The following is a 57,671-nucleotide window of genomic DNA, read 5'->3' as shown; positions in this document are numbered from 1 at the left end:
GCCACCAAGACCCCCGAGGGCTTCCTGGCCAAAGATGCCGGCCGCGATAGCGCCCCACACGCCGCACACCCCGTGCAGTGGCCACACACCCAGTACATCGTCCAGGCGTTCGATTTTGGCCTGGGCCCATTCGAACAGGTAAACGAAGATGGCACCGGCAATGCCGCCGGTGATCAGCGCACCAACGGGGTGCATCAAGTCCGAGCCCGCGCACACAGCGACCAGGCCGGCCAGTGGGCCGTTATGGATGAAGCCCGGGTCTTTGCGGCCAGCCAGCATGGCGACCAGCACACCACCGACCATGGCCATCAGACTGTTTACGGCGACCAGGCCGCTGATGCCGTCGAGGGTTTGCGCTGACATCACGTTAAAGCCGAACCAGCCCACGGTCAGAATCCAGGCACCGAGGGCCAGAAACGGAATGTTGGAGGGGGCAAAGGCCACCACCCGGCCATTGCGATAGCGCCCGTTTCGGGCACCCAGCAGCAGAACCGCCGCCAGAGCGATCCAGCCACCCACAGCGTGCACCACAACAGAGCCGGCAAAGTCATGGAAACTTGCACCAAACTGGCTCTCAAGCCAGGCCTGGAAGCCGTAGTTGCCATTCCAGATCATGCCCTCGAAAAACGGGTACACAAACGCCACGATTAACGCCGACGCGATCAGCATCGGGTAGAACTTTGCCCGCTCGGCAATGCCGCCGGACACAATGGCGGGGATGGCGGCGGCAAAGGTCATCAGGAAGAAGAATTTGACCAGATCGTAGCCGTTGGCGGCGGTCAGTTCAGCGGCGCCGGCCATGAAGTGGCTGCCGTAGGCAATGTAGTAACCGACAAAGAAATAGGCCACGGCGGACACGCCGAAGTCGGTCATGATCTTCACCAGGGCGTTTACCTGGTTCTTGTGGCGCACCGTGCCCACTTCCAGAAAGGCGAAGCCGGCGTGCATGGCCAGTACCATGATGGCACCGATCAGAATGAACAGCGTGTTGGAGCTGTCGGTCAGGGTTTGTACTGCACTCGTGATGTCCACGGGTTTTGCTCCTGATAGATGAATTGGCTGCCGTTTGTCGGGCAACGTGTGCATGAATGGAGTGCACAGCAAGCAAGAGGTGTTCCAAAACAATGCATTTTGAGGGCGGAGGGGTGGTTGCGGGATAAAGTGCCATCGTTAAGCGCACATTATCCGATGAAAGCGCACTACGAAGGTGCGCTTAAGGCGTAATCGCACCAAAATGGATTGGCTTGGTTACCAGTTCAAGGTCTCGGGTGAGGTGCTGTCGGACTCGATGTCGAGGGCGGTGTCAGGGCCTGCGGATTCCGAGCGGATGAGCTCCCTCAGGCGAATTTCCTGCTCCTGCATGGGCTCGGAGAGATCGATGATGATTTCGACCCGACGGTTGCTGGCGCGGTTGTCTGCGGAGGTGTTCGGCACCCTGGGTTCTGTATCGGCCAGGCCGGTTACGGCGATCCGCGCCGGCTCAACATAATTCTGTGCCAGCAGCACGTTGGCAACGGCCGCGGCTCTGGCCGCTGAGAGGTCCCAGTTGCTGTAAAAACGCTCCGTGCGAATGGGAACGTCATCGGTGTGACCCTCAATGGTCAGTTTGCCGGGAATATCCGCGAGGATCTTTGCCATGTCCAGCAGCAGCCCCTCAAACTCCCAGGTCAACTGAGCAGAACCGGATGGAAACGAGCCTTTTTCCTCCACGCGAATGACAATACGGCGCTGGTCCTGGCTGACATTGATGCGGCCATCGATGATGGCAGGTTCCAACACTTGCAGAATCCGGTCTACGGTCTCCTTCATCCGGTCTTCAATCGCCGCCTCCACCGCCTGGTCCGTCGGGCTTGTCAGGGTCTGGAGTTCCGGCTTCTGATCGGTTGTGATCTGTTTGACCTCGTCAAGCACCGTCGGCTCTGGCGGAGCGGGGGAAAACCGGTCGAAAATGGGACTCGTGCCCTGAGGGATTTCCAGCGCGGGTACCTCCCGCTGCACACCGAACGCCTTGGAAAGCTCACCGGCGATCTGCTTGAATTTCTGGGCATCAATCTCGGAAAAAGAGAGTAGCAGCACAAAGAAGCACATAAGCAGGGACATCAGATCGGCAAAGGTGACAACCCAGGCCGGAATTCCCGGCTTCTCCTCCTCTGGCAGTTCATCCATGGTCAGGCACCCTCGGATTCGGCGGCTCTTTCGCGTTCTTTGGGTGGCAGGTAGCTGGACAGCATCTGCTCAATAATCCGGGGGTTGGTGCCTTCCTGAATGGCAACCAGGGCGTCCGTATAGAGCGATTGCAGCCGAGCCTCCTCGGTCATGCGCAGTGACAGCTTGTCTGCAATGGGTGTGGCGATCATCGTCGCAATCATGGCGCCGTATAATGTGGTCAGCAGCGCGACAGCCATGGCAGGACCGATGGACTTGGGGTCTTCCATATTCGACAGCATCTGAACCAGACCGATCAGCGTACCGATCATGCCCATGGCGGGCGCAACGTCCGCCATGGCGGTAAATACCTTGGCGCCTGACCGGTTATGGTCCAGCGTCATCAGGCGTTCCTTGTTGAGAATCTGCTTGATAGTGGCACCATCACGACCGTCCACCAGCATCTGGATGCCCTGGCTCAGAAACGGGCTGCTTGTCTCGCGCCCTTCAAGGCCGAGCACGCCCTCCTTCCGGGCGACATTACTGATCTCTACCAGCTCTTCAATGCTCGATTGGGTTGCGGGCAGCCTGAACTTGAATGCTCTTGCGGCGGCTCGGAAAGCGCCGAAAAACTGGACAAAGCTGAATTTGGCCAGAACCACCAACAGGGTGCCTCCGACAACGATGAGCAGAGACGCCGGGTTGATGAATACGGTGGGCGATACACCCACAATCACTGCCGTGGCGATCAGCAGCAACGCACCAACAAGACCGATAAGAGTGGCGAAATCCACAGTGACTCCAGAGCGGTTGGAAGAGGGCAAGGCCGAGGCAAGGGGCTGAGATTACTCCCCGGCCAGAACTTAATCAATTCGTCGGATGCGAATCTGTGACCTCTCGCTGTTGCTCCTTCCAGGCGGCGTAGCGGAACAGATCTGTTTCAACGAGTTTCAGGCACAAAGCAACCACACCAGCGTCATCAAGGAAGCCTATGCCGATGAGCAGGTCAGGGATGAGGTCCAACGGATTCAGAACATACACCAGCGCCCCGGCGATCGCCGCAATGCTTTTCCAGGGCACGTCTCGATAGCTGCCGTTCCAGTAATCCCGGATCATGTCAAACATCAGCTTGATGTCTGACTTGAAACGGTTGAGCTTGCCGCTGCCTTTTACCTTGTCTTCGATGGCGCGTTGTTTGGCCAGCAGCGCTTCAAGATTCTCGGGGCGAATCTTTTTGGCTTCGGCGGTCAGCTGACCCTCCGCTTTTCTTTCATTGAAGACTGCCATGATTTCGAGTCCCTGCTGGTTGAGTGTTGATATCCGTTTGACTAATTAAGGTTATCGTACAATACTCACTTTACCAACGCGGGTACTGTATTTGCCGGTTGGGTTGAAGTGTCTTTTGGCTGTAAACCTTAAGCTTCCGTCAAGCTATTAACCGCTGCCTGCAGAGGCAGCGGTTTTTTTGAAAATACAGAATAAACCCGCCCATACTACAAAAAGATGTTGTGCATATACCGGTAAACAGCGCCGCGTACCCGATACCCTCGCTGTAGATGCTAGCAAGGGCGCAATCAAGCCGCAAAGTGGCGTTGAGCAGCTCGAGGCAGTCAGCCAAAGGTCCAAAAATAACGATCGTCCTAACGATGGGGACACCGCATGCCGGATACTGTGATCACCGCAAACATTGATCGTCACCTCAGAGTACGCAAATCAGACTCATCCGGTGAACTCGACGCGGTCAAAGATGGAATCTTCGACGCAAGGGGCGCCACTTTTCCGGATTTGCAGGGCGTTGAGACCATTGCCAGCGAATTGGCGACGGCGGAATTCCAGAAACTGGCGTCCATGCTTGCGCACATCGTTCTTAATGGGCAGCGAATTCTTGTCGTCGGCAAAGCGTCATCCGAAGTGATTCTGAGTGCCGCCTGCTTTCAGCGTGGCATTCAGTTGCTCGTGCAGGCAATGGGGCGCACCAGAGACGTGGTGACGACCTCCCGGGGCGATCTCGGGGCCTGGCGGTCAGGCGCTGAGGTCAATGTGGTGTTGGGCTCACTTGAGTCGCAGGCTGAGTCCCTGATCCGCAATCACACCGGCCAGCAGGCACCGGATCTGGTCTTGTTACTGAACCCGGCCGGAAGCGTATCCAGTCGTATCGGGGACATGTTTGACGCTGCCGGTGACAACGTCCCAATTGCGGGTGTTTCGACGCTGGCTGGCTGTATCGATGATGCCTCGGACCAGCTCAACGTTTCGCCTGTATCCGGGGGCGACTCTCACAAGCGGTACACTCTGTGCTGTGTTCTTCATTTTCTGCTGTTGAGAGTGCGTGACGAGGTTTCTCAATCCATCGCGTCCCATCCCCGTAATCAGGCCCTGGTAGCGCAACTGCAATCCTCCGGACTGGAGACCAACGTGGCCCTGGCCGGGTTGTCGGTGATTATGGACGATATGCCCATGACTGCGCCGATGCGACTGATGGTCCGATCCGGTCTTGAACAGATCAACCGTGGATGGTCCCTTCCTGCCAGAACTGCGCATTCCCGGGGATTGCTGAGTTACGGTCTGAGGTCGCTGCTGACCGAGAGCGGCGCCGCTTATCCCTTTACGTCTCGAGAGATCGCCCTCTGCCTGGCGCCGTTTTTCCAGGTGATGGCTCTGGCAGGAGACACTCGGACCCTGATCGAATGCTTGCTGACCAATGATCGTAAAGTGGCAAACGACAAAAGCGCGAAAGCCGCGCTGCTCGCCTCAAAAGCCGATTTCCCCAGCTTTCGCGGAAGCAGTGACGCAATGCCTGCGCTGACTGAGCCGGACGAAGACTGGGGCGATGCCTGCGATATCCTGTACAGCCTGAGAACCGAGAGAAATGATTCTCTGTCGGAGGCGCTGTTGCCTGTGGTTGCAGGCCAAAACTGCAGCCAACTGGGCGGGGTCTATTTGCTGGTGTCGTCGAAAACCGAAGACGCGGACCGGGTTCATTGCTATCTGAGGTCCAGAAACATTCATCTTGCCGATGCGTTGGTCGCCCTGTCGTTCGCATCCGGCTTGATGAAGCGCAATCCTGAGTGGGAGGCCGACACGCTGTATGCCTCGCTCGAGCTGGATGAGGCCGGGCTTGCCGAGTTCGAAGCATCGATCCGGGACTACCTTGGAAAGGTGTCCCGCGAACATACCGGCCTCGGTGAGTTGGGCGAGAGTGATGGCCCTTTGGGCAGAAAGCAGCGAGTGTTTGCCCTGGCGCACTGGATAGAGAAGCAGCCGTGGGGCAAGGGTTTCCCCGAACCTGTCTTCGCGCAGGACTTCCGGGTGATCAAAGTTCTTACCCATATGGATTCCCATCAGTATATTCTGGTGGATGACATGTCCAGCGACATTCACTGTGGCGAAGGCTTTACCCTGTTATGGCGCGATAGTGTGAGCGGCAATGTGCCCACGATCCGGCAGGACCAGGAAATTCGTGTTCGTTACAGATTGCTGGTGGACCGGAACAAAAATGCCAATGATATTTTCGGTTTGGTGGATACGTTGAGAGAAGTAGGCGACCAATAAAATGGCGAATCTGGGGCTGCCCGTAAACTGGCTGGCGCTGTTAATGCTGGCGCTTATCCTGATACTCGCGGTGGTGGCACTATGGGCGATTTTTTCGAAAGCATCCGTTGCCGAGTCCCAGTCGATATCCATTCTGGAGCGGAATCGCCAGCTCTCGCGCCAGATTCAGGTAGCCAATCTTGATCTGGTGCAGATATTCAATGCGGTTCATGTGCCCTTGTTCGTGGTGCAGAAAACGCCGTTTTCCGTCCGATCTCTCAACAGTGCCTGTGTGGAATTCCTGGGGGAGAACTCGGAGGGGGCGGCGCAGAAAAAGCTCGAGCGACTTCTGGCCCGGGACGATCAAACGTCCGAAGAGCTGGTCAATCTGAGGCGCTTGCTGCGTGAGGGTGTGTCGTCATCCATTGATGTTGAAGATTTTATGCTGGCGCATTCCCGGCAAAGCGGTGATGCCTCATCATTGGCGGTAACCGTCAGCCTGAAGCCGGTCCGCAGTACCTTTGGTCAGGGCTACATTATTTCCCTGGATGACAAGACAGGAAGTGGTGATCAGGAAAAGTTACTTCGTGAATACTACCAGTTGGTGGATTTCGCCCTGACGGAGCAGAAGCTTCCCGAGGCTTTGCATGCGGTCACTCAGCTCTGTCAGAGCGTTACCGCGACTGACGCGTCCATCGCGATCAGCATCTTTGATGATGAGACGGATTGTCTGCATTACGTCGTCGAACCGGAGAAGGTGAGCGAGTCGACCCTGAGCACAATCAACCGCGCCAAGATCGTGTTCGGAAACGGCATTCACGCCACGGCTGCCGTGCTTAAAAAGGAAGTGTTCTCGGATTTCCAGGGGCCTGAAAACATGGCAACGGATGAGATGCTGAGTGCGCTGAAGTCCAGTGGTGTCACTCGCTGGACCGCTCTTCCCATCCTGGGTATCAACGACGAACTCCTCGGTACATTGGATTTCTTTCATTTCGATCATGACACAGATGCGCGGATCGATTTTGAAAAGCTGGCCACCCCTTTTCACCTGGCGAGTGCCACCATTGAGCGGCACCAGTCTCTACAGGCGCTTCGAGAGAACGCCCGGTTCGAGGGGTTTTTGCGGTTCTTCAATCAGCAGTTAATGACCACGCCCCATCAGTCGGATGACAGCACATTTGTTGATGCCGTCAGTAAAATCATCTCGTTCATGCAAATCCCTGCCGCCAGTCTTCGTTGCTGGATGCTGAACGAAAAAGAAGATGTCTACCGTCCCGTGGGCAGTGCTGCCGAGGGACCCGTTATTGTCTGTCCAATGCTGGAAGGTGAGAAGGTCAGGCGCTGGTTGGCAAGCGATGAGTTGCTTGTTCATAAGTCAGAATTCGAAGCATCGCTGGAAGCCGAGTACCAGTGTCTGCATCTGAGTACTGATCACAGAATGGCCCGCCTGATGGAGCTGCACAAAGACAGCGATCAGACACAGCAGAGCCTGACCCAGCAATTTCTGGTGTTCCCATTGTCCGCAGACCGGACCCTCGAGGGATTTCTTGTTTTCAACCCCCGGGAGTACCGTTTGGATAGAAAGCTGAACCTGCTGTCCACGATCGCCCCGATCCTGGCGAGTGCGTTGGGCCGGCACAGGCTGATCGAAAGTCTCATGCACAAAGCCCTGCACGACCGTCTGACCGGGCTGTTCAACCGCAATAAAATCGAAGAAGCTCTACAGCATGAGCTGGAGCGCAGCCAGCGCTATGACAACCCGCTGTCACTGATTCTTTTCGATATAGACCATTTCAAGCTGATCAACGACAACTTTGGCCATGATGTGGGGGACCGGGTATTAACCGACATGTCGGAACTGGTGCGGCAGAAACTGCGGGCCGCAGACCTGATTGGTCGTTGGGGGGGCGAGGAATTCATCATCATTCTGACGGAAACCCCGCTCGATAAGGCGATTGGTGTTGCCAACACCATTCGTCGGGACGTGGGTGCTTACAATTTCGGCCTGGGTGAGTCGATCACCGTCAGTATGGGGGTCGCGGAGCATGCCTCGGGCGATACCAGAGATTCGTTGATCAAGCGAGCAGATCTGGCGCTGTACGAAGCCAAAAACAGTGGCAGAAACAACGTGGTGCCCAGTGTCAATCGCGCATTTCGGGACTGACGAACGATACGCGTGTGGAGGGTGGGATGACCATAACCTCGTCCTGAAGAATGGCGTCCAGGTTGAAAACGGTCACGAATTTTGAAATGCCGAATTTGGTGACTGCATCGAACGCGATGGCATTCAGCCTGGAATAAGGCTCCTCCTTGATAAGTCTGTCGAGCAGGTGCATGTTCGCAGAGGGCTTGCGTGGGAACGATTCTCTCTCAAGGCATTCTTCATCCAGCCATCGATTCCAGTGCTGGTTAATGTCGTCGAGAATCTCTTTGTTGGCCCTGGTGGGCAGGTTAAGAAAGCGGCAGCGGTCAAAACCTTCGAGGGTTTGCTTGTTGGCGTCCCAGTCGCCAATGTCAATTTTCACATCTGCGAAGCACACGCCGACATTCTCACTGGCGCTCCTGCGGATAGCGGCGCCGATCAGGCTGCCGGGCCCTTTGTGGCCGTAGAGCAGAGTGATGCCCGACTTCGGCAATACCAGGTCCGGTTTCTGAAAATAGTCCGGTTGGCTGATTACGATATCCGAGGGTTGAGACTCACCCTCGAAAAAGAAAAACGTTTTCGCCCCGATTACTGACACAGACCATACCTTCTTGAAACTGAATGTACTTCACAGATGCTCTTTTATGTCAACGTCGGAGAGCGCTCCGCCATCGGGCGAAGAGGCCAATATTACCATCGAAACCGGGTGGGGAAAACGTGTAAAATTCCTGTCAGTTAAAACTGCTCTCAGAGATTATAAACATGTCTGTGTCACACAAAAATGAGCTGATCCATCCCAGTAAACCGATCTGCGGCGAAAATTTGCAGTATCTGAAAGTTATGCTTGAGAGTGTACTGGGTGGGGACGAAGTCCGGGATCTGGACCTCGCCATGCTGATGAACGTGCCGGTGAATCGCCTCAGTCAGCTCAAGCGTGCGAAGTCGTCGATCGATGTGCTGGGAAACGTGAGCGCAGACACGGATGTCAGTGACGACGACGATCAAACCGCAAGTGAACTGCCGAGCCTGCGGCCAAGTCAGGCTATTCTGATACGGCTGTTGCTGAAGTACCCTCATTACGGACAGCTGATGCTGCGTCCGTCCAATCCGGAAGTGTTCAGTCTGCTTGCACGGTATATTCCTTTCGAGGAAGCAGGGGTGGACGGCAGTGATGTGATGCCCAAGAAGAGTGGTTTTGCGCCATTGTTCGGGCGGTCCTACATTTCTTCATACAAAATGCTGGCAGAAGACGGGGCGGGCTCTGCCAACAGCAGTTTGCCGGTAACCCGACTGCAAATGCTGGTGGCAGGCAAGTTTGGCGAACTGTTTCTGACGTTGCTGCTTCGGTACGCAGAGGCGGCCGGGGTAGATGTTCAGCCAGACATCCGCAAAATAGAATCGAACGGTTGGGCCGCCTTGCGGGAGCAGGATTCGTTGGCCGCCTGGATGCCGGATGAGACCTATCAGGTGTTCTCCGCAGAGCTGCACGCACAGTGGGGCGACTGGTTCCAGAGCCACTACCTTCGCGTGCTGGAGGATGAAGCGGTCTCCAGGGACCTGGACCCCGAAAAAGCGTTGCGTAAAGGTAACTGGACGAACAATGAGCCAGTTTCCGATGCCGCATTCAGGGCGTATTCCCGCAGAACCCAGCCCATTCTGGGCAATAACGAAAGCCTGTTTTCGCTGTTTCGGGAAAGTTTTGAGCTGACCAGTGCCGAGGCATACTGGACCCTTGGCATCCAGGTAAAAGCGTTCTATCGCTTCCGTCAGCGCGCGAATCAGCGAATTTCCGCACCCACTTCCATCTTGATCCGCTACCTCTTCCGATACCCGGAAGACATTGCAATATTCGTTCGTAGCCCGGAGAAGGGCAGCGACATCCTGGCGCGCATCCAGCGCGAAGATCCGGGCTTCCGGCTCAGTCAGTTGGGCCCGTTGTTCGGCGCGTCACGAGTCATGAGCTACGGCTTTGCCAACGACGATTTGCCCTGCCCGTTTTTTGCGCGGCGCCTGGCCAGTATTTTTCGCCAGCGGTCTGACATGGGTGAGCCCATTTATCAACGTATGCGCGCATGTGTCGAAGATGAGTTGTCCGCTCGCGGCCTGGACCCCATCAAGTTCTGGCGAGACGGCCGCTGGCACAAATAGCCCAACCGGTACTTTCGGCCAATGGAAGCGGTAATGATAATCATGCAACATCGCGAAATATAACGTTTAGGCCTGATCTGCATGGTTTTCACGAAAGTTGACATTTTGCTGCGTTATGCCGCTTGTTGGGACAGGAGTGTAGGGGGTATGTTGCTGAGTGAGAGCTAGATCACATAAAAAGACAATAATAGTTATCGAATAATGCCATAAAAATTACACACTTTTACAAGCAACCGATGCTAAGATCAAGTGAGAGTAAGGCTCTGGAGGGTTTCAGGGTCGGGCAGTCGGAACAACAATTAAACGGAAGGCATACCATGAGCTTGCATACCATACGACAAAGATTCGGTTCTATCGCTAGCCCCAATCGGCAGAAGGGCGCTTCCGCACTCGAGTATCTTGTGCTGGCAGCGGCCATCATCATTGTCATTGGCGCACTTGCGGCCAGTGATAGTGGTCTCGGGACCATTGTTTCGGGCGCGTTTGAAGGTATCTTCACCGATGCGGCTGACACCTCTGGTGGCACCCCGTAACGAGCAGGCGCTGGCTTGAGCTTTCCCTGGCCCGGCAGTTGCAGACGAGGCCGGAACGGGCGTTGCACAGCGGATGACTGGGCGAAGATCATGGTGTCATATCCAAACGTAAACACGATCGGTCGCAGCAGGGGCGCTGTCGCGCTGGAATTCCTGCTGGTCTTTCCTCTGATCGTGGCCATGGTCTACGGCTCAGCGGCCTACGGTGTGGTGTTCTTCCAGAAGTTTCAGCTTCAGAAGGCTGTGGATCGTGCGGCCTCGTCGGTGATGTCGCTCGACCGCAGTCAGTTCGGAGAAAACGCCGGGCAACAGGCGGTTACCCGGGCGTCCGAGGCGCTGGAATTCCTGATGTCCGATTTGCCGGCTTCACTGGTGTCTCGCTCCGGCGAGCGAGGCTGCAGCGTAGAGGGCGCGGGTGGCGTCTCGCTCGTCCAGTGCCGGGTGGTGGCAAACGGGCAAGAGTCCCCGTTCGTGCCACAGCTGCAATTCGGATTCCTGGGAGAGTTTCCACCGTTACCGGATACCATCGAGGTCCGGTCTGCGGTGGCATTCTGATTTTGCGCGGCTTTGCTCAAGGATGAGGTGTTTATGTCAGACAGCCCGAAACCATACCTTTGTAAGTACGGGATGAAGCCACTATGAAGTCTCGTTTTGTTTATTTTATCCCTTCTCTTCTCATGGCTGCGCTGGCCATTGCCCTGGCCTTGTTCGGGTTGATGAAGTACGACGCCGCCGAAGAGGCGCAGAAAGCGCTGTCTACCGGGTCGGAATCCGGAACCACCGCGCCCGAGGCCGAGCAGGCACCGGTTTACCGTTATGTGGTGGCCGTTCAGCCAATCGAGGCGGGCGACACCCTGTCTGCCGAGAGCTTTATTGAAATCGAAACTGCCTCACCCATCGAGGGCGCCATCGCTGTTGCCGATGTGCCTTACGATCTCACCATCGAGACTGCTCTGGAACGCGGTGAACTGTTAACCGCTCAGACCCTCGAAAAGCAAAGTCTGATCCGCCAGATCGTACCGGACGGCCATACCGCCATCGCTCTTGAAATGAGCGGTGTGGCCAGTATCGGCGGCTTGTTGAAGCCAGGCGACTTCGTCGATGTGGTCGCCTCGTTCAAGGGCCGCGCAGAGGGCGAGTCGTCGTCGAAAACGTTGCTGAAATCCATCGAAGTGCTGGCGGTGCAGGGCGAAACCACGGTGGGATCTGCCTCTTCCGATGACGAGCGCCGGCGCAACAGCACGATGGTGCTGGCGGTGCCCGAAGAGGAGGTCAGAGCGCTGGTGCTGGCCTCGAGAGAGGCGCAGCTGAATTTCACGGCCGTGAAGCGATCGCCCGTGGTGATTGCAGACCCCGAGGCTGAAAAACCGGAAGCGGCCGAGGAAGAAACAGCCATTTTCCTGTCTGACCTGATGCCGGAAGCGCCGCGGGCGCCCCAGAGAAGCGCAACTGTTGAGCGCCCGCCTGAAGATCCGGGGCGCAAGGTGCAGGTGTTTGAAGGCTCCGAAGCAAGGAATGTTTATGTCCAGTAAGCGAGGAATGCACCGGTTGATCACAACCGCAAGCCAGGTTCTGGTGTTGCTGTTTCTTGTTGGTAGCGTTGCGGCCCAGCAGCAGGAGGCCGTGCTGGAAATGGGGCCCGGCGAGCAGCGCGCCCTGAATTTCCCGAGTGAGCTGAGCAAAGTGGCCACGTCCAATCCGGATATTGTCAGGATCACCGCCTCGGGCGATTCAGAAGTTCTGGTCACCGCCCAGGGCAGTGGCACCGCAACGCTCAGTATCTGGCTGGAAGGCGATGACGAGCCGCGGGTGTCCAGCGTGGTTGTCAGTGCCACCCGTGGTGCGAAATCACCGCTTGCCATGCAGGTACAGACCGACATACGCATTGTGGAAGTCAATCGCAGTGAGCTGAACACGCTGGGGCTCTACTACGCCAAGCTGTTCAACGGTGGCAACAGCAGTTTTGGGATTGCGCCTCCCGGTGGCGGTGGATTCCGCGGTTTCGGGTCGCCTTCAAGCGCGGCTGCCGGCATTTCCAGTGAAGGCTTCAACCTGTTCAGGTTTGGCAGCAGCTCGCTCAGCATCATTAATGCGCTTGAGTCCGGCGGGTTCGCCTATACTCTGGCGGAGCCGTCACTGGTCAGCCTGAGTGGGCAAAGCGCCACATTCCTGTCAGGTGGGGAATTTCCGATTCCGACCCAGTCGAATAACAATGGCACGCAAATCGAATTCAAGGAATTCGGCGTGAGCCTGTCGTTAACCCCCACCGTCGTTGCAGATGACCAGATCATTCTCAAGGTGGCTCCGGAAGTCAGCGAGCTGGACTTTACCGCGGGTGTTGCCACATCCGGCGTTGCGGTGCCCGGCCTGAGGATTCGCCGCACCGAGACAACCGTCTCCATGGCGCCCGGCGAAACGTTCATCATCAGCGGGCTGGTCAGCCGATCCACACTGAACAACAGTGATCGTCTGCCCGGGCTTGGCAACATTCCCATTCTCGGCGCGCTGTTCCGCTCCGACCGGGTATCCACCGAGGAAAAGGAGCTGATCATGGTGGTCACGCCCCGAATCGTCAGCCCTCAGAAAAAAATGCCCGATTCCGTCAAACGTTTCGGTATGGAATACGAGAGCAGCAGCACGGACTGGCCGGACATGTTCATGGGAACACGAAAAGCTGGTGAGCCCATTGAACATGGACTGAGTTGGTAGGGAGTACCATACATGAACGAATCCCTTGTCTGTGTAGCTGACGACATTGGTGTCAGGGTCTGGCTGGAACGTTCCCTCGACAGCGAATGGACCGTTGAATCCGTCAGCTCCTCGGATCTTTCACGGGTAAGCCGCCTGGTCAAGGCGATGGGTGCGCCCGTGGTATTGGTCGCCGTTGAGGAAGACAATCCGGAGCGGGCTATCAAGACTTTTGCCGCCATCCGCAAGGTGTGCGAATCGGCCGAGCTAATCGCCATTGCCAAGCGCATCTCCCAGGATATGTTGCTCAAAATCATGCGCGCTGGCGCCAGGGATTGCCTGATTACCGGTGTCGATACGGAGTCAGCCCCGGAGCGCATACGCCGGATAATTGAAGCGGCCAATAAAAAGCCAACCCCGGCAGAGGGTGGGCGGTCGCGCCGCAACATCACCCTGGTCACCTCGGTGAGCGCTGTCGCCGATACCCGCTTTTTCTGTCAGAACTTTGTCAGTGAAATCAATCGTGCACTGCCAGACAAGCAGGTTCTGGCAATCGACTCCCTGTCTCGCGGTGAGAGAACCTTTTATTTCGATAACCTGAATCGCCTGACCCTTGATGAAATGGTTACGCGGCAAGACTCGATTGACCGATCCTTTGTTGAAGCCGCCCTTGGAGAGTACTCGAAAGGGTTGCGCCTGCTCTCGGGCGGTCTCGACCGCGGCGAGCTGGGCGGCGACGCGGGCGCCGATCTGTTCATCACCCTCACCCAGCTCGGCGAACTGTTTGATGAAGTGATTGTGCGCGTCGATCACGATCTGGCCGAGATGTGGTTGTCAGCCATTGGCGCGAACGTCAGTCGCCTGTATGTGGTTATGCACCCGGTGGTGGATCAGGTTCAGGAAGCCGAGGCGTTTTTTGAGAAAGTGGATGAATGGTTGCCCGCAGAGTGTCGCAAATGCCTGATCGTTGACGGTTACGAGCGGCGGGCGAAGTTGTCTATCGACGACATCGAAAAGACCGCGGGTGTGGATTGCGACCTGGTGCTGCCGATGGAGTGGCGCCACCGCCTCGACTCGATCAATGCCGGCGTGCCTCTTGGCATGCTGCCCAGCCGCTCCGGATACCACAAAAAACTGAGTGGCTACGTTCGTTCAACGTTCACGTCAAAGTCACCCTCAAGACACCGTTTTGGTTTTTTGGGCCGGAAGTAACACCCAGGGGTAAAGCGTGGCGACTCGAATCGACGAAGACTACCAGCAACTCAAGAAGAGCGTTCATATCTACCTGATTGAACGGCTCGACGAGGAAGGGGTGGAAGTCGAAAAAGCGACCCGCGAGTCGCTCCAGGCGTTCGTGCAAACGGCCGTGGGCCAGTACATTGCCAACCACCGGATTCCGCTGGCCACGCCGGATCAGACCATGCTGGCTCGGGAAACCCTCGACGAAATTGTCGGTTTCGGTCCGCTTGAGCCCCTGCTTGCGGATGATCAGATCAACGACATCCTGGTGAACGGCGCCCATGTGGTGTTCATTGAAGTCGCCGGCGTGCTGCAGAAAGTACAGACCCGTTTCATCGACGACGAGCACGTTGTCAGGATCATTCGCAGGATCCTGGCACCGCTTGGACGCCGTATCGACGAGAGCAGCCCGATGGTGGATGCCCGGTTGCCGGACGGTTCCCGTGTCAACGCCATCGTGCCCCCGATTGCCCTCGACGGACCTTCCCTCAGTATCCGGAAATTCAGCAACAAGCACCTGTCTGCCACGGATCTTGTCAACAGCGGAGCAATGACCTCCGAATGCCTGGATCTGCTGGTTTCGGTGGTTGAGGGCCGTCGCAATCTGTTGGTCAGTGGAGGCACCGGTACCGGTAAGACCACCATTCTTAACATGCTGAGCCAGTACATACCCAAAGATGAGCGCGTGGTGACCATTGAGGACTCCGCCGAGCTGCAGCTGAACCACCCACACATCGTTCGCCTTGAAACCCGCCCGGCCAACACCGAAGGTTCGGGCAAGGTGACCGCGCGGGATCTGATTGTAAACGCATTGCGGATGCGCCCGGACCGGGTCATCGTGGGTGAGGTGCGCTCCGGTGAAATCATAGAATTGCTGCAGGCGATGAACACCGGGCACGAGGGCTCCATGAGCACCATCCACTCCAACTCGGCAAAAGATGCGTTGGTGCGGATCGAAACCCTGCTCGCGGTCAATGGGTACGATGCCGGTGAGCGGGCCATCGGACGGCTGATCGGCTCGTCACTGGATATCATCGTTCAGCTCAGCCGCTTGCCCAACGGCCGCCGTCTGATCAGCGAAGTGGTTGCGCTGAAACCCACCATGTCTGACCCGTATCGGATGGAGTCACTGTACCGCTCGCCGGATCTTGACTTCTCGCCCCCCGCCGAGGAGCCCGTATGAGTGTTCAGCTGATTCTGTTGCTGTCGATGATAGTAGGCTTCTTCGCATTGATCCTGGTGGTGCTCCAGGGGCTTTGGAGCCAGGCCAGTGCCTCCCGGACGATGACGGGACGAGTGCGGCGCCGGTTGCGGTCTGATGTGTCCGATCAACGCGGAGACGATGAAAAAGTTGACATGGGCCCGCTGGAGAAAACGCTGATCAGAGCGGGTTTTACCATGTCTCCCGGCAAAGCCATCAGTCTGGTGATTCTGGCTCTTGCCCTGGTGGTGGCCGTGGCCATTGGCCGGGGTGTGATTGAGGGACTGATCGGTCTGTTTTTCGTGGTTTCCGCAGGCTTTACCTGGTGGCGCGTGAAATTCGAGAAACTCCGTCGCCAGATACTGGAAGAAATGCCGGTTATTCTGGACTCTTTACTGCGCTCGATCACCGCCGGACGGTCGACCGAGCAGGGTTTGCTGGCGGCGTTCGGAGACGCCTCGCCGGTGTTCGAACCGCTGTTGTTCCGGCTGCGCGGTGCCATAAAGCAGGGGCGCGACTACACCTCCCTGTTCGAGGGGTTTTCCACCATGTACCGGGTGCCTGCGTTGTCCCAGCTGGCCATTGCGCTGCGGACCACCAGCCGGTTCGGTTCTTCCATCAGGCCGGTGCTGCAGGAGGTGACCAAGGCCATACGCTCCCAGCAGGAACTGCGGCGGGAGTTCATGGCGGCAACGGCGGAAACCCGCTTCACCGCGGTGGTGTTCGCCGTGTTACCGCCCGGGCTGGCGGCGTACATGGTCATACTCAATGAAGAATTTTCTGCGGTGTTGCTCAACACGGACACCGGGCACACGTTGCTGATGATTGCCGGCTTCCTGCAGGTGCTGGGCAGCCTGCTGATCTGGAACCTGATCCGGGGGGTGGGCCGTGGTTGAGATGGTTTTTGCGGCCGCGCTGATCCTGGGGCTGTTGTCGCTGATTGTTGGCATTCTTGGCGCGCCGTCCTGGTCATTGGGCGCCCGCATCAACGCCCGACTGACACGCCAGCGCCTGGCGGCGGATGACCCTGATGGCGATTCTGCCCTGGCGGATCTGGTGTTCTGGCTGGTCAATCGGCCGCTGTTTGCCGGAGACTACAAAGAGCTGGAGCCGGCCCTGGAAACCGCCGGGCGAAGCCCTTACCGCTCACGGCAGTATTATCTCATCGCTTGCTGGGTGTTTCCCGCCTGCGTCACCGTGGCTGCATTTATCTTTTTCAGTGTGGTAGCGGCGGTGATCACAACGCTTGTTGCCTTTTATTTGCCGCGCCGGGCCATTCGAACCTCTGGCGCCCTGTCCGAGAAACAGCAGAACCGGGAAGCCATCGAACTGTGCCACATGACGCGGATGCTGCTTGAGGCGGGCCTGTCGCCGGAGCGAAGCCTCAAACTGGTGTCTGCCCAGGCGCGGGACCTTATGCCCCACCTGATCCACCGGGTTGATCGGTTCAACCGTGTGATGGAAAGCGGGGCAGATCGCACGGTAGCGCTGGATGAATTGGGGCGGAACCGGAACATCACCGTACTGCGAAGCTACGTCACTCTCATGAAGCAAAGCGGCACCCTGGGTTCCCGAGTGGCCGGCAGCCTTGATCAGATCATCGAGGAAGCCCAGCACGAGGAGCGCAGCAAGCTGAAAGAAGAGACCAACAGGATCGGCGCCCGCATGACCATCATCATGATGGTCTGCATGCTGCCCGCTCTGTTCATGCTCATCGGGGGGCCGGCGGTGCTCTCGATTCTGGATACGCTACAAAACTAAACAGGCGCCATCGACGATGTCAGTGAAGGAAAACGCTATGAAATCTAACGGTCGAACGGACTATCCGGTTAAGACGCTGCCCTGTCTTCTGGTGGCACTGACCCTGATGACGGCAGGCTGTGCGTCCTCCGATGTGGCCGAACAGGAAACCACAAGCCAGAGGCCGCTCAACGACCCCATCTACACCGTGGGTTGCTCAACAACGGTACAGCCCGAGCATCGGGTTGAGCTGGATCTCATCGACTCGCTGATGAGCGACAGAGAGTACTATGCCGCGCTGGCGCAACTGGAATCGCTGTCATTCGATACGCAGCATCACTGGCTGCGTTGGGCGCAGTTGCTGGCGCAGGTGGAGCAGGTTGAAGACTCCGCTGATGCCTTCAGGGCCATCGCTGCAACGTGCGATTCGTACGAGTCGTATCATGGGTTGGGTGTGGTGTACGTCAAGCAGGGCAAAATTACGGACGCCATCGACATGCTCGCTCGTGCAAAAAACATGTCGCCAGCGGTGCCCGAGATCCGCAACGATTATGGCTACGCCCTGATGGTTGGTGGACAGTACGGTCGCGCGGCCTTCGAGCTCCGAACGGCCTATGAGTTGTCCAAAGGCAAGGCCGCGGTGCGGCAGAATATGGTCGCTGCCTACTACCTGAACGGTGGTGAAGCAGCCCTCAATGACCTGAAAAAAGACCTGCGCCTGAAAGAGGCAGACCTTTCTGCCGGAAAGCAAGTGGCTAAAAACATCCTGGGAGGCCGGCCATGAAGATGATCGCAGTAAGCGTGGCAGTGGCGATATCTGTGATGGGCAGCGCCTCGGTATACGCACAGAGCGTGGAGTCGAGCGAGGCGCAGCTCGGCGGAATGATGGGGCTATCCTTTCAGAAAGACGCCAGGAGCAATGTGGCGAAAATTCTTGATGAGCAGGCATCGCAGCCGGCAGTGGGTGGCGAACTCAGCCAGGCAATCTATGTGAAGACTCTGGAACGCGTCGAGGAGACATTCTCGCGGCCGATTCCGGACAGCATCAACGAGTCAACGCGTGATGACGATTAACAGGCGCGCCCAGCGCGGGGTGTTGATTGCGCTCACCCCTATCCTGTTAACCCTCATCTTCGTGTTACTGACACTGATACTGGATGGGTCACGGCTGCTGTCGGTGCAATCATCGATGCAGGCGCAGGTCAATGCCGCGGCCACCGCTGCTGCGGACGCCGCACAATCCTGCAATGGCCCCACCGGCGATATCGATGAGATGCGGGCCCGGGCTCTGGCGGCGGCCCGGGCGGTCGGATTCAATGGCAATGACGACGACCTGCTAGTGAGCGCCGGCCTGCTCGGCCCGCGTGTGGATGATCCGCAATCGCTGCGTTTCCTGCCCAAAGATCCAGTCAGTGAAATCCGTCAGACCAACTCGGCCCTGGTTTCCTACACCCGCTCTGAGCCGTTATCCCGCCTGCTGCCCCAGAGTCTGTTTGACCCGGTTCAGCTGTCGGTCAATGCCGCAGCCCGAAAAGAGGTCGTCGCCACACTGAGCGCTGTGGGCTCCACCGCTGAAGTCGAGGGCGGCCTGCTCGGCGGGCTGATTGGCGACCTGACCGGGGTGCCGGGGTACTCGCTGGATGCCACCAGCCTGCAGAGCCTGGAATCCACGTTGGTGGGTGTTGGCGACCTGCTGGACAACGCCGGCGTTGCCGATCTCGCCGACCTGGTGGATGAGCCCCTGATTGATGTACTGGAAGCGGTCCGGGACTCGCTGGGTGGGGCGGCCACACCCGCCGGCGGCCTGATCGACGACCTGACCGCCGCGGTTGGCGTCAGCGGATTGAACGGCAGCGCGGTTTTCGACGTGGTGGGCGACGCCACGGTGTCGGGTGACAGCTCGTTCCCATTGTATGATCTGGTCACCAGTGTGGTCCTGAACAGCGTGCGCGCGGCGAACCAGAGCGCCATGGGATTATTGTCATTGCAACTCGACACCACCGATTCCACGGTGATCAGCAGCCTGGTGTCCACCCTTGATCTGTTGGGTGATGTGGACGTTACCCTCGACATCATTGTGGATGAGCCACCCCGCATCGTGTTCGGCCCCGCCCGCCAGGATGAAAATGGCGAATGGCTGACAAAAGTCCGCAGTGCAGATATCAGTATCCAGGCCGGTGTTGACGTTACGCTTGCCACCAGCGTGGTGGGTGACCTGGTGGGCGCGTTGTCCCTTGGTCTGATCAACGTGACGGTACTGGACAGCATCAGCATTCCACTGGCGATTCAGGTCGGCGGTGGTGAGGCTGAGTTGATTGCCGCCGACTGCGCCCGGGGTAACAGCAACACCGTCAACATGGATTTCGCGACCCAGAGCAGCGTGGTCGAGATCGACACGGGCACCATCGACTCGTCGACGGGTGCCGTTGCCCCGGGATCGCTGGAACTCGACATCCTCAGGCTCAAGGCGCCTTTGCTTCCGGCGGTGATCGCCTGCGTCAGCGGCGATCTGGGTGTTGCGCTTCCGGCGCAGGAAATGTTCCAGGATATTCAGTCTTACAGTTTGCATTGCCCCGAGGGTGAATGTTCGGAGGCGACGGTCTCTGAAGGATCAACCGGTGATCTGCAGGGTTTGTCCGTCAGCCTGAACAACATCGCACTCGACTGTAATCAGGGTGGTCTTACGGGCCTTCTGGGTGGGTTGCTCACGCCCCTTACCGGTATCCTTGAGGGTGTGGCAGAAACCGTGGTCGAAGAAGTGACCGGCACGGTGTTGGGCGAGGTGGTGTCGCCGCTGCTCTCGTCCCTGGGTGCCGATCTGGGCGGTGTATCGGTTAAGGTTATTGGCGCCAGTCAGCAAAGAACCCAGCTTATTGAAAACGTTCAGTTGTGATTCATATGGACATGATGGCATTGCTCGGAGTGGTTGAATGGCTGGCGATTGTCAGCGTTCTTGCCGCCGTTGGGCTTACCGTAGCGCTGACGCTGATCCGCCGCAAAATGCGGCGGATTAAGCTGCTACACCAAGAAGAGCGGAATCTGGCGTCGCGGCAGTTGCAGTCCGCCACGGCGGACACGCGGGCGCTGCTGAACCAGGCGTCGCAGATCATCCTGGTGTTCGAGCGCCACGCGCCCATTCTTCTGTTCGCCAACCAACAGGCCCTTGAGGCCTTTGGCAAAGAGACGACTGCCGAACTGATGGATCAGTTTATCTCCCGCCCGGATTCCTGGCTCCCGGCGCCTCACAGGCTGATCGACTTTGAGGACTGGCTGCAGCAAGCGCGGGTGATCGGCACCGAACGCAAGGAATGGTGCTTCCGGACCGGTGAGGATGACCACCTCTGGGTGGAGGCTACCGTCAGTAACACCGCTTTTGAAGGTCGCCTGGCGCGACTGTTTGCCGCAAACAACATCCATGGCATTAAAACCAACCAGATAGCCGAGCACCTGCGGAACCGCTCGCTGGTGGGCATCATGTCAGGCCGCCCCCTCGACACCGTGTTGGATACGCTGTCGAAGCTTGCCGAGGTGGTTATCGGTCACTCAAATTGCGTCATCACGCTGTACGACGAGCAAAGCGCTACGTTGCGGCCGTCCGGTTCTTCACCGTTCGTAAAAGCGTTTCACCAGTTGTTCCCTACGATCATGTCTCGCTACGGTGCGACTTCCATCGGTTCTGCGGCGTACATCAGTGGCCGGGTCATCTGTGAAAACCTCAAGACCGATCACCGCTGGCAGGGGTATGGCTCGATGGTGCACGAGCTGGGGATGGCCTCGTCCTGGTCTGAGGTGATCAACGGCAGAGACAACAACCTCCTCGGTGTGATGACCCTGTTTTTTGACAGAGTAAAACACCCGACCGAGCAGGAAATTGCTGAATTCTCTTCCGTTGTGTCCCTTGCCAGCCTCGCCATTGAGCGCCACACCTGGCAGGTGTCGCTGGAGGCTACCTTGTCCTATGAGCGCTTTATTCGCAGTATCGGCGTGCGTCTGGCGGGGGTTACTTCAGACAATCTCAGAGAAGACTTGGAGAGCATTTTGCAGTTGGTGAAAACCCAGTATGAGCTGGGCGGCATTACCCTGTGGGAACGGCCGTTGCAGGAAGACTGTTTTCGCCCCATTGCGTCTACCCTGGCGGGCGCGGATCTCACCTCACCCGGCCTGACGTTCACCGTCGATGAACTGAAAGACACCCTGGGTGATAACGCCACCAGCGGCTATGTGATGCCATCGGACAGCCTCCATCAGGTGTGCGCCCGCGGTCAGGAAAAACGCCCGGTGCTTGCTGTGCCGTTGTTGGTGGATCAGCAGACTCTGTTGGGGGTGTTGACGATTCAGCCGCGCTATTTCTATGTTGCCAAGGCAACCATCGATTACCTGGTGATGATCGGGTCAATGTTGTCCACCAGCATGATGAGTATGCGCTTGCTGAGCTCGCTGTCACAATCGGTGGAACGTGAAAAAGGCGCGCGGGAAAAGCTGGAGGGTGAGCTGTCTGTTGCCAGGGATATACAGATGTCGATGGTGCCGCTGCAGGGGGAGTTCCGAGAAACCTACAAGGACTGGACCATAGAGGCCTTGCTCAAGCCTGCAAGGGCAGTCGGGGGCGATTTCTACGACATCATCCGCTGTGACAACGGCAAGTTGTTGCTGGTGGTGGGTGACGTGTCAGACAAGGGCGTCCCTGCCGCGCTCTTCATGGCAAAAACCATCTCACTTATTAACTACCTCACCAAGGCGGAAGATTCGAACCTTGAACGCATCATCACCAAACTGAATACTGAGCTGTGTGATAACAACGACTCCTGCATGTTCGTGACCGCTGTTTTCGCCTTGCTGGACCTGGCCAGCGGCGAGATGGAATTTGTGAACGCCGGCCACACCGCGCCGATGCTGGTAGAGCCGTTCATGACCCCGCAACTGATTACCGGGATATCCGGGCCGCCCCTGGGGCTCTATGAGGAAAGCCAGTTCGAATCGGATTACGTGAAAATAGCGTCCGGCGCCAGCCTGACGCTGTACAGTGATGGTGTGACCGAATCGTTCAATGCGGCACAGCAGGAATTCGGTGACGAGAGGCTGGTCAGTGTTGGTTATCGGGCCAATGAGAAAGGCAACAGTTTCCTGACCACCCTCAGGCGTGAAATAGAGCAGTTTTCCGGCTATGCTCCACAATCAGATGACATTACAATAATGACCATACAGCATCATTCCGGGGCGTTATGATTTTTACCGTTCACGCAAATGATTCGGTCAGTGACGTTCTCGGCGTCACCACAACGGCGTTGCATGGACTGCCGGATGAGGTGACTCACGAATGCCTGATCATTGTTGACGAATTTATGGCCAACATGACCCATCATGTTTATCCCCACGCGGGGGATATGGATTGGACGTTAAAACTGGACAAAACGTCATCCGGTGTAACAATGAAATTCAGATACGCCGGAGCAAAGTTCGACCCGTTCGAAGCTGCAAAAGCGGTGACTGACCGACCCATTGAACAACGCAGTATCGGGGGGCTGGGCTTGGTGCTGATATCCTCATTAAGCGACGAACAGCACTACCGCTACCACGACGGAATGAATGAGTGGACCATCAAAAAGAATTTCTAGAACAATGCAGGGAAGACATTCATGTCATTAACCATTGATCATCTCCAGAGTACCGCTGAAACCGTCAGCCTGGCCCTACAGGGCGCGCTGGACAGCGAAACCGCACCGCAGTTGGACGACAAGTTGTCGAAGCTGATGACGCCGGAAACCAAAGTGGTGGCCATCAACATGGGTGGAGTCACTTTTATCAGTTCTGCCGGCCTTCGTGTGATCTTCAAGACACTGAAGCAGATGAAAGCGCGTGGTGGTCAGGTGAGCATGTCTCAGATGTCCAAGGGCGTGCGAAAAGTGTTTGAAATTGTAAAAGTGATGCCGGATCTGACGATTTTCGCCAGCCAGGCCGAAATGGACGAATACCTGACGGAAATACAGCGTCGCGAATACTGAGTTAACGGCTGTAAAGGATTGTGTGAAATGGCCATAGTATTAGACGGTACGCTCGCAATTCAGCGAGATGAACATCAGAGAATCAGCAACGTTGTCTGGTTTCTTTATGGGCTGCCCCAGGCCAGCTCCGCGCCGGAAGATGTCGTATTTCTCGGTGAATCCTTTGGTCAGGGTTCGCCGCAGATGATTTCCTTTGATCTGGATGGTGAAGAATACGTGGTGTACGCGGATTGGGAAGCGGTTCCCGATCGGGAGAATGCGGCGGAAGTCTGCACGTTCTACCAGACCTACGGATATGTTCTGATTTCCGCGTTACAGGAAGATGATACTGTGGCAGCCAACAGCAGCAGAGTGGAATGGCTGTTGCCCGTTCAGTATTATAGTGACTATGTGACAATGGTCAAAGAGTTGGCACGGGCAGTCTGATACAATGGAATTGTAAATACTGACGAAAGGCGGATGAAATCATGCAAGCTGACTATGATGAACGCTACATTGATGAAATCAAGGCCATGGCTTCCGAGGGAATGGAGCTTCGCCTGTTGAGTGCGCGAACACTGAGATCTCTCGATAAGTCCCTGGTGTCAGAGCGAGCGCCGGGCATGAATACCGTGGCCGAGCGCACAATCATGACGCTGTGTGTCGATTCGCTGGCTGTTTCCAGCCACAATTCCCAGGCGTTGTACTCGCGAGACGAAGGCATGATCGGTGCGCCCAGATCCGCGGTGAGGCCGGGTAACATCAAGGGTCGGATCAAAAGCTAGTCCGGCCAGCCAGTCCCTCAGCGCGGTTTATACTGGGTTGGGCAATAGCCCCGGCTGACGTCCGGGCTTCGAATGCTGGCGTGTTTTGTTGCACGACCGCTCACCCTTGCCCGCCAAAGCCTGAAACTTCGTGGCTTCAAGCGCTTACGCATCAGCTTTATCACCTCAGGCTCCCCCAGGCCAAACTGCTGCTCTATTGCTTCAAAGGGCGTTCTGTCCTCCCAGGCCATTTCAATGATCCTGGACTCCTCATCATCTGAAAAAAGCAATTTTTAGATCTCCCGCCTGCATTTAAACTATTGAGTCGATACGATCGACATTGCCAAAAAGACGTATTTCCCATGCCCCGCGCCCCGATGCCTTGAAGAGGACCGGAGCCACGACTTGCAAAGCATGGAAGTGTGTAAAAAAACCGCAACACAGATTGGCATATAGTGGGTTATAAGATAAATTAACGATGTGTCAATTTCCTTGACAAGCATTTAATTGCGACTCAAACGCGAAATTCTATGGTGGAAGTATCTGTTTCCCAAATAAAAGTTCAGCATAAATAGGTGCATTTGATAGCATGGAGGCTCCGTGAACATCCTTCCCCTGACCCTGATTATCGCAGCCGGCATTTTTGCCTGGCTGGCGCTTGCAGTACTCAAGCCGTTTGCCGTTCGGATTCGTCTACTGGATAACCCCGACCATCGCAAGGTGCACGTCGGTGCTGTGCCATTGGTGGGAGGGCTCAGTGCTTTCTCCGGACTGTTTGTCGCGTGGGTGCTGGTGATGCCGATGGATCTGGGCTACGCGGTGTTTTTCTTCTGTTCGTGTATGTTGGTTGTGATCGGCGCGGTGGACGATGCGCGTGATCTGCCCGCGAAGTTCCGTCTGTCAGCCCAGGTGCTGCTGGGTATTCTGCTGATTTCAGGCTCCGGCCTGCATCTGGATACCTTTGGAGATTTGTTGGGTTTCGGACAGATACAGTTTGGCCTGTTGGTCGGTTCGCTGATCACGATCGCCGCGGTGATTGGCGCAACCAATGCGTTCAACATGATGGATGGCATTGACGGTCTCGCCGGCGCCATGAGCCTGGTGGCTCTGTTGTCGCTGGCGTACCTGTTCAGTCTGCAGCCTGGCTTCGAGCTGGAACTGGCATTATCGCTCGGGATTGCCGTTGCCCTGGTGCCCTATCTCGCGGCGAATCTGCAGATTTTCTGGTTTCGCCAGAAGATTTTCATGGGAGATGCGGGCTCTATTTTCATCGGATTTGCGATTGTCTGGCTACTGATTAACGGCACCCAGGCGGAGGCGCCGGCTATGCGCCCGGTTACGGCGTTGTGGATCATCGCGCTGCCGCTGATGGATATGGTGGCGATTATGGTGCGGCGGGTCCGGAATGGCCAGTCCATGATGGTGCCCGACCGTGAACATTTGCACCACATGTTCCTCCGTGCTGGCTTCAGCCAGACTCAGGCGCTGGTATGTATCGTGTTTGCAGCCACGTTGCTGGCGGCGGTGGGATTGATGGGCGAGCTGTATCAGGTGCCGGAGTGGCTCATGTTCGCGGGCTTCCTTGGCCTTTTTGCCGTTTACGGACGATTGCTGGGCAGTGTGAGCCTGCTCAGAGCCTACATGCCGGGGACCAAAGCCGCAGCGCGCCCGGATCTCTCCTGAAGCGTCGGGCCTTCAGCCCAGCTGGCGCGGGGCCGGGGAGGGCGGCAGCAGGTGCAGGGCGCACTGGGCCGGAAGTGGCCTAGACAGGAGATAGCCCTGCCCGTAATCACAGCCAAGCCCCTGAAGCAATGTATGGTGAGCTTCGGTTTCGATGCCCTCGGCCGTAACGGCCAGGTTGTAGGTCTTGGCCAGATTGATGATGATGCTGATCAGAGCTTTGCCTTGTTCTGATTCAATATCTTCCATAAAACTTTTGTCGATTTTCAGTTCGGTAGCTGGTATGAATTTCAGATAGCTGAGTGCTGAGTAGCCGGTGCCGAAGTCGTCGATGGCGATGGCAAAGCCGCTTTCCCTGAGAGTCCTGAGATTAGGTGCCACCTGCCCGTCGGATTCCATCAGCACGCCCTCGGTGATCTCCAGCACAATATCCGTCGGCACCACGCCAGCCGCCTCCAGAATCGCAAAGATGTTGCCGGTCAGCTCCGGATCAGAAAAATGCCCGGTAGTGATGTTGATGGCGATGGGTGGGGTAAAGAGCCCCAGGTCTTTGCGCTCGGCAATCAGTTCGCTCACGGTTCTCAGTACATAAAAATCCAGTTGCTGGCCGAGCATTGAATGCTCGGCTACGGCGACGAACTCCTGGGGGGTAACGCTGCCCAGCAGGGTGTCCTGCCACCTCAGCAGCGCCTCAAACCCTACAATGTCACCACTTTTGAAGCAGTACTTGGGTTGCAGGAAGACTTCCAGTTCGTTTTTCTGAATGGCGGATTTCAGCGCCTGCTCTACATCCAGCGTGCGTGTCATCTCGGTGTGAAACTCACGGCTGAAAAACGCGACCGGTTCTTGCCGTGATTTGGCGAGCCGTAGGGCGCACTCGGCAAGATCGGGCAACAACTCAAGGTTGTCGGAATCCAGTGGGCATCGGGCAATGCCGATGTTGGCGCTCAGGCTGATTTGCTGGGAGCCTATCTGGAATGGTCGTTCCAGGACCACCTGGATGTCATAGGCGCTGGCCAGCAGATCCTCTTTTTTACTGGCGTTGATCAGAATAAGAAATTCGTCTCCGGCCGGGCGGCAGTAGCTGTTCTGGTTGCCCAGCAAACGGCGCAGCCTGAGTGCGGTGTTGCGCAGGATGTAATCGCCGGTTTCGCGGCCGAACTTCTGATTTATGAGCCCGAAATGCTCGAAATCGAGATGGATAACCGACTGTTTTTCCGAAGTTTGCATTCGGCTTTGCAGAAGTGCTGCAAAGCCTTCCCGGTTCAGCAGCCCGGTGAGTCGGTCGTATTCCGGGTGATCGGTGTCTTTCGCTGAAAGCCCTGCACTGCCCCGTACCATAAGCGTGGTCATACCCCTTACCTCCGGCCCTATCCCTACCGCTCCCTGAGATGGCCTCTGTGGTTGTCGACCGTGGTGGGCGAACAGCCTTCGCTGAGCCCGATTTGCATCATTTATAAAAGAATGTCAAATACACATCTATCGCCCTTTGAAAATAATATGACCTATCATATACTGACGCAAGATCAAAAAACCTAAAGGAGAGTTAACATGGGTGTTTCACACTGGAAGGGAGTTGTCGCGGTGGCTCTTATGGTGCCGGCGGCAGTTCTTGCAAATGAAAATTTTCCGCTGAGCTACAGCTCGGTGGGCATTGAAGGCAGTTACGTGGATTCCGGTAACTCCCGGAATAAAGGCACGGTCAGCGACAACCTCGATAACTACGGCGAGCTCGGCCTGAACTTCACTCACCAGTTTAACCCCAATGTCAGCATGCTGCTGCAAGGCAGCTACGCAGAGCCTGAAACCCGGACCACGGGCCTTGATGTGGATATGATGCGTTTTTCTCTGGGCGGTCGGGTTCACCCCGGCAAGTTCCGCCTGGGTGGCTGGCGTCCATTTGGTGGCCTGGGCTACAGCTACACCGATTTCGACGTGGATAGCACCGGTGCTTCCAAGACCGAAGATGCACTGTACCTGGAAGGTGGTTTGCAGCGCATGTTGTCGCAACGGTTCTTGGTGGAAGGCGGCATTCGCGCCCGCACCGAGCTTGAAGACGGCTACGTAGACGGCCAGTACTTCGCCGGTGTGGCTTTTCTGTTTGGTCGGGAATACCCGGCTGCACCCAAGCGTGAAGTGGTGCTGGCAACCAAGAAAGAGCCCAAGATCGAGCCCCCCAAGGATTCCGACGGCGACGGCGTGATTGACCAACTCGACAAGTGCCCGGATACCCCACAAGGCGCTCTGGTTGATTCCGATGGTTGTGCCAAGGAACTGACTAAGGATATTCGCGAGACCCTGTACGTCGAGTTCGAGCTGGACAAAACCGAGGTGCGCAAGCAGTTCTACCCGGACATCAAAAAGCTGGCTGACGTGATGAAGCAGTATCCGAACAGCGCCATTCTTCTGGAGGGCCATACCGACAGCACCGGCTCTGCCGGCTACAACCAGGAGCTTTCGAAGAGCCGTGCCAACGCGGTCATGAAGGTTCTGATCAACGAATTTTCCATTAGCTCGGATCGCATCAACACCACCGGTATGGGCGAATCTCAACCGATTGCGTCTAACGGTACCGCTGAAGGGCGGATGCAGAATCGTCGTGTCGAGGCGATTGTATCCGGCCAATATTCAGAAATTATCAAAAAGTAAGTCGCAGAGGACGCAATCATGATGACATCATCAAAATACTGGGTTCCGCTGGCACTCGTGTCAGCCATGGCGCTGGCCGGTTGCGGCGGCGGTAGTGGTGGTCCTGGCGACCCACGGCTCGACGTACCTTCCGATAACGGTGGGGACGGCGGAAACGTTGGCGGCGAACAGGAAACTTTCTGCACATCGGAAAGTACGGTTTTCGAAGTTGCCGAATTCGTACCGGCAGACGGAGAGCAGGGCGTTGAGCTCAACAAAAGCCTCAGGGTAACTTTTAATGCGGTGATCGATGAGGCATCGGTCAATCCGAACACGCTGCCTTTCACCATCGGTGGTGGCGCCAATCCGGTACCTGCAACCTACAACGTTCTTGGAACGGCGGTTGTGATCAACCCCGACCAGAATCTCCAGATCAACACCGACTACCAAGTAACCGCCACAACTGGGCTTCGCGCTCTGTGTGACGGAGAAGCAGATCTGACCAAGAACCTGTTGGCGAACGAGTCATCCAGCTTTACGACGGGTGACCAATTCGATGGTCAGGGCCCCAGTGTTGTGGCGTCGTCGCCGCAAGATGGTGTGACGCTTGCGCCAGTGGATTCTGACATTCTGGTTGAATTCGATGAAGAGATTGACCCTGCTTCGGTCACAGCCAGCAACTTTACGGTGACTGAGGTCGGCGGAAATGGTGTGCCAGTTGCGGGCGTGCTCAGCCCGGTTGGCAACTCTGTCCGTTTCAATCCTAACGCCAACCTGAAGAGCCAGACGTTCTACGAAATTCAGGTCGATACCACGATTGCCGACCTCGCCGGAAATGCGCTTCTGCAGCAGGAAACGTTCACGTTCCGCACGGGTGGTTTGATTGTGCTTCTTAACCAGAGCGTGATTTCGCAGCTCGGACCGCTGGACGAGGGCCTGAATGGACTGGGTGGTCTTCTGCTTGCGCCGCTGGCTTTCGGCAGTGAGGAAGACGGCCTCAACAGTCTCGATAACTTGCTGCTGCTTCAGATTCCTCTGCTCAGTGGGTTGACTGACCTGCTCAGCGGTGCCGGTGGGCTTGGTAACTTTGATGGGTTCCCGACCACCACGGTGAACGGAACCGAATTTACCGATTTTACGTCTGCACTGATTGCAGTCTGTGACCCGAAGTCTGTCACGACCGTCAGCCCTTCGGCAGATTGTGTTGTTGGTCTTGATCTCGGTCTGGACCTGACTCAGCTGCAGAGCCTTGCTGACGCGTTTACGGGTGGCAATCCCGAACAGGTTCCGGCGCTGATTCAGGCCCTGGCAGAAAGCTTCGCCTCCGGTGATTTCAACAACCTGCCGCCGGAACTGTCCGATGTGCTGGGTGGTCAGTTGTTCCCGGTGGGTGATGGCCTCGGTGTCGAGTTGCGTCTGGTGGATGACAGTAGCCTTCCGCTCCCGGCCGAGGCTGAAGATGCTCTGCTGACCGTGTTGAACGCTTTGAACGAGGTCCCGCTTATCGGTGATCTGTTGAACCAGACAGATGGCAGACCCCTGGTCGACCTGGGGTTGCTGGAGGGTTCGTTACTGGGCCTCGACCTGGGTGCTCTGGCATCGCTGGACGTGCTTAGCGGCACTGAGCAGTTCATTGGCGAGAAGGGCGTGCTGAATCTTGGTGGCGCTCTGTTTGATCTGCTGCTGGAGGGCCTTCCCGAGCCAGGTAATCCAGGTGTTCCGGGTAGCGATCTGCCGCTTTCCCCAGAGGACCTGCCGCTGATCGGTGACCTGTTGAACATGGAAGGTAACCCGCTGGATCCGGGCAGCCTGGGGCAGCTGGCAGAACTGCTGATGCTTCCGGACGATTTCGAGTTTGATCCGGCAACCCTGCCACTGATTGGCGACATTCTGGCGGCGCTGCCAAGTGACTTCCCGGGAGAATTTCCTGATGGTGGCGCAGATCAGCTGCCGCTGATCGGCGACCTGATCCAGCTGCTGGACCCGTCGAACCTGGGCGATTTTGACGGCGGCGAACTCACCTCGATCCCGGTACTCGGTGATCTGGTCGAGCAGCTGCTGGCGCTCAGCGAAGGCGGAGCGAATCCCGAGGATCTGCCATTGATCGGCGAGCTGATCACGCTGTTCCAAGGCGGTGATCTGGGCGGCGACAGTCCTCTGGGCCCGCTGACTGATCTGCTGAACCCGGAGCAGCTGAACCCGGATCAGCTCACTGATCTGTTCGATCCGAATCAGCTGGCTGAATTGCCGGACCTGCTGGGCGGCATTCCGGTACTGGGTGACCTGCTGGGGCTGTTCCCCGTCCCGGGCTGATACAGGTCGTCTGATCAACAAAAAACCCGCCATTTGGCGGGTTTTTTGTTGCCTTACCATTTTCGCTGGATCAGCTTTCGACCAGGTCGTTCCAGGTATCCTGCTGCGACGATTCCGCTTCGATACAGAAGGCGCAAAGGTCCTTGGGGCAGGTGTCCGGGTCGTGAATTACCATGCCGTGCACCACATGCGGAGAATACGGTCTGCCTTCGCTGGGCCGCGTGAAGTTCAGGTACGCGGCAAGGGCGTCCATAGCGTCCTGTTCGGTAGGGTAAGGTCCGAGATCGTCTTTTTCACGGGTGCGGGCAAACCAGCCGATGGACGTCTCGACCATCCGAGACGACGCTCCGTGGTGCGTGACAGGTTCTTCCTTGCCGGAGACTGCGTCAGCTATCGGTTCTGGTTTTTGCTCTTCCGAAACTTTTTTGTCGCTCAGTCCCTGGCCGTCTTTTGAAAAAAAGGAAAAGAATTTAGCCATGTAACACTCTTTAAAGAGCCACTGTCCGTCGGGTTTTACACTACGGGCAGTGGCAAAGGGTGTGAGCAATGTCGCTCATTGAGCCGGGAAGCTCGACAATTAATATGAGGTAAGTCAGGTGGGTTTTCAAGTCGTACTGTCCCTTATATACCAACATTTCCGGTGGCAACAGGCCAATGCTGTCGTCTGGTTTTGGACAGATATTTAGGCTGATTTTCTACCACCAGGCTTTTCCCCACATTTCGGGGTTGGCCCAATGGTCAGGGTTATTCCATGCCCGCTTGTGGTTGTAGGTGCTGATGTTATAGGTGTACAGCGTCTGCGCATTGTCAGAGGCAGTGACTTCGGCGTGCCGACGGAATCCGAACCCTATGAAGTCGGTAAACGACCAGCGGACATCGTTCGTCACCAACACGGCGATCTGATGCGTGCCGTAGTTACGGAGCTGGCCCAGCAGTGTTTCGCCGTCGTCGTGGGTCAGGTGCTCCAGAGTATCGGTAATCAGGGCAAGATCCTGGGTCGACGGCAGTGGAAAAGCGCTGTTTGGCTCACTGGCGTTCAGCGTGGTCAGCGAGGCTCCGTCATGATGCCGGCACCAGCGGTGCCCAAGCTCCTCTGCAATCTGGCCACAGGCGACCAGTGTTGACGGCTGGCAGGTGTCAATCAGGCGAGCCAGGGTCGCCTGTATTGTGGGAGTTGCTTCGGGATGACTCATAATAGGGGCCAGTCTGCTGCATCCACGGTATGTAAGCCGACAGGCTGTTCCGCATGTCCGCCCCAACGGTCCACAAAGGTGCCTGTCGGGTCATACTGATGTGTCTGCTTGTCGAGATTGAACTGCCGCAGGCCTCTGGGGTCAGCGCCGACGCCGGCGAGGTATTGCCAGTTGCCGTAATTGCTCGCTACATCATAGTCGATCAGCTGCTCTTCAAACCAGGCAGCGCCGTAGCGCCAGTCCAGGCCCAGTTCGTTGATAAAACAGCTGGCGACCAATTGTCGCCCCCGGTTACTCATATAGCCGGTTTCCTGCAGCTGGTTCATTGCGGCATTCACAATGGGGTATTCGGTATTGCCTTCACACCAGGCTTTGAAGCGGTGACCGTAGAAGGTGGCGTGCCGGTGTTTGCGTTGCACGCCATCCCGGCGAAACAGTCTGGCGCCGTGTTTCAGCGCGTACCAGTAGTAGTACTCCCGCCATAGCAGTTCGAACCAGAGCCAGTAGGTGGATTCGTTTTTCGTTTCCCGTTCTTCATACTCGGTGATCGTTTCTGCCACTTCACGCACAGACAGGCAGCCGTTGGCGAGCCACGGCGAGAATTTGGACGACGCGTCCCAGCTGTCCAGGGCATTGCGGGTTTCCTTGTAGCGGTCGATGCTCTGGTTGCCATAAAGAAATGTCTGTAGACGCTCCAGTCCGGCAGGTTCTCCCCCCGTGAATTTCAATCGGTGAAGCGGCTCTGCGATGAGCGGGCAGTCGCCGCGGTTATCCTCGGGGAAGCCTGGAGGCGGGGGCAGTGCGCTCATGGTGCGTATTCTCAGGCGCTCTGAGCAGCGCTCGCCGGTTTTCTCCACCCGCTTGCGAAACTGTGAAAATGTATCGGGCAGATCTTCCAGCGCTATGGGCAGCGAGCCCTCGGTGAACAGGCTCAGGGTCTCGAACTGTTGGAATACCACGCCGTTAAGCTGATCCCTGATACCTTGCCATTGAGCGGCTTCCTCTGTGCCGGGTTGCCGGGAGCGGATCACCCGATTGATGCGGTATTCGCGGACCAGTTGCGGAATCACCTGTTCCGGCTCTCCGAAGGCGATATGCAGGCGTTGCCCGAGGGGACGCAGGCTGCGCTCGAGAGACATCAGGCTTTGCCATAAAAACCGCCAGCGGTGCTTGCCCATAGCCTTGCTCTGCAGCGGGCCGGGCTTGAACCAGCGCGGGTCAACAACATAGACACAGAGCAGCATGTCCGAGCGGGAAGCGGCCAGTAAGGCGGCGTTGTCGTGTAATCGTAGATCCCGGGTAAACCAATAAAGCGTATTCAAGCGTAGACCTGCCGTGTCCGGTTCGTTTCTATACTGTACGTTTACCATTGTATAAGCGATTATGGGTCGGTGAATTCCGACCCCGAACCCCGTTACCCGAAGTCAAGGAGTCTGCCAGTGATTAAATCCCGTGCCGCGGTGGCATTTGCCCCCAACAAACCGCTGGAAATTGTGGAAGTGGATGTGGCTCCACCCCAGAAAGGAGAGGTGCTGGTGCGTGTTGTTGCCACTGGCGTCTGCCACACCGATGCCTACACCCTGTCCGGTGCCGATTCCGAGGGCAACTTTCCTGCCATTCTGGGCCATGAGGGCGGCGGTATCGTCGAGGCCATCGGCGAAGGCGTCACCTCGGTTGAGGTGGGCGACCACGTGATTCCGCTTTACACCGCGGAGTGCGGCTCATGTAAATTCTGTACGTCCGGCAAGACCAACCTGTGTGGCTCCGTGCGCGAAACCCAGGGCAAGGGCGTGATGCCGGACGGCACCTCTCGGTTTTCCTACAACGGCGAGCCTGTCTATCACTATATGGGTTGCTCCACTTTTTCCGAGTACACCGTGTTGCCAGAAGTGTCGCTGGCGAAGATTCCCAAGGAGGCACCATTGGACAAGGTGTGCCTGCTGGGCTGTGGTGTCACCACCGGCATCGGTGCGGTGCTCAACACGGCCAAAGTGGAAGAGGGCGCCACCGTTGCCATCTTCGGCCTTGGCGGTATCGGCCTGGCCGCGATTATCGGCGCCACCATGGCCAAAGCCAGTCGTATTATTGCCGTTGACATTAACCCGGGTAAATTTGACATCGCCCGTCAGCTCGGCGCCACCGATGTGGTCAATCCCAGCGATTACGACAAGCCGATTCAGGAAGTCATTGTGGACATGACGGATGGCGGCGTCGATTACTCGTTCGAGTGCATCGGCAACGTCAAAGTGATGCGCTCGGCACTCGAGTGTTGCCACAAGGGTTGGGGCGAATCCATCATCATCGGTGTCGCCGGCGCTGGTGAGGAAATCAGCACCCGCCCATTCCAGCTGGTCACCGGCCGGGTTTGGAAAGGCTCAGCGTTCGGCGGAGTAAAAGGTCGTTCCGAGTTGCCCGGTTATGTGGAAAAGGCCAGGACCGGGGAAATTCCGCTGGACGTGTTTATTACCCACAACATGCCGCTGGAAGACATCAATGAGGCCTTCGAATTAATGTATGAAGGCAAGAGCATTCGTACGGTGATTCATTTCTGAGGATTTAACGATCTGTCAGTTTGAGTTCAATCCGCCGGTTTTGTTGTAAAGCGTCGGCTGAAGTGCCGTCGGCCACGGGGAAAAACTCCCCGAAACCGGCGGCCACCATCCGCCGCTCCGGTACGCCTTGTTCGGCGAGGTAGCGCACAACGGCCACCGCCCGGGCTGTGGAAAGCTCCCAGTTGGATGGGAAGCGCGGGGTGTTGATGGGAACCCGATCGGTATGGCCATCAATTCGCAGAATCCAGTCAATGTCGTCCGGAATGCGCTCCACCACGTCCAGCAAGACGCCCGCGAGTTTATCCAGCTCACGCTGCCCCTCCGCGCCCAGGTCGGCCGAACCGGAGGCAAACAACAGCTCCGAGGGCAGCAGGAAGCGATCTCCGACCACGCGAATGTTCTCGTTCTCCGCCAGGATGCGCCGCAACCGCGCGAAGAATTCCGATTGGTACTGTTGCAATTCATTCACCCGCTCTGCCAGCAGGGTATTCAGGCGTCTGCTAATGTCCTTCAGTTCCGCCTCTTTGGCAGCGGTCTGTTGCTCCTGGAGTTCAAGAGCGGCAGCGATCTGCCGGAGCTGGTTCTCCAGTGCGGCAATCTGGTTGGATAAACGCAGGATCATCGCCTGCTGGCTGGCGGAAAGCTCGTCCTTCTCGTCCAGCGCCTGATCCCGGGCTGCTATGGTCTCGTTGAGCGCGGCCAGTTGCTCTTCCTGTCCCTTCTTTTCCGCGGTGGTCTGCATTAACTGGTTACGCACACTGTCAAAACGGCCCTGCAACTGCTGGTTGCGCTCCAGGCTGGCGTCCAGCTGGCTGGCGAGCACGGTGCTTCTCTCTTCTTCCAGGCCCAGCAGGCGGGAAATGTCGTTCAGGCGGTCGTTGAGCTTTGCCAGCTCAAGGTTGCGGTCGGACAGGGTCTGGGACAGGTACAGTTGGCTGACCACGTAGATCAGCAGCATGAAGATGATCAGCATCAGCAGGGCGGACAGGGCATCCACATACCCCGGCCAGACATTGACCGTGCTGCGGCTGCGACGGCGGGAGCCAATCACGGCAGGCTACTCGGTTTGCTGCCGTGGATCGTCAACGTAATCCACCAGATTGGTGACGCTGGTCAGCCATTCTTCGAGGCCGTCGTAGAAACGGTTCTGGGCATGGCCCGCCTGAATATCCATGAAGCCGAGGATCAGCGAACCTCCGAGCCCGAGCAGGGACGAGCTGAAGGCGGTGCCCATGCCCTGAAGCGGCGTTTGCAGGCCCGCCTGCAGATCGGCGAACACCACGCCGAAGTCGCCCTGGTCCATATTGAGGTTGGTGATGACATCGCCCACGGCATTGATGGTGCCGAGTAAGCCCCAGAAGGTGCCCAGCAATCCGAGGAATATCAGCAGGCTGATGAAGTAACGGGTGATTTCCCGCTGCTCGTCCATCCGCGAGTGGATGCCGTCCAGCACCGTACGCAGGGACAATGTGGAGAGCGTAAAACGATCGCGCTTGAATTCGTCGCCCAGCTGGCGCGCCAGCGGTTTCAGCAGGCGCGGCTCCTGCAGCACCGACAGCCCGGCATTGCCGGTGCGGAACTGGGCAATCCAGCGCAGCTCGGGAAACAGAATGATGACCTGGCGGTAGGTCAGAGCGATGCCAATGATCAGCACACCCACGATCAGCAGGTTGAAGACCCAGTTGGCCATAAACGCTGTGGTCAGCGGCGCATGGATGAGAGCGCACACCACAACCACCACAGCAAGGAAGAGTGTCATCCAGAACAAGGTGTGCTTGGGGTTGCTCATGTGCACCGCCTGCCTGTTTGCGAGGGTATGAAAAACATAGCACACCAGCCGGTATTGACCAGCCGCGACGAGGCCACAGGGGAAAACGGTGCCACGATCGGTTAGGCTTTAGCGACACCAACAGCCACAAGAACGAGAGACGATGACCGACACAGCCGACCTGCCGTTCCGCTTCCGATTTCGCGTCCGCTACAGCGAATGCGACGCCCAGACCGTGGTGTTCAACGCCCGCTACGCGGATTACGTGGATATCGCCGTAAACGAGTACATCCGCACCCTGTTCGGGGATTATCAGAATCTGCTGGCTCGGGATCTCGACATTCAGGTGGTGAGCCTGACGGTGAATTATCGCGCGCCGGCACGCTTTGATGATGTGCTGGAGGCACGGATCCGCGCCGGGCGGCTTGGCAACACGTCGTTCACCCTGCATCTGGAGTTTGTGCGGTACGGTGACGCACAGCCGGTCGCTGAAGCGGACATTACCTACGTGCTGATTCAGCCGTCGAAGATGGCGAAAGCGCCGATCCCGGCGGAACTGCGGGAAACGCTGGAGGTCGGAGCCCCCGGCGTGCTGATCAGCCACGCCGGGGAATAGCGGTCAGGAGTAGCGTTTAAAGGGCGGTGTTCAGCCCTCCTGCAATGCCTGCACGACCGCCTTGGCCACGCCTTCGGAGGATGCCGGGTTCTGACCGGTGATCAGTTTGCCATCCACCACGATGTGCGGTGCCCAGTCGTCACCTTTGGAATAGGTGGCGGTGTTCTCCTTGAGCATGTCTTCCAGCAGGAAGGGCACTATGCCGGTCAGGCCCACCGCCTCTTCCTCGCTGTTGCTGAAGCCGGTAACTTCGCGACCGCCAACGATGTTCTGCCCGGGCTTCACTTCCACGTTCTTGAATACGGCCGGGGCGTGGCACACCGCGCCGATCACTTTGTCCTGCTCGTGTGCGGTTTTGATCAGTGCGATGCTTTTTTCGTCATTAACCAGGTCCCACAGTGGGCCGTGGCCACCGGGATAGAAAACGGCATCGAACTGGTTCATGTCCACATCCGCCAGTTTTTTGGTGCTGGCCAGTGACTCCTTGGCATGCGGGTCTTCGCGGAAGCGATGGGTGGTTTCGGTGAGGGCCTCATCGGCTTCGCTGTTGGGGTCGACCGGGGGCTGCCCACCTTTCGGCGAAGCCAGTGTGATGTTTGCTCCGGCGTCCTTGAATACGTAATAGGGTGAGGTAAATTCTTCGAGCCAGAATCCGGTTTTGTGGCCGGAATCGCCCATCTGGTCGTGGGAAGTCAGAACCATCAGAACGTTCATGGAGTCGATCCTTGTGTTGATGGATGAATGGGACTTCGAGTACTGGTTTACTGCCTTGCTTTAGAACTTTGTGGCCAGCGTTCCCGATTTCAACCGTCGAATACGGAAACCGGTCCCGGTCAGATCCTGAAAGGGCTATACTCGGGGCTCAAAACGGATAAAGACCACCGCATCGATCGCTACAGAGATCTGGGGGGGCATCGAACAGGCGCAACCGTGACACCTGACCATAATGACCTCTGGTTTCTGCCTCTTGGCGGCACCGGGGAAATCGGCATGAATCTCAATCTGTACGGTCACGACGGCCGCTGGCTGATGGTGGACTGCGGAGTAACCTTCCCGCGCCCCGGCCGGATCTCGGCCGACGGCACCGTCCACCACACCGGCGAGCCGCCAGTGCAGATGGCCGACCCGGAATTCATCGCGGACCGTCGCGACCAGCTGGCCGGATTGATCATCACCCACGCTCACGAGGATCACGTGGGCGCGGTGCCCTACCTGTGGCCGTTGTTGCAGTGCCCGATCTATACCAGCCGTTTCACCGCCGAGATTCTGCGCCGCAAGCTGGCGGAATTCGATATGCTGCACCGGGTGCCCATCATTGTGGTGGAAACCGGTGAGCAGCGTCAGATCGGCCCCTTCAATGTGCAGTGGCTGGCGCTGACCCACTCAATCCCCGACCCCAATGCGCTGATGATCCGCACCCCCCTGGGCAATATTTTTCACAGCGGCGACTGGAAGCTGGATGACCGGCCCCTGGTGGGCCACGGCTACTCTCCCAAAACCTTTACCGACCTGGCAGACGAGGGCGTGGCTGCGATGGTGTGTGATTCCACCAACGCCACCGTGGCGGGCCACTCGGTGTCCGAGGCGGCGCTCCATGACGGTTTGCTCAAGGCGATTCAGGGTGCGGAGGGTCGCGTGGTGGTGACCTGCTTTGGCAGCAATATTGCGCGCCTGCATACTCTGGCGATGATTGCCCGGGAAACCGGGCGCTACATGGGGTTGCTGGGCCGTTCACTGATCAACATGAGCGGTGCCGCCAAAGCCGCCGGGGTATGGGATACCGCCGATCAGCTGATCAACGCCGCCCACCTCGGTTACCTGCCTCGCCATGAGGTATTGGCAGTGGCCACCGGCAGCCAGGGCGAACCCCGCACCGCGCTCAGGCGCCTGGCCAATGGCAGCCTGCGGGACTTCGAGCTGGAAAGCGGCGATACGGTGATTTTCAGCGCCCGCGCCATACCGGGTAACGAGGACGCCATCAACGCCCTGATTGACCGGCTCAAGGCCATGGGTGTCACCGTCATCACGGCGGAGGACGCGGCCCTGCCGATCCATGCCTCTGGCCATCCCGCCCAGGAAGAACTGGAAGCAATGTATCGGTGGGTGCGACCTAATGTCGCCATTCCGGTGCACGGGGAGGCTGAGCACATGGATGCCCACGCCGACATCGCGAAAGCCTGTGGCGTGCCCCGTTCCCTGGTCGGGCGCAACGGTGATCTGTTCATGATCCGCCCGGTGCCGGGTATTCGCCGTCAGGTGGTGGAGACTGGCCGGTTGGGGTGGGAGAAACACGCGTTGGTGCGGGTGGTCTGAGCTGGGACTAAATTCCAATAGTCGTTCGCTTCCTATCTGGATAGACTGTTGTAAGAATCCAACCACAGCAAACTTTCGGGAGACTGACGCGCAATGGCAATCTGGACCCAAACGCCGAACCTTGAACAGATGATGAAAGCCAGCCAGAACACGGCGGTTCACCACATGGGCATCGAGTATCTCGAGGTGGGTGATGACTACGTCAAAGGCCGTATGCCGGTGGACGAGCGCACTGTTCAGCCGTTCGGGATACTGCACGGCGGTGCCTCGGTACTGCTGGCGGAAACCCTCGGCAGCATGGCCGCCAACTGTTGCCTGAAAGACCCGAACACCGTGGCGGTAGGGTTGGACATCAACGCCAACCACATTCGCCCGGTCAGCAAGGGCTGGGTCTATGGCACCGCCAAAGCCCTGCACATCGGCAGTGCCACTCAGGTGTGGGAAATTCGCCTGGAGAACGAGCTGGGCAAGACCACCTGCATTTCACGGCTGACCATGGCCGTGACCAAGCGGCCCTAGCGCCCGCCATATGCTGCGGGCCGTCAGCGGCCCTGCAGCATGAAGGTTTCGTATTCCAACTGATCAAACTTCCGTGACAGCAGCCAGAGGCCGGTCAGCGCCGAGATCAGGGTGGCGCCGGCAAAGCCGTAACCGTAGAACGATGCCCCCATCTCAATGGTGATCAGCGTCAGCACAATGTTGCTGGCAAAGAACAGCGTACACAGGGTGACGTTGATGCCGCGGGCATCCAGATAGAACAGCACATTCTGGATCGCCAGTAACAGCAGCTGGATGCTGACCGCCACCAGATCGATGTAGAACAGCGGCAGGTACAGTGTGGAGATGCCGATGGCGGTGAGAATCTCCTCCGCCCAGAGGAACAGCAGAATGACCGTCAGCCCCTGCACCTTGAAGATTTCGTAGATGCCATTGCGAGCCACGATCACCATCTGGTCGCGGAAGTCATTGATACGCGCCAGGGTATCGCCTTCCCGCACCGCATTGTAAAAGCGGTCGTAGGCCTCGGAAAAGTCGGTCTCCATTCGCACCAGGAACACTGCCATGCCGGGAATGATCGACAGATAGGCCAGAAAAATCGGCAGATCGTAGATCACTGATGCTCTCAGCATGCCGATAATGGGCTGGGAGGTGTCCGGGTGGAACCAGAAAATCACCTTGTCTGCCCAGACCGCGGCATTGAACAGCAAGCCGGTGAGAATCAGCGCCGGAAAAATCTGCCTGCGTTGGGTAAAATCGAAACGGATAAACGAATCGCCGGGGTACTGGCGGATGATGGTGTAGAAAAAGCTGAAGAACAGCAGGCTGTGGCCGAACAACAGCCCGGTCAGCAGTCCTTCCAGCCCGTAATCGGCCAGGATCAGGGAGCCAACAACCGCGGTGGCATAACCGAGGGTGAACACCACCACAATGCGGCGGTAGGACTTCATGCTCGACAGGAAGATGGTCACCGGCCACAGATTACACAGCACCACGAAGTTGGCCAGCATCAGCAATCGGTACATCACCGATGTGCCCGGCATCAGCCAGATCATGGCAATCACACCCAGCGCCATGGACAGCAACGTAGATACCCAGATCAGTCCCATCAGATTGGGCAGAATGAGAGCGTGGTGGTTGCTGTAAAGCCGGTCGGCCACCCAGCGGGTAAACACGTGCTGGAACAGCCCCGAGAGCGTGAGGGAAATGGCCATCAGGTAGGTCACCGACACCAGGAACTGCACCACCTCCGTGCCCGATACCGCCACTGACAGGCTGATGATACCGATCAGCATGACCCCCAGCACTGACAACACCCAGGGACCGGAGCTGATAATGCCCGCCAGGCCATAGGCTTCCAGCAGGTTGAGAAAGCTGTCCCGTTTCAGGATGCGGCGAAGTTCAAATCCGATACCGGCCATCAGCGGGACGCCTCCGGCGATGCACTCAGGTGCTGGTCATAGATGTTGCGATAGGCGTCGAACATGCTGTCCAGGGTGTAATAGCGCTTCACCCGCTCCAGGCCAGCGGTCTGGGCCTTGTGCCAGAGTTCCTGGTCCGAGAGCAGCCGGATCGCCTCGCGGGCGGTGGCTTCGGGATCGGCAATGGGCACCACCGCGCCACTGGGTCCGAGGGCGCGATCCTCGTCGCCGCTGCCTTCCAGCAGCTCTCGGCAGGCGCCCACATCGGTGGCCAGGCAGGGCAGGCCTGCGGCATGCGCCTCCAGGATTACCAGCGGCAGGGCCTCGGAAATGGACGTCAGCACCATCAGCCCCAGTTGTGGCAGGATGTCGTTGACGTTCTGAAAACCCAGAAATCTGACCTTGTTATCCAGCCCCAGGCTGGTGGCCAGCTCTTTGCACTCTCTGACGTATTCCGCATCCTCATCCTCCGGGCCTACGATCCAGCCTTCGGCCTCAGGCATGACTTCGCATACGCTGCGCACGGCGCGAATGAACGTCTTGATGTCTTTGATCGGCACGACCCGCCCCACCAGGCCCAGCACTTTCGGAGTGGCATAGGGGCGCGCCAGCCGGGCGGCGTTGAAGCGGGCCGGATCTATGCCATTGGGAATGATGCAGGTACGCGCTTCTTCGGCGCCATCCTGGAGTTGCCGCAGGCGGTTGCCCTGATACAACGAGACAATCGGCTGGGCCTGCTGGTAAGCCAGCCGCCCGAGGGCCTCGAAGAAGCGGATCCACAGCCGGCGGATATACCCGAGCTGATCGTCCAGGGTGCCGCTGACCTGGTCCGTCGGGTCACTGATCCACTGAGCCTGGGACAGGTCGATCTTGCGCTCTTTGGTGTAAATGCCGTGTTCGCTGAGGGCGTAGGGTAGCCCCCGCTGCTCGCTGGCGATGGCGCCGAGCAGCCCGGCGTATCCGGTGGAAATCGAATGCAGCATGCGCACCGGTGGCATATTGCGAGCGATTTCTGCCAGCTGGAACAGGGGGGCATGCATTATGCGGATGGTCCAGAAATAGTCGACGAAAGACGGCTCGGTGCAAAACCGCCGATAACTGTCGTCGATCATCTCCCAGCTCTCCTTGCTGTACAGAAAATCTTCCCGGCTGATGCCTTTCTTGTCTCCCAGATCCGCGAACACCTGTTGCAAAACGTGGGCCGGCACTGGAGTGCCGGACTTGAACTGGTCGTGCAGTTCCCGCTGCGCCTGGAATGCTTGCCGGTTGCCCTTGCTGGGCCGCGGCCGGGTTTCGGCGTGGGTGTCCATCAGATAATGACACTCCAGGTGCGTAACGTTGGCAGGCAGTTCATACTGCTGTTTGCCATAGTGCGCACGATCGCCGCCGAGAAAGATCAGCGCAAAGGTGTAATCCGGCAGGCCGGTGATGATCTGGTGTACCCAGGAAGACACACCACCCCGGATAAACGGATAGGTGCCCTCCAGCAGCAGCGCGATGTCGGCCTTGGGTGGCGTCTGTCCGGTGGGGTTGCTCATAACCATGCCTCCATGATCGGCCGGTTTGCAGGGTGGATCCGGTTGCGCGGACAGGTGGCCAGATAGTACCGCACCCGCTGGAAATCTCGCTGCAGGAACGCCACCTCGGCCTGATAGGGCAGGATCACCTCGGCCGGTGACCCGGCGTCCAGGGCAGCGTTAAACGCCGCCTCTGCAGCATCAATATCATTCAGTGCCAGTTCCACCCGACCCAGGAGCCGCCAGTCGTTGTGCTGCGAGCGCCGCTCGGTCAGCTCCAGCAACAAGGTGCGGGCATTGTTCAGGTAGTACTGGCGCAAGCCACCCTGAGCCAGCCCCAGATACGCCATTTCCCACCACACCTGGGCAAGGCGGCGTCGCAGCACGACGCTGTCGATATCACTGGCTTTTGCCATTGCTGCCTGCAGCTTCCGGGCGCGCTCTGCCAGCGTTTTCTCTTTCTGCTCCAGCATGGAATAGGCCAGCAAACGTACGTCGTCGGTGGGGTCTTTCAGGGCCTCGCGCAGAATCTCGATGCCGGTACGATCGTCCATCTGCCGCGTTGCCAGTAGCGCTTTCAGGCGCTTGTCCGGACTCTGGGCTTCCCTCAGCACCTGACGCAGCCCGCCCTCGCTGTAGATAACCTGTAAATCCATGTCGACAGGCTGGAACGGCAATTCAGGGATGTCCATCTCTTGCCAGGGCATTTCTCGGGTGGAGCGGGGCAGATACAGGGCCAGCAGAATGCCCACGAAGACGCCCAGACTGCCGATAAATGGGATGGCAAATTGCAGGGAAAACAGGAACAGAGTGGTGAGCAGCGGTTGCCCGCGATAGCGTGCGGGCAACAATGGCAAAATGACCACGGTCAGGGCCAGGCAGGCTAGTGCATGAGCCAACAGATAGCCGGGCAGTGCGGCCTGCAGGGGCAGGTCCGACATCAGACCGGCAATACCCCCGCTCTCCAGCGCAATAGCGAAAAGAATCAGCAGATTGCTGTTCACCGTTTGGCTCCGTTGTTCAGGAATCGCTGGAGCCACTCGTCGGCCTGTTGCCGGTCGCTCACCAGCAGGCTGTCCTGGAGTGAGAGTTGGTTGTGTAGAGGTTCCCCAAGTCTTTCCCGTAATTCTTCATTGAGCCGTTGCATATAACCGGCAAGTCCCAGCTCGTCGGTCAACGGCATCAGAATTATCACCTGTTGCACCTCAGGGTCGCCGGTTTCCACCACCACATCCAACCCACGCCGGATTTTCCGGATGTGGGTGGTAATGATCGTCGCCTGGTGGGCATCGTGCATTTCCAGAGCCACCAGCGCCGCGGGTAGACCGAACCGTGCGGCGTCTCTTCCAACTCTTGCCAGTTGCATATGGAAATGCCGCCACTCCTGACTGATCGCTGTAGGAACCGATTGCTGCTCTTGCACTATGTCTGCCATATGTCCAGCCAGGATGGCCAACAACCGCAGCGATTTGGGCTGAAAGTTGAAAAACGGCATGGCCTCGATCAGGCACATAGCGATGATCCGGTCTTCGGAATCGATCAACGGAATGGCGGCCAGTAGGTCGGTGTCCAGGTCGTCCATATGTTTGCGATACTCGGTCTGGACCGACACCAGCGACCGTTCCGCAAGCGCATGTGCCAGCAGTGGGTCACTGCTTTTGACCGGGCGGAAGGCACCCACGGTGGCAATCGGTTCATCGCCGAGACGGTGGTTTTTCATCGGGTAAATGGCGGCAATCTGAAGCTGGCCATAGCGCACCAGCAACTGCAGCATCAGACCGGCATTTTCACGGCTCAGCCCCTGTGGGCCAGTATGGGCGAATTCCGCATACAGCCGCCGCAGAGCTTCCCGCAGGCTGCTGGAACTGCCGGCCAGCTGCTGTTCAAGGCGGTCATGGGAGACTTTCAGCAGATAGAAGTTGCGGGTGAATTCCTCGAGCCGGACCTGACGGTAGCGGTTGCTGGCATTGAGCTTTTCCAGTTGCCGTTCCCAGTAGTCGCGGAATTCCCCGGCCAACAGGCTGACCGCCATGATGCCGATGGCCCAGACCACGGGAAAGGCCTGCCCGGCGGAAGTTTCACGCAGATGCAGCCCCAGCCCGCCGATGATCAGCAGGGCGGAAACCAATGCCATAAAGAAGCCGTAGCGCAGCCCCACCAGCAGCGGCGCCAGCACCGGCCATGGAAAGCCGCCAGACACATAGAACGGATCGTCGGGGCGGTTCCATGCGCCGAGCACCACGAAAAAGCCGGTCAGTAGCAGGGTCTCCAGCCACTTCAGCACGCGGGGCACGCCTTCTTTGGCAGAATGGATCTGATTCAGCTTCCCGAACAGGTCGTTCATGGGTACGGGTTACCTGTTTCCGGAAACAAGTGGCATGGCGTTCACCAGCTTTTGCAGCACTTTATGGCCGGCCACGCTCAGGCTTTCGCGCCCCCAGCCGGTGCGGGCGGAGGTGCCGGACCAGACCAGGGTATTGTCTTGTACCCGGCGCACTTCGAGGGTGATGCCGACCGCCGGCTCGCCGTCGAGCCCGCTTTTATAGCGCCATTCGTCCACGGTACCGGTCAGGATGAAGTCGGCACCGTCTCGCGCCGCTTCGTCTGTCGCTTCCCGCTGCCGTTGCCGGCTTTCATAAACCAGCGGATTCTGACCGTCCGGCAGGTAAAGACTGACCTGTTCAGCGCCATTGGCCCGCAGGATAGCGGACAGGATGCTGGCGGCCTGGTCGCCGGCCTGGGGCGTCTGTGACAGGTTGTTCAGTGGCACCACGGCAAACTGGTTGTCGTCGGGTATCGGCTTGCCGTCCTGGCTCTGGATGACGGAACAGCCGGCCAACAGGGTCAGCATGAGCCACAGGGTTAATTGATGCTTGATCATGGGGGTCTCCTTTAATGACCAAAATACAGTGTGTACGTGAGTTTCACATCGGTGCGGGCATTACCATCCAGGTTTTCGGACGACCAGCGCCCGGACAGAGCCAGTTCGTCGTCGCCCAGTACGCGCCACCCAAGGCCGGCTTCCAGATTGAAATCCGGGGTTGAGGTGGACAGCACAAAACCGGTGCCGAGACCCAGGAACAGTCGTGGTGACGGCGTGCTGCGGAACAGTGTGTGTGGCTCGCCGTGGCTCCAGCGTGTGCTGACGCCCAGACGTTCGTATTCCCGGGAAATCAGATCCTCGGGCGTCAGCGGCACCCCGAGCGGTTGCGCCAATGCGGCCGCGGTTTCCGGGGAAAACGACCCGCTGATATCAGATTCCTGATTCCGGTAGCCGGCGGAAACGGTCCAGTCCGGATCACGACGAAACAGGGTATACGTGGCGTTAAGGTCCAGTCCGGTACCTGTTGCGAGGGTGCGGCCGTTCAGTTCGTTGATGTCGAACTGCTCGGCTTGCGCGCTCAGCGTCAGCCGCGAGAACGGCGTATAGCTCAGCGCCAGGTAACTCCGGTCACGGGATGTCACCCACCAGGCCTCCGCAGTGTCCGGTGTGCGCTCGCTGAGGCGATAACCGGCAGTGAGGCTGATCCGGTCGGTAACCGGGCCGCCCACTTCGAGGCCTGCGGTGGTATCGGTCTGGTTGAACCGCTCCAGTTGCCCGGCACTGAGCCACAGCCGCAAGTTGCTGTGATTGCTCTCCAGCTCCAGCCTGCTCTCGTTGTGGCTGTCGGGGCGCTGGTTCAGGCGCCCGCGCCCGCTGGCCTCAAGCTGCCTGGTGGAGAACAGCCAGCGGAAGCGGTCGTGGCTGAACTGGCCGGTGAGTTCGTGTCCGCCGACCGTAAAATTGCCCAGGTTCTGACGGGTATAGCCCAGTTGCAGGGCCCGGTTGTCGTTGTTGACCAGAGGTGCGGGATCGGGATACAGCCGGGCGGTCTCATCACCGCGCAGCAGGCTCTCGGCAGCCAGGCTGCTGTTTTGCTCAATGGCCAGTTGGGCCAGCGCCTGGCGGTAGTCGCCCTCGTTGACATCCAGTGAACTGCTGGCAGTCTGATAGCGGGCGATTTCCTGCCAGGCCAGGCGATCGAGGTGCTCGCCACGATACACGGCCAGACGACTGTTGCTGTCGCTGGAGCCGCTGGTTGACGACATACGTTCGGCAACCTGCTGGCGAAGGTCGCTGGCGGTGCCGTGGGCACCGGTCTGGTCGAGGGCGGAAGCCATGGATACCAGCCAGTTGTCGTCGTTCTCGAACAGCGGCAGGCCCTCGCGGAACCAGTACAGGGCGTGCTCATGTTCACCCAACGCGCTGTAGCCATAGGCCAGAACCGGATAGGTGTTGGCCCCCGGAGAGTCCGCCAGTCGCTGCAGCAGGAGGGGCAGTTCGCCGGGCTGGCGTTCCGGATGGCTGATCAGGAACCATGCCCAGCCGGTGAGGATGTCGTTGTTCTCCGGAGCCAGCGCCGAGGCTCGGCGGAAAGCCGCGGCGGTGGCCCCGGCATCTCCCCGCTGTTGCATCAGCGAGGCCGTCAGCGTCCAGTAACGCGGTGTGTTCGTGACGTCCGGGTCGGCTTTTCGCCATTGCCAGAGCGTGGCCTCCAGTTCGTCGTATTCCTCCAGAATGAGGTGGTATTCCGCGCGGGCAGCCAGGTAGCGTGGCTCTCCGGTGGCCTGGAACCGGGCGTTACTCAGTGCGATGGCGTGGTCGTATTCGCCAAACAGGACGGCCAGGCTGAGCAGCCGTTCCTGTGCGAAGGCATCTTGCGGAATCGGGTCGCGTGCCACGGCTTGTCGGTATTCCTGGCGCAGCACATCGGTGCGCCCCAGCAACACGGCGAGATCCAGTCGCATGGCGGCGGCTTCCGCCGCGATGTCCGGATCCTCTGACTCAAAATTCAGTTGCGCCAGCGCAGTGTCCGGTTCCCGGATGCGCCAGTACAGGTTGGCCAGTTGCAGCCGCTCCGCATCGGTCAGTGATTCAGAGCGTTCGAGCAACTCGATGGCTTCCGGGAAGCGGCGGCTGTTGATCAGCAGGGTCAACTTCCGCGCCCGGAGGCTCGAGGCATCAGGATGTCGGTCCAGCCCCTCCGCCAGGCGCCGTTGTGCGCCCTCGAAGTCGCCAATGTTGATCAATGCGTCGGACAGCAGGCTGTAATCATCCGGTCGCAGCCGGTTCGCCGCCGCCTCACTGGCCAGAACCGATGCCAGAACATCCCAGCGGAACAGGCTGCTGGCGAGGGCTCTGATGCGTCGGAAGGCCTCGGCGGAGCCATACCGGTTGTAGATGGATTGCCAGGCACTCAGGGCTTCCGCGGGGCGATTGTTCCACTCCAGTACCCGGGCCATCTGTTCCCGGTCCGTGCGGCTCAGCTGTCCGTCGATGGCTTGCAAGCGGCGCACGGTGCCCAGCGCAGCCACCAGCTCGCCCTCGCCCAGCTGCAATTGCAACAGCGAACGCTGGGTCTCTATGTCGGTTGGCTCCTGCCGCGCCCGCTGCAGCAGCCAGCGACGGTACTGCCGGTCGTCACCGGCCAGCCGGGCAAGCTCCATACCCCGGGCGAGTTCTCCGCTCGTCATTGGCGGCGACGCGAACGCCTGCCGGAACAGATCGAGAGCACCGGTGGCGTTGCCCGCCGCCAGTTCAAGGCGAATCAGTTCCGAGACGATGGGCGCTCGCAGGGGTTCTGATACCTCTGGCAACACCTCCCGCAAGGTTATGACGGCCAGAGCGGGGTCGCCCGTTGCCTCTTGCCTGCGGGCAACCTCGCGCGCGATGGCGATGCGGGACGTCTTTGTATCCGCGACATCGCGTAGCGAAGACAGGATGGCGAGGTACTGATCGCCGGTCAGCCAATCGTTGGCCGGCCTCAGAAGGTTTAACATTCGTTCGATGTCGTAGTTTTGCAGCGACAGTTTCTGATAGGTTTCAAACAGGCGCTGACGAACCGCTTCCCGCTCAGGTCCCGGAGGCTCGGCAAACACTTGCTGGGCGATAAGCCCGGTGTAAGTCTCGAACGCCAGAGAGGGAATGGACTCCCGCTCCATCAGCGGCGCCAGTGTCTGTTGCGCTTTGCGGGGCTGGCCGGATCGGGCAAGCATGGTGCCCAGATTGATACGTAGTGATAGGTTGTCCTGATCCGAACGCAGCAGCACCTCCAGGTAGGCTATGGAGAGGCCGTCCGGATTGCTCAGGTAGTTGATGTCCTCAAATATCGCCTGTCGTGGAAACAGGAGATAGAGCGCAGCTCCCATCAGCGCGGCCATCAGCAGGAGTGCCGGCAGGCTGAAAAAGGCCTCTCTGCGTTGCGCCATGCTCAGCGACACTCCATGGACAGCCTAGCTACGCTGGAACGTGCCAGCCGCAGTTGCAGGTCGCTACCGCTCCGGGTGGCGGCGACCCCGGCGGGTTGCGTGACGCGGCAGTTACCACCGTTGGCAATAACCACGTCCAGTGCCTGGTGACCCTGCAGTCCGAGCTCCAGCTTCCAGCCGCCAGTATTCCCACTGCGCTGCCAGTGGGTAATGACGGCGTTGGCGTTAGACAGATATGGGCCCTCCGGGCGGGCGTCGCTCAGGTGGAGCACGGGATCCTTGCCGGTGAGGTGAACGAAACGCACGCCAGCTGCATCATGGAAGCCTGCCACGCCGCGGCTGTGCTCGAGATCGGGAAACCGGTCGGCGGCGACGCGAACGGTGCTGGGAGCGCCCAGCCCACGCCAGCGGTATCCGCCCTGTGAATCCTGCTGCATTACCGAATAATACTGGGTCTGAACCCGCCTGGCGTAGTCGCTCAGGTACAGAGGGGTCACGGGCTGCGCCAGGGCGTAGCGGTAGATTTCCTCCAGGGCATTCAGGGCTTCCGGCTTGGTGCCCGAGTAGAAGTGATAGTAGATCCCCATGGGCTTCAGACGGCCGCGGTCTTCCAGCAGGCGGAAGGTGTCGATCACGTAGCGAAAGCCATAGTATGGCCCGGTCCACTGATTGGTGTAGACGTTTTCATTCATCACCGGTGCGTAGATCTGCAGCTCGTCACCGACCGGTCTGGCATCGGGCCAGGTACCGGCCAGCTCGGATGCGTAAGGCAGCGGGTGGGTGTCGCCGCCGTTGACGTTCAGCAGCCCCGCTTCACGAACCTTCCGCAGCGCTTTTGGGCCCGGCCGCGCATCGCCGGTCCACAGGAATACCGACACCGGCTTGTCGGCCGGGGCCAGCTCCCGGTTGATGTAGTCCACCGAGCCGGCAATCTCACGGTCCAGAGACACCTGATAGTCGGGAATGTTCATGAAGTAGCCGTAGAGTGTGTTTTCCAGGCGGGGCGCCGGACCACCTTCCAGAGCCTGCCAGAAGAACGGGTGGCTGTAGGAGTGTGAGGCCACCTCGACATTGTCGAGGCGCAACATGGCGCGGGCGTTGGATTCCGCCTCGTCACTGACGCCCGGATAGAGGCCGTTGGGTGAGGTTTCCCCTTCAATGACTGAAACGGTATGAGGAATGGTGAACCGTTGCAGTATCTTGTCGGTGATCACCGCCGCGCTCAGCGGGCTGCCGGTGAATTCACCACGGGAAACCAGGCCGTCACCGTCGATGTGGGCGGTCAGAATGCGCCGCCCGGCCTCCGTGGTGCTGTCGATGGCGGGGATGCCGGGGTTGCCGAGCGCCTCACTCAGGAAGGCAAAGGGATCGAAGAGCCAGTAGGCCTCGTCATCCGGGCCCTGTTCGAACAGAAACGGTGCCAGGGCCACGCCACCGCCGGAGAAGGTGTACACCGGGTGGAACTCGCGGCCGCGGGTGTCGGTGGCGGTAAACCAGCTTTGGCCGCCGTCAAGCACCGGGAGTGCGGAAGTCGGTGCCTGCGGCAGGCGCCGACCCTCATAGGTGGCGACAGAGGGCGCCCGCTCCGAGAACGTGAGTGGGGTGGCCGGCAGGGCCAGGGTGTTGGCGCCCAGCAGTTGACGGCAGGACGTTTCGGCCGGCAGCAGGCCCAGGGACACAACGGGCAGTCCTCGCTGTTGCACGCCCTTCAACCAGCCGCAAACGGCGCTTTTGGTGCCAGCGCTCTCCCACCACAGAACGACCCCCAGGTATCGGTCGTTGGTGGGCTCGTCCGGTACCGTCTCGCGGCTCGATCGATAATGAGGGACCAGGCCCATGCGCTCGAGAACGATGCCCAGGCGCCGGTGTGCACCGCTCTGATCCATTCGGCTCGCAGGTAGATCGTGAATCACCAGCACGTGTCTCGGTTGCACGGCGGGCCGGGTCGGGCTCAGGCGCGTCAGTTCCGGGTTGCTGACAACAGGCACCAGGCCATCGTCGCGCAGTTTGTCCGCTAACGCCGCCGCGCGCGTCCCATCCTTCACATAGTCGATGGCAATCAACGGGATGTCCGGTCGTGTCTCGCGCCAATAGGCGAGCTGCGTATCCAGCCACTGGCGGTCCTGATCGGATACGCTGTAGTACTGCCGGCGGCCTGGGTCGTAGCCCTCGCGGTAGGACTCGAAAGCAACACCATCCACCAGGTCGTCCATGGCGCCCTGCAGATGAAATCCGCGATTGAGAACGACCCGGGCGCTGGGGAAGCGGGCCTTGATGGCGCGAATGAGGGTTTCCTGCCCAGCGACGAACGCTTCAGGATCCGCGCGGCCCGCCTCTGCAAGGAGGTGGCTGTCCATGGTGTCGAGAAATACACCCCGGAAACCCCGCGCCATTGCCGGTGCCACGATGTTGTCGATCAGGAACTGGCGCACATCAGGGTTTCGCAGATCGAGAACGGTGCTCTTCCAGGCAGTGTTTTTCCCGACTTTCCATGACGGGCTGATCTCGGAATACAGACGGTGGCTTCGTGCCATTTCCCCGATACTGAAATAGGCCAGGGGCAGGGTGTCGCCCTGGGCGAGCAGTTCCAGTCGCGCATCGGATACCTGATCCTGCTGCAGGACCAGCCAGTCGTAGGCGTAGAGCGCGCCGATCGGAGCCTCATCACCGTAGTAAAAGCCAATGTTGTCGGGCTTTGGAGTGATCTCATGGGCGATGGCCAGTGAGAGCGGTAAGAACAGCAGGAGCAGGCAGGGTAGCAGGCGTGGTAAAGGCATTATCGACCGTTTGTCAGGCGCAGACCTGTAGGAGGATCTGCTTGACGTCCTTGGTTGATGTATTGATGAGCGGGATCGTAGAAAACCTTGAAAGTTATGGCTATGGTCTGGCTCAATGCGATTATACGGGCAAAACTCCAATAAGTTTCATGAACAGACAAAAACGTCTGTTTTGCCGGAAAACGGTCCGGAGTCAGAGGGTATGACGGGGAAGAGTTCATCGGTGTCACTCTGGGGTCTGGCGCTGGTCGCCGGTCTTGCCCTGGGTGTATACACGCTGGCGCTGGACACCCTGTCGGTGATGCTCAATGGCGTGATGCCCGAGTTCTACAGCCGCAGGAACGACGCATTTGAATGGATTCTGGCCTTGCTCATCAACCTGCACGCGCTCTGGCTGGCGTGGCTGTGGCGAAAGAGCCGCTTTCGTATGTAGCTGTGGGCGGGGTAGCCCGGTGGTGATGCTGGTACACTGGGCGCTTCCGGAACTGACCGAACCCCAAGGCGCAGATGACAGAACATTCCGCACAGACTGATTGCCCGTGTGGCAGCAAAACACTCTATCAGCAATGTTGCCGGCCCTTGCATCGGGGGCAGGCGGCGACCTCGCCAGAAGCGTTGATGCGCTCCCGCTATACCGCCTTCGTGCTGGGGCTGGCTGACTACCTGCGCGCCACCTGGCACCACAGTACCCGGCCGGACACTCTGACACTGGATGACACACCGGACTGGGTCTCATTGCGGGTGCTTGGCAGTCGTCACACCGGTGACGCCGGCACGGTTCACTTCCGGGCGGTTTACCGCGCGGGGAGCGGCTGGGGCTGTCTTGAGGAAGCCTCGGAGTTCGTCCGGGAGAACGGATACTGGTGCTACCTGCGGGGCGATACCCGCGAAGGGCCGTTGAAACCGGGCCGTAACGACCCGTGCCCCTGCGGCAGTGGCCTCAAATTCAAGGTCTGCTGTCTCTAGTTCGTTCCGCTCGCGGCTCAGCCCGGCTCGCCTGCACTGCAGACCGTGCAGGCGTATTTACGGTCGTAGCGACGATCAGCCCAGCGTTCGTAAACTTTGCGCGCGACGTGGAAGACACCGGGCCACAGCAAGGGTTTGAACACGAAGCCCACCGGTGTGTGTGACCAGGCTCGCACGTTTGCGTGCAGCCCGGTTACCCATTCGCCGGTCCACGTCATCAGGTGCAGTCTGCGCAGCAGCAGCTCTTTCTCGGGGAGGGCGTCCAGGGCGGTCTGCTGATGGATGTCTGCAAAGATCAGATGGCCTTTCTGCAGCTTTCTGAGGGTGGCGATTTCCCTTGCGCAGAGCGGGCATTGTCCGTCATAAAATAGGGTGTCGTAGCGGGGCTCCAATGAGTCCTCCAAGGGCTGTAGTCAAATATGCCAGGATTGCGATAGACGAATGAGTTGAGTAATACGGTGGGCTACCGCGTCCTGGATTTGAGTCCAGCGAAATGTTGGATAGGAACCGAGCTAGTAGTCATCAGACTCGCTGATCGTTTTGCTTTCCAGCAGCCCTCTCAGCCGGCGGGACCTTCTGGCCCTCGCAAACACAGTTGCAGTCAGATAGTCCGTATCGAACGGCTTCAGGATATAATCGTCGCCGCCAAGCGCGACGCTCAATGTTTTTTCATCCCGATGAGTTTGCGCCGTTAAAAATACGATAGACGTGGGGTCAAATTGTCGGTCTTCTCGCAAAATACCGGCAAGCTCTGTGCCCGAGATGTCGGGCATAAAGATATCGAGAATGATGACATCCGGCTTAATTTCGCGAGCGATCTCGAGGGCTTTCATCGGTTCATCGGAAATGTGCACATCGAGGCCGACGTGTTCCAGGTGCAGTTTGGCTGTTTCCAGCACGATCTGATCATCGTCTACCATCAGCACCCGGTATTTCGGTCCCTTTCTGCGCTGTGCGAACTCACAAGCAACGTCGATCAATTGAGTTTTACTGACCGGTTTGACCAGGTAGCGAGAGGCGCCCGCCCTCAGCGCTGCGAGTCGGGCAGGCGTATTGTCATGGATCGAGAAGAACACGACCGCAGGCAGTTGTCCGAGTCTGTCCCGCAGTTGCCTGATTGTATCGGGCCCGGCGACCGGGTTCTTACCGAAGGCAACGTCCATCAAAACCATGTCCGGTGTGGGTAAGCTTTCAAAGGTGTCAAGGTATACCGAAGATGACAGAAAAACCTGTGCATCGAAGCCAGCCTCGGTTAGCCAGGTCAGTATTTCATGGGCCACTAATTCGTTGTCCTCAACGATGTGAATCATGCGAGTTCCCTGCCTAATCGGTTTCGCCACGTCGGGGGCTGGCCTTCTGCTGCAATCACGCATTGTGCTGACCAGGGTCACCATCAGATCTTTTTTGGCGCGAGCGCCCAGTGGGTGCGCGTGCCAATGCTCTGCGAGTGACAGAAGTTGTCGGGCTGCGGCGGAGAGGTCTGCCAGCCCGAGGGTGCCTGACGAGCCGGCCAGTTTGTGGGTTTCTTCCGAGAGCTGGGTAAGGGTTCTGTCAAGTATAGCGAGGTTTGGTGGTGCGCCATCCACTGGCAAGGTTTCTGTTAGCGTGTCCAGGCGTTGAAAAATCTCAGGCAGTTTGCTGATGTACTCTGCTCGCAGAGCCTCCAGGCGCGCCCGGTGTTGGGGGAAGTGTGTTTCGGCCATCAGCGTTTCTCCGGTAAAGAGAGTTTAGTGAGGTTTGAATCAGTTTAGTTAAGGCGTTACAAGCGCGCTAGCGAGGGGCGGTCTTGCCGTTTAGGCCAAAGAGTCCGTTTGATTTGTGAATTCCACGCCTTCAGGGAACTCTTTTTCTCTGCCGATCGTTTGGTAACAACAAGGCGTCAGCTTTGTAACCAACAATAACAACGACGGATGAAGCCATGAACAATAAACTGAAACTGGGCGGGATTGCCGTGTCTGCAGTCCTGCTTGCCGGCTGTCTGAGCAGCGGTGGCAGCGACGGCTCCGATGCCCCGGCGCCGGTGGTTGGCGGCAATGAGCAAGTCTTCAAGGCAACCCTCAAGCGTACCGCCTTCGGCATTCCCCACATTGAAGCCGATGATTTCGGCAGTATGGGGTACGCCTACGGCTATGCCCAGGCCGAAGACAACCTGTGCCTGCTGGCGGAAGATACCCTGACCATCCGCGGATTGCGGGCCCGCTTTCTTGGGGCCGGGGGTAACTACCAGATACCCTCCAATGGCGCCACCACCACTAACCTGAATGCTGACTTCTTCTGGCGGGCAACGGCGACGGACGACGCCATCCAGCCCCTGAAAACTGGCAGCGACCCCGAGGTGGGCGAGGCCTCCCGGGGCTATGTGGCCGGTTTCAATCGTTATCTGCAGGAACTTCGCAAGGGCCAACATCCCGGCCGCCATGAGGCCTGCCGGAATGAGCCGTGGCTGATGCCCATTGAGGAAGATGACATGTACCGTCGCTATCTCCGCCTCGCGGTGCTGGCGTCGTCATCGGTGTTCGTGGAAGGCATTGCCACGGCGCAGCCGCCCGCGACCGACGTACCGGAACTGTCGGCTGACGCCATTCTGGATGCGCTGGCTGACCTCGGCATTGAGGATGGCGGGGCCCTGCCGTTCCCTTTTGACACCGAGCTGCCCATCGGCAGCAACATGTACGGGTTGTCGGCCGGTGCCAGTCGCAGTGGTGAATCCCTGCTGTTCGGCAACCCCCATTTTCCATGGGAGGCCACCGAGCGCCTGTATCTGGCACATCTCAAGGTCGGGGACGATACCGAGATCATGGGAGCGGCGCTCTATGGCCTGCCGGCGGTGCTGATCGGTTTTAACGAGCATTTTGCCTGGAGCCACACGGTCTCAGCGGCCTACCGTTTCAGTTTCTACGAGTTGACGCTGAATCCCGCCGACCCCACCCAGTACCTGTACGAAGGCGAATTCGTGGATATGGAGGCCTCGGACATCACCGTGCAGGCGATGGACGATACCGGGGAGTTGAGCGAGGTCACCCGCACCCTGTACCGTTCCCGTTATGGCCCCCTGCTGACCTTTGAGGCGGCCGGTGTGCCGATACTGAACTGGTCCAATCTCAAGGCTTACACTCTGCGGGATGCCAATGCCGAGAATGACCGGTTACTGAACCAGTTTTTCCGCTGGAATCAGGCAGACAGTTTCGAGGAATTCGTGGAACTCCACGGCAGTGTGCTCGGGACGCCATGGGTCAATACCGTCGCCACCGGGCCCGGCAAGCCGGCGTATTACGGTGACCTGACGGTGGTGCCCAATGTGCCCGACAGCAAGGTGCAGGCCTGTACCACGTTACTGTCGCCGGTGTTTGACCTGCTGGCTCCGGGCCTGCCGCTGCTGGACGGCGCCCGTGCCGATTGCCAGTGGGACAATGACCCCGATGCACCGGCAGAAGGCGTGTTCGGGCCCGCCAACCTGCCATCGCTGCAGCGGGATGACTGGGTGCATAACTGCAATGACAGCTACTGGGTCACCAATCCCGCAGAACCACTGACTGGCTTTGCGGCCATTATCGGTGACGAGGAAACCCCCCGGTCCCTGCGCACCCGCAAGTGCATGGAGCAGGTGATCCAGCGCCTCGATGGCTCCGACGGCCGACCGGGCAGTACCGGTTTTGATATGGCCAACCTGCAGGACATGGTGCTTGACAGCTCGCTGCTGTCTGAACAGCTGGCCCGCGAGAACGTCCTGAACGCCTATTGCCCCCTCGGCACGTTGTTGGGCAGCGATGGCCAGCCGGTAGACATCTCCGAAGCCTGCACCGTATTGCAAAGCTGGGACGGCACCCATAACCTGGGGTCTGTCGGCGGGCACATCTGGCGCGAGTTCTGGCGGAATGTAGACCCGTTGCCGGTGGAATCCCCGATCAAATGGCTGACACCCTTTGATCCTGCCGATCCTGTCAACACGCCGGCAATGTTGAACGTCTTCAGCCCATTGATCCAGACCGCTTTCGCGGACGGCGTTAAGGCCATCCAGGATTCACCCATGGCAATGACCGCCGCTATGGGCACGCTACAGGTATCCGGCCTGCACGACACCGCCATTCCGATTTTCGGCGGCGAAGGCTTCGAGGGCGCCTTTACCATTGCCAGCTCGCGGCCGAACGACCTCAGCGATGGCCAGTACAACGTGAACTACGGCAACAGCTACATTCAAACCGTGACCTGGGACGAGGCCGGCCAGCCACTGGCGGAAGGGTTTGTAACCTATTCCCAGTCCACTGACCCGGCCTCGCCCTATTTCAGCGACATGACCGAGGCCTATTCCGGCAAGCAATGGATTCGCTTCCCTTACCGGCAGGCCGAGATCGACGCTGATCCGGAACTGGTGCGTTACCGTCTGGTGGAACTGGAAGGTAACTAGTTGAAATCGCCAATGGGGCGGGCGCCGGAGCCCGCCCCATTGGCTAAGCGGTAGTTGGCGGGCTACTATGGTCGGGATTCCAGGAACCTATCCGATAACAGGTAACACCATGCCAACCCTTACTCACCGCAAATCCTATTTTGCGGCTATCGCGCTGCTGCTGTCGATGGTCAGCACCTCACTGATGGCAGACAAGACCTACACCCTACGGCTGGCCGAGACCTGGGGGCCCAATTCACCGATCCTGGGGGATACACCCCGCAGCATGGCCGCCATGGCTGAGAAGATGTCCGCCGGGCGCCTGAAGTTCCGTATTGATTCCTCCAACAAACACAAGGCACCCTTCGGGATCTTCGACATGGTGCGCCAGGGTCAGTACGACATGGGGCATACCGCCTCCTACTACTATAAGGGCACGATCCCCAACGCCATGTACTTCACCACCGTGCCGTTCGGGATGCTGGCGCCTGAACAGTATGCCTGGTTCTACTACGGCGGTGGCATGGAGCTGATGGAAAAGGTTTACCAGCCCTACGGTCTGTTGTCTTTTCCCGGCGGCAATACCGGCAATCAGATGGGCGGTTGGTTCCGCAAGGAGATCAACTCCCTCGAGGACCTGAAGGGGCTGAAAATGCGCACCCCCGGGTTTGCCGGCGAGGTGA

52 protein-coding genes (2 of these 52 cut by a window edge) are annotated in these 57,671 nt (G+C 58.5%); 30 read left to right on the top strand and 22 right to left on the bottom strand.

Annotated elements, in window-relative coordinates; genetic code table 11:
* The 4 genes from R0125_RS10940 to R0125_RS10925 form a co-directional block, all read right to left on the bottom strand.
* A protein-coding gene (locus R0125_RS10940) for an ammonium transporter (RefSeq protein WP_248183162.1) crosses the window boundary here: on the bottom strand, window positions 1–1,032 show its 5' portion. 177 nt of this gene lie to the left of the window's left edge; 1,032 of the gene's 1,209 nt are visible here — the first part of the coding sequence; its start codon is at window positions 1,030–1,032; its stop codon lies beyond the left edge, outside the window.
* A 216-nt stretch (window positions 1,033–1,248) separates the two neighbouring features.
* Window positions 1,249–2,166, bottom strand: coding sequence for a flagellar motor protein MotB (locus R0125_RS10935; RefSeq protein ID WP_317238192.1), 918 nt, complete (start codon window positions 2,164–2,166; stop codon window positions 1,249–1,251).
* 2 nt (window positions 2,167–2,168) lie between these two features.
* The gene (locus R0125_RS10930; RefSeq protein WP_248183165.1) at window positions 2,169–2,939 is read right to left on the bottom strand and encodes a MotA/TolQ/ExbB proton channel family protein; all 771 of its coding nucleotides are present in this window, start codon (window positions 2,937–2,939) and stop codon (window positions 2,169–2,171) included.
* A 73-nt stretch (window positions 2,940–3,012) separates the two neighbouring features.
* Window positions 3,013–3,432 (bottom strand): YkvA family protein, encoded by a 420-nt coding sequence (locus tag R0125_RS10925; RefSeq protein ID WP_317238191.1) that lies wholly within the window; start codon window positions 3,430–3,432, stop codon window positions 3,013–3,015.
* A gap of 372 nt (window positions 3,433–3,804) precedes the next feature.
* Here R0125_RS10925 and R0125_RS10920 point away from each other — a divergent pair, with 372 nt between their 5' ends.
* Both R0125_RS10920 and R0125_RS10915 read left to right on the top strand, forming a co-directional pair.
* On the top strand, window positions 3,805–5,697 hold the full coding sequence (locus R0125_RS10920; RefSeq protein ID WP_317238190.1) for a hypothetical protein: 1,893 nt from the start codon (window positions 3,805–3,807) through the stop codon (window positions 5,695–5,697).
* Window position 5,698: 1 nt separating this feature from the next.
* On the top strand, window positions 5,699–7,840 hold the full coding sequence (locus tag R0125_RS10915; RefSeq protein WP_317238189.1) for a GGDEF domain-containing protein: 2,142 nt from the start codon (window positions 5,699–5,701) through the stop codon (window positions 7,838–7,840).
* Here the strand turns inward: R0125_RS10915 and R0125_RS10910 are convergent.
* Window positions 7,818–8,417 carry a hypothetical protein gene (locus tag R0125_RS10910; protein ID WP_248183174.1) on the bottom strand — a complete coding sequence of 200 codons (600 nt, stop codon included), beginning with the start codon at window positions 8,415–8,417 and terminating at the stop codon, window positions 7,818–7,820. The two genes, R0125_RS10915 and R0125_RS10910, sit on opposite strands and share 23 nt — an antisense overlap.
* Before the next feature lie 164 nt (window positions 8,418–8,581).
* Here R0125_RS10910 and R0125_RS10905 point away from each other — a divergent pair, with 164 nt between their 5' ends.
* From R0125_RS10905 to R0125_RS10825, 17 genes are all read left to right on the top strand, one after another.
* A complete protein-coding gene (locus tag R0125_RS10905; RefSeq protein ID WP_248183176.1) occupies window positions 8,582–9,967 on the top strand; it encodes a hypothetical protein in 1,386 nt (461 codons plus the stop codon).
* Between the two features lie 317 nt (window positions 9,968–10,284).
* Window positions 10,285–10,500, top strand: coding sequence for a hypothetical protein (locus R0125_RS10900; protein WP_248183178.1), 216 nt, complete (start codon window positions 10,285–10,287; stop codon window positions 10,498–10,500).
* Window positions 10,501–10,590: 90 nt separating this feature from the next.
* Window positions 10,591–11,055, top strand: coding sequence for a TadE/TadG family type IV pilus assembly protein (locus R0125_RS10895; protein WP_248183179.1), 465 nt, complete (start codon window positions 10,591–10,593; stop codon window positions 11,053–11,055).
* Window positions 11,056–11,138: 83 nt separating this feature from the next.
* Complete coding sequence (cpaB, locus tag R0125_RS10890) at window positions 11,139–12,032, top strand: Flp pilus assembly protein CpaB (RefSeq protein ID WP_317238188.1); 894 nt, start codon at window positions 11,139–11,141, stop codon at window positions 12,030–12,032.
* The gene (locus R0125_RS10885) at window positions 12,022–13,209 is read left to right on the top strand and encodes a type II and III secretion system protein family protein (RefSeq protein ID WP_317238187.1); all 1,188 of its coding nucleotides are present in this window, start codon (window positions 12,022–12,024) and stop codon (window positions 13,207–13,209) included. The genes cpaB and R0125_RS10885 overlap by 11 nt, the downstream gene beginning before the upstream one ends.
* A 12-nt stretch (window positions 13,210–13,221) precedes the next feature.
* Complete coding sequence (locus R0125_RS10880) at window positions 13,222–14,400, top strand: response regulator receiver-like protein (RefSeq protein WP_317238186.1); 1,179 nt, start codon at window positions 13,222–13,224, stop codon at window positions 14,398–14,400.
* Window positions 14,401–14,416: 16 nt separating this feature from the next.
* Window positions 14,417–15,610: a CpaF family protein gene (locus R0125_RS10875; protein WP_248183184.1), complete on the top strand. Its 1,194-nt coding sequence runs from the start codon at window positions 14,417–14,419 to the stop codon at window positions 15,608–15,610.
* Window positions 15,607–16,524: a type II secretion system F family protein gene (locus tag R0125_RS10870; RefSeq protein ID WP_317238185.1), complete on the top strand. Its 918-nt coding sequence runs from the start codon at window positions 15,607–15,609 to the stop codon at window positions 16,522–16,524. Before R0125_RS10875 ends, R0125_RS10870 begins: the two co-directional genes overlap by 4 nt.
* 1 nt (window position 16,525) lies before the next feature.
* The gene (locus tag R0125_RS10865; RefSeq protein WP_248183388.1) at window positions 16,526–17,389 is read left to right on the top strand and encodes a type II secretion system F family protein; all 864 of its coding nucleotides are present in this window, start codon (window positions 16,526–16,528) and stop codon (window positions 17,387–17,389) included.
* 37 nt (window positions 17,390–17,426) lie between these two features.
* The gene (locus R0125_RS10860; RefSeq protein WP_317238184.1) at window positions 17,427–18,152 is read left to right on the top strand and encodes a tetratricopeptide repeat protein; all 726 of its coding nucleotides are present in this window, start codon (window positions 17,427–17,429) and stop codon (window positions 18,150–18,152) included.
* Window positions 18,149–18,442: a hypothetical protein gene (locus R0125_RS10855; RefSeq protein ID WP_317238183.1), complete on the top strand. Its 294-nt coding sequence runs from the start codon at window positions 18,149–18,151 to the stop codon at window positions 18,440–18,442. Before R0125_RS10860 ends, R0125_RS10855 begins: the two co-directional genes overlap by 4 nt.
* Window positions 18,432–20,261: a hypothetical protein gene (locus R0125_RS10850; protein ID WP_317238182.1), complete on the top strand. Its 1,830-nt coding sequence runs from the start codon at window positions 18,432–18,434 to the stop codon at window positions 20,259–20,261. Before R0125_RS10855 ends, R0125_RS10850 begins: the two co-directional genes overlap by 11 nt.
* 5 nt (window positions 20,262–20,266) lie before the next feature.
* A complete protein-coding gene (locus tag R0125_RS10845; protein ID WP_317238181.1) occupies window positions 20,267–22,594 on the top strand; it encodes a GAF domain-containing SpoIIE family protein phosphatase in 2,328 nt (775 codons plus the stop codon).
* Window positions 22,591–22,983, top strand: a complete 393-nt coding sequence (locus R0125_RS10840) for an ATP-binding protein (protein ID WP_317238180.1) — start codon at window positions 22,591–22,593, stop codon at window positions 22,981–22,983. Before R0125_RS10845 ends, R0125_RS10840 begins: the two co-directional genes overlap by 4 nt.
* Before the next feature lie 21 nt (window positions 22,984–23,004).
* Window positions 23,005–23,370, top strand: a complete 366-nt coding sequence (locus tag R0125_RS10835) for an STAS domain-containing protein (protein ID WP_248183200.1) — start codon at window positions 23,005–23,007, stop codon at window positions 23,368–23,370.
* Between the two features lie 27 nt (window positions 23,371–23,397).
* A complete protein-coding gene (locus R0125_RS10830) occupies window positions 23,398–23,796 on the top strand; it encodes a hypothetical protein (protein WP_317238179.1) in 399 nt (132 codons plus the stop codon).
* Between the two features lie 41 nt (window positions 23,797–23,837).
* A complete protein-coding gene (locus tag R0125_RS10825) occupies window positions 23,838–24,134 on the top strand; it encodes a hypothetical protein (protein WP_317238178.1) in 297 nt (98 codons plus the stop codon).
* Window positions 24,135–24,151: 17 nt separating this feature from the next.
* Here the strand turns inward: R0125_RS10825 and R0125_RS10820 are convergent, their stop codons facing one another.
* On the bottom strand, window positions 24,152–24,403 hold the full coding sequence (locus R0125_RS10820) for a TIGR03643 family protein (RefSeq protein ID WP_282448394.1): 252 nt from the start codon (window positions 24,401–24,403) through the stop codon (window positions 24,152–24,154).
* 310 nt (window positions 24,404–24,713) lie between these two features.
* Between R0125_RS10820 and wecA the strand changes: the two genes are divergently transcribed.
* On the top strand, window positions 24,714–25,796 hold the full coding sequence (gene wecA / locus R0125_RS10815) for a UDP-N-acetylglucosamine--undecaprenyl-phosphate N-acetylglucosaminephosphotransferase (protein WP_317238177.1): 1,083 nt from the start codon (window positions 24,714–24,716) through the stop codon (window positions 25,794–25,796).
* Window positions 25,797–25,808: 12 nt separating this feature from the next.
* Here the strand turns inward: wecA and R0125_RS10810 are convergent, their stop codons facing one another.
* Window positions 25,809–27,146, bottom strand: coding sequence for a bifunctional diguanylate cyclase/phosphodiesterase (locus R0125_RS10810; protein WP_317238176.1), 1,338 nt, complete (start codon window positions 27,144–27,146; stop codon window positions 25,809–25,811).
* A 198-nt stretch (window positions 27,147–27,344) separates the two neighbouring features.
* On the opposite strand from R0125_RS10810, the gene R0125_RS10805 reads away from it, so the two are divergent.
* Entirely contained in the window at window positions 27,345–28,442 is a 1,098-nt protein-coding gene (locus R0125_RS10805; RefSeq protein WP_317238175.1) for an OmpA family protein, read from the top strand.
* An 18-nt stretch (window positions 28,443–28,460) separates the two neighbouring features.
* Entirely contained in the window at window positions 28,461–30,734 is a 2,274-nt protein-coding gene (locus R0125_RS10800) for an Ig-like domain-containing protein (RefSeq protein WP_317238174.1), read from the top strand.
* A gap of 70 nt (window positions 30,735–30,804) precedes the next feature.
* On the opposite strand, the gene R0125_RS10795 is transcribed toward R0125_RS10800, so the two are convergent.
* The 3 genes from R0125_RS10795 to R0125_RS10785 all read right to left on the bottom strand — a co-directional run bounded on the left by R0125_RS10795 (window position 30,805) and on the right by R0125_RS10785 (window position 33,249).
* Window positions 30,805–31,212 carry a DUF6316 family protein gene (locus R0125_RS10795; protein ID WP_317238173.1) on the bottom strand — a complete coding sequence of 136 codons (408 nt, stop codon included), beginning with the start codon at window positions 31,210–31,212 and terminating at the stop codon, window positions 30,805–30,807.
* 217 nt (window positions 31,213–31,429) lie between these two features.
* Window positions 31,430–31,927, bottom strand: coding sequence for a DUF6231 family protein (locus tag R0125_RS10790; protein ID WP_317238172.1), 498 nt, complete (start codon window positions 31,925–31,927; stop codon window positions 31,430–31,432).
* Window positions 31,924–33,249, bottom strand: coding sequence for a DASH family cryptochrome (locus tag R0125_RS10785; RefSeq protein ID WP_317238171.1), 1,326 nt, complete (start codon window positions 33,247–33,249; stop codon window positions 31,924–31,926). The genes R0125_RS10790 and R0125_RS10785 overlap by 4 nt, the downstream gene beginning before the upstream one ends.
* A 117-nt stretch (window positions 33,250–33,366) precedes the next feature.
* Between R0125_RS10785 and R0125_RS10780 the strand changes: the two genes are divergently transcribed.
* Complete coding sequence (locus R0125_RS10780) at window positions 33,367–34,479, top strand: S-(hydroxymethyl)glutathione dehydrogenase/class III alcohol dehydrogenase (protein ID WP_317238170.1); 1,113 nt, start codon at window positions 33,367–33,369, stop codon at window positions 34,477–34,479.
* A gap of 4 nt (window positions 34,480–34,483) precedes the next feature.
* Here R0125_RS10780 and R0125_RS10775 read toward each other — a convergent pair whose 3' ends face one another.
* Together R0125_RS10775 and R0125_RS10770 are read right to left on the bottom strand one after the other, a co-directional pair.
* The gene (locus R0125_RS10775; RefSeq protein ID WP_317238169.1) at window positions 34,484–35,530 is read right to left on the bottom strand and encodes a peptidoglycan -binding protein; all 1,047 of its coding nucleotides are present in this window, start codon (window positions 35,528–35,530) and stop codon (window positions 34,484–34,486) included.
* Window positions 35,531–35,536: 6 nt separating this feature from the next.
* Window positions 35,537–36,268, bottom strand: coding sequence for a flagellar motor protein MotA (locus R0125_RS10770; protein WP_248183222.1), 732 nt, complete (start codon window positions 36,266–36,268; stop codon window positions 35,537–35,539).
* A 142-nt stretch (window positions 36,269–36,410) separates the two neighbouring features.
* Here R0125_RS10770 and R0125_RS10765 point away from each other — a divergent pair, with 142 nt between their 5' ends.
* Window positions 36,411–36,863: a thioesterase family protein gene (locus R0125_RS10765; RefSeq protein WP_317238168.1), complete on the top strand. Its 453-nt coding sequence runs from the start codon at window positions 36,411–36,413 to the stop codon at window positions 36,861–36,863.
* A gap of 30 nt (window positions 36,864–36,893) precedes the next feature.
* Here R0125_RS10765 and R0125_RS10760 read toward each other — a convergent pair whose 3' ends face one another.
* Window positions 36,894–37,577: a type 1 glutamine amidotransferase domain-containing protein gene (locus tag R0125_RS10760; RefSeq protein WP_317238167.1), complete on the bottom strand. Its 684-nt coding sequence runs from the start codon at window positions 37,575–37,577 to the stop codon at window positions 36,894–36,896.
* Between the two features lie 216 nt (window positions 37,578–37,793).
* Here R0125_RS10760 and R0125_RS10755 point away from each other — a divergent pair, with 216 nt between their 5' ends.
* Both R0125_RS10755 and R0125_RS10750 read left to right on the top strand, forming a co-directional pair.
* A complete protein-coding gene (locus R0125_RS10755) occupies window positions 37,794–39,176 on the top strand; it encodes a ribonuclease J (protein WP_317238166.1) in 1,383 nt (460 codons plus the stop codon).
* Between the two features lie 93 nt (window positions 39,177–39,269).
* Entirely contained in the window at window positions 39,270–39,695 is a 426-nt protein-coding gene (locus R0125_RS10750) for a hotdog fold thioesterase (RefSeq protein WP_248183229.1), read from the top strand.
* A gap of 23 nt (window positions 39,696–39,718) precedes the next feature.
* On the opposite strand, the gene pelG is transcribed toward R0125_RS10750, so the two are convergent.
* The 7 genes from pelG to R0125_RS10715 are packed head-to-tail and all read right to left on the bottom strand — an operon-like array spanning window position 39,719 to window position 51,638.
* Window positions 39,719–41,095 (bottom strand): exopolysaccharide Pel transporter PelG, encoded by a 1,377-nt coding sequence (pelG, locus tag R0125_RS10745; protein ID WP_248183230.1) that lies wholly within the window; start codon window positions 41,093–41,095, stop codon window positions 39,719–39,721.
* Complete coding sequence (gene pelF / locus R0125_RS10740) at window positions 41,095–42,633, bottom strand: GT4 family glycosyltransferase PelF (RefSeq protein ID WP_317238165.1); 1,539 nt, start codon at window positions 42,631–42,633, stop codon at window positions 41,095–41,097. The genes pelG and pelF overlap by 1 nt, the downstream gene beginning before the upstream one ends.
* Complete coding sequence (locus R0125_RS10735; protein ID WP_317238164.1) at window positions 42,630–43,616, bottom strand: HEAT repeat domain-containing protein; 987 nt, start codon at window positions 43,614–43,616, stop codon at window positions 42,630–42,632. The genes pelF and R0125_RS10735 overlap by 4 nt, the downstream gene beginning before the upstream one ends.
* The gene (locus R0125_RS10730) at window positions 43,613–44,956 is read right to left on the bottom strand and encodes a PelD GGDEF domain-containing protein (RefSeq protein WP_317238163.1); all 1,344 of its coding nucleotides are present in this window, start codon (window positions 44,954–44,956) and stop codon (window positions 43,613–43,615) included. Before R0125_RS10730 ends, R0125_RS10735 begins: the two co-directional genes overlap by 4 nt.
* Window positions 44,957–44,965: 9 nt before the next feature.
* The gene (locus R0125_RS10725) at window positions 44,966–45,493 is read right to left on the bottom strand and encodes a hypothetical protein (protein ID WP_317238162.1); all 528 of its coding nucleotides are present in this window, start codon (window positions 45,491–45,493) and stop codon (window positions 44,966–44,968) included.
* 11 nt (window positions 45,494–45,504) lie between these two features.
* Window positions 45,505–48,861, bottom strand: a complete 3,357-nt coding sequence (locus tag R0125_RS10720) for a tetratricopeptide repeat protein (protein ID WP_317238161.1) — start codon at window positions 48,859–48,861, stop codon at window positions 45,505–45,507.
* Between the two features lie 2 nt (window positions 48,862–48,863).
* Window positions 48,864–51,638, bottom strand: a complete 2,775-nt coding sequence (locus R0125_RS10715; RefSeq protein ID WP_317238160.1) for an endo alpha-1,4 polygalactosaminidase — start codon at window positions 51,636–51,638, stop codon at window positions 48,864–48,866.
* A 202-nt stretch (window positions 51,639–51,840) separates the two neighbouring features.
* Here R0125_RS10715 and R0125_RS10710 point away from each other — a divergent pair, with 202 nt between their 5' ends.
* Together R0125_RS10710 and R0125_RS10705 are read left to right on the top strand one after the other, a co-directional pair.
* Window positions 51,841–52,071, top strand: coding sequence for a hypothetical protein (locus R0125_RS10710; RefSeq protein WP_317238159.1), 231 nt, complete (start codon window positions 51,841–51,843; stop codon window positions 52,069–52,071).
* Between the two features lie 74 nt (window positions 52,072–52,145).
* Entirely contained in the window at window positions 52,146–52,604 is a 459-nt protein-coding gene (locus tag R0125_RS10705) for a YchJ family protein (RefSeq protein ID WP_317238158.1), read from the top strand.
* A 17-nt stretch (window positions 52,605–52,621) separates the two neighbouring features.
* On the opposite strand, the gene R0125_RS10700 is transcribed toward R0125_RS10705, so the two are convergent.
* Window positions 52,622–52,996 (bottom strand): DUF393 domain-containing protein, encoded by a 375-nt coding sequence (locus R0125_RS10700; RefSeq protein WP_317238157.1) that lies wholly within the window; start codon window positions 52,994–52,996, stop codon window positions 52,622–52,624.
* A gap of 120 nt (window positions 52,997–53,116) precedes the next feature.
* On the bottom strand, window positions 53,117–54,307 hold the full coding sequence (locus R0125_RS10695) for a response regulator (RefSeq protein ID WP_317238156.1): 1,191 nt from the start codon (window positions 54,305–54,307) through the stop codon (window positions 53,117–53,119).
* Between the two features lie 215 nt (window positions 54,308–54,522).
* Between R0125_RS10695 and R0125_RS10690 the strand changes: the two genes are divergently transcribed.
* Both R0125_RS10690 and R0125_RS10685 read left to right on the top strand, forming a co-directional pair.
* Entirely contained in the window at window positions 54,523–57,009 is a 2,487-nt protein-coding gene (locus R0125_RS10690) for a penicillin acylase family protein (protein ID WP_317238155.1), read from the top strand.
* 109 nt (window positions 57,010–57,118) lie between these two features.
* On the top strand, window positions 57,119–57,671 hold the 5' portion of the coding sequence (locus R0125_RS10685) for a TRAP transporter substrate-binding protein (RefSeq protein ID WP_317238154.1). Its footprint extends 527 nt past the window's final position; the window shows 553 of its 1,080 coding nt (coding positions 1–553); the start codon lies at window positions 57,119–57,121; the stop codon falls past the right edge of the window.

Source organism: Marinobacter sp. M-5, assembly GCF_032911545.1.
In the GTDB taxonomy this organism is placed as follows: Bacteria; Pseudomonadota; Gammaproteobacteria; order Pseudomonadales; family Oleiphilaceae; genus Marinobacter; species Marinobacter goseongensis.
This window is presented reverse-complemented; position numbering and strand designations above follow the sequence as displayed.

Bases quoted from the DNA above. Each gene is read 5' to 3' on its own strand.
- R0125_RS10935 (WP_317238192.1), bottom strand. From the start codon at position 2,166: ATGGATGAACTGCCAGAGGAGGAGAAGCCGGGAATTCCGGCCTGGGTT.
- R0125_RS10925 (WP_317238191.1), bottom strand. From the start codon at position 3,432: ATGGCAGTCTTCAATGAAAGAAAAGCGGAGGGTCAGCTGACCGCCGAA.
- R0125_RS10920 (WP_317238190.1), top strand. From the start codon at position 3,805: ATGCCGGATACTGTGATCACCGCAAACATTGATCGTCACCTCAGAGTA.
- R0125_RS10915 (WP_317238189.1), top strand. From the start codon at position 5,699: ATGGCGAATCTGGGGCTGCCCGTAAACTGGCTGGCGCTGTTAATGCTG.
- R0125_RS10905 (WP_248183176.1), top strand. From the start codon at position 8,582: ATGTCTGTGTCACACAAAAATGAGCTGATCCATCCCAGTAAACCGATC.
- R0125_RS10900 (WP_248183178.1), top strand. From the start codon at position 10,285: ATGAGCTTGCATACCATACGACAAAGATTCGGTTCTATCGCTAGCCCC.
- R0125_RS10895 (WP_248183179.1), top strand. From the start codon at position 10,591: ATGGTGTCATATCCAAACGTAAACACGATCGGTCGCAGCAGGGGCGCT.
- cpaB (WP_317238188.1), top strand. From the start codon at position 11,139: ATGAAGTCTCGTTTTGTTTATTTTATCCCTTCTCTTCTCATGGCTGCG.
- R0125_RS10885 (WP_317238187.1), top strand. From the start codon at position 12,022: ATGTCCAGTAAGCGAGGAATGCACCGGTTGATCACAACCGCAAGCCAG.
- R0125_RS10880 (WP_317238186.1), top strand. From the start codon at position 13,222: ATGAACGAATCCCTTGTCTGTGTAGCTGACGACATTGGTGTCAGGGTC.
- R0125_RS10870 (WP_317238185.1), top strand. From the start codon at position 15,607: ATGAGTGTTCAGCTGATTCTGTTGCTGTCGATGATAGTAGGCTTCTTC.
- R0125_RS10865 (WP_248183388.1), top strand. From the start codon at position 16,526: ATGGTTTTTGCGGCCGCGCTGATCCTGGGGCTGTTGTCGCTGATTGTT.
- R0125_RS10860 (WP_317238184.1), top strand. From the start codon at position 17,427: ATGAAATCTAACGGTCGAACGGACTATCCGGTTAAGACGCTGCCCTGT.
- R0125_RS10855 (WP_317238183.1), top strand. From the start codon at position 18,149: ATGAAGATGATCGCAGTAAGCGTGGCAGTGGCGATATCTGTGATGGGC.
- R0125_RS10850 (WP_317238182.1), top strand. From the start codon at position 18,432: ATGACGATTAACAGGCGCGCCCAGCGCGGGGTGTTGATTGCGCTCACC.
- R0125_RS10845 (WP_317238181.1), top strand. From the start codon at position 20,267: ATGGACATGATGGCATTGCTCGGAGTGGTTGAATGGCTGGCGATTGTC.
- R0125_RS10840 (WP_317238180.1), top strand. From the start codon at position 22,591: ATGATTTTTACCGTTCACGCAAATGATTCGGTCAGTGACGTTCTCGGC.
- R0125_RS10835 (WP_248183200.1), top strand. From the start codon at position 23,005: ATGTCATTAACCATTGATCATCTCCAGAGTACCGCTGAAACCGTCAGC.
- R0125_RS10830 (WP_317238179.1), top strand. From the start codon at position 23,398: ATGGCCATAGTATTAGACGGTACGCTCGCAATTCAGCGAGATGAACAT.
- R0125_RS10825 (WP_317238178.1), top strand. From the start codon at position 23,838: ATGCAAGCTGACTATGATGAACGCTACATTGATGAAATCAAGGCCATG.
- R0125_RS10810 (WP_317238176.1), bottom strand. From the start codon at position 27,146: ATGACCACGCTTATGGTACGGGGCAGTGCAGGGCTTTCAGCGAAAGAC.
- R0125_RS10805 (WP_317238175.1), top strand. From the start codon at position 27,345: ATGGGTGTTTCACACTGGAAGGGAGTTGTCGCGGTGGCTCTTATGGTG.
- R0125_RS10800 (WP_317238174.1), top strand. From the start codon at position 28,461: ATGATGACATCATCAAAATACTGGGTTCCGCTGGCACTCGTGTCAGCC.
- R0125_RS10795 (WP_317238173.1), bottom strand. From the start codon at position 31,212: ATGGCTAAATTCTTTTCCTTTTTTTCAAAAGACGGCCAGGGACTGAGC.
- R0125_RS10790 (WP_317238172.1), bottom strand. From the start codon at position 31,927: ATGAGTCATCCCGAAGCAACTCCCACAATACAGGCGACCCTGGCTCGC.
- R0125_RS10770 (WP_248183222.1), bottom strand. From the start codon at position 36,268: ATGAGCAACCCCAAGCACACCTTGTTCTGGATGACACTCTTCCTTGCT.
- R0125_RS10765 (WP_317238168.1), top strand. From the start codon at position 36,411: ATGACCGACACAGCCGACCTGCCGTTCCGCTTCCGATTTCGCGTCCGC.
- R0125_RS10760 (WP_317238167.1), bottom strand. From the start codon at position 37,577: ATGAACGTTCTGATGGTTCTGACTTCCCACGACCAGATGGGCGATTCC.
- R0125_RS10750 (WP_248183229.1), top strand. From the start codon at position 39,270: ATGGCAATCTGGACCCAAACGCCGAACCTTGAACAGATGATGAAAGCC.
- pelG (WP_248183230.1), bottom strand. From the start codon at position 41,095: ATGGCCGGTATCGGATTTGAACTTCGCCGCATCCTGAAACGGGACAGC.
- pelF (WP_317238165.1), bottom strand. From the start codon at position 42,633: ATGAGCAACCCCACCGGACAGACGCCACCCAAGGCCGACATCGCGCTG.
- R0125_RS10730 (WP_317238163.1), bottom strand. From the start codon at position 44,956: ATGAACGACCTGTTCGGGAAGCTGAATCAGATCCATTCTGCCAAAGAA.
- R0125_RS10725 (WP_317238162.1), bottom strand. From the start codon at position 45,493: ATGATCAAGCATCAATTAACCCTGTGGCTCATGCTGACCCTGTTGGCC.
- R0125_RS10720 (WP_317238161.1), bottom strand. From the start codon at position 48,861: ATGGCGCAACGCAGAGAGGCCTTTTTCAGCCTGCCGGCACTCCTGCTG.
- R0125_RS10715 (WP_317238160.1), bottom strand. From the start codon at position 51,638: ATGCCTTTACCACGCCTGCTACCCTGCCTGCTCCTGCTGTTCTTACCG.
- R0125_RS10710 (WP_317238159.1), top strand. From the start codon at position 51,841: ATGACGGGGAAGAGTTCATCGGTGTCACTCTGGGGTCTGGCGCTGGTC.
- R0125_RS10705 (WP_317238158.1), top strand. From the start codon at position 52,146: ATGACAGAACATTCCGCACAGACTGATTGCCCGTGTGGCAGCAAAACA.
- R0125_RS10695 (WP_317238156.1), bottom strand. From the start codon at position 54,307: ATGGCCGAAACACACTTCCCCCAACACCGGGCGCGCCTGGAGGCTCTG.
- R0125_RS10690 (WP_317238155.1), top strand. From the start codon at position 54,523: ATGAACAATAAACTGAAACTGGGCGGGATTGCCGTGTCTGCAGTCCTG.